Source organism: Streptomyces sp. ISL-94 (assembly GCF_018614075.1).
Classification (GTDB): Bacteria; Actinomycetota; Actinomycetes; order Streptomycetales; family Streptomycetaceae; genus Streptomyces.
In genome coordinates this window covers 1-55,052 of record NZ_JAGGOZ010000084.1, presented here as the reverse complement: position 1 = coordinate 55,052, position 55,052 = coordinate 1, and the positions used below count along the sequence as shown (strand labels likewise).

Sequence of the window (55,052 nt, the reverse complement as noted above, 5' to 3'; positions counted from 1 at the left end):
TGGCGAGGGCCGGGCCCTCGGCGATCTCGGCGTCGATGGAGGCCTTGATCGCGTCGCCGTCGGGCAGCGCGCCCAGGCCGTTGAGGATGCCGCCGAGGCCGTCGTTGGGCGACAGGCCGGCGGCGGCGAGGGTCTGGCCGTAGCGCGCGAAGGTCTTCGGGAGGAAGGCGCGGACCACGTGGCCGAAGACGATCGGGTCGGAGACCTTCATCATCGTGGCCTTGAGGTGCACGGAGAACAGGACGCCCTCGGCCTTGGCCCGCTCGATCTGGTCGTTCAGGAAGGTGCGCAGCGCGTCGACGTGCAGGACGGACGCGTCCACGACCTCACCGGGGAGGACCGGTACGGACTCGCGCAGCACGGTGGTGGCGCCGTCGGCGGCGACGTGCTCGATGCGCAGGCTGCCGGCCTCGGCGATGACGGCGGACTTCTCGGTGGAGCGGAAGTCGTCGGCGCCCATGGTGGCGACGTTCGTCTTCGACTCGGAGCTCCAGGCGCCCATGCGGTGCGGGTGGGCCTTGGCGTAGTTCTTGACCGAGGCGGGAGCACGGCGGTCGGAGTTGCCCTCGCGCAGGACCGGGTTCACGGCGCTGCCCTTGACCTTGTCGTAGCGGGCGCGGATCTCGCGCTCCTCGTCCGACTTCGGGTCGTCCGGGTAGTCCGGAAGGGCGTAGCCCTGGCCCTGGAGCTCGGCGACCGCGGCCTTCAGCTGCGGGATCGAGGCCGAGATGTTGGGCAGCTTGATGATGTTGGCTTCCGGCGTCTTGGCCAGCTCGCCCAGCTCGGCGAGGGCGTCGGCGATGCGCTGGCCCTCCTCGAGGTGCTCGGGGAAGCTGGCGATGATCCGACCGGCCAGGGAGATGTCACGGGTCTCGACATTCACACCGGCCGTCGACGCGTACGCCTGGATCACAGGCAGGAAGGAATACGTCGCGAGGGCCGGGGCCTCGTCAGTGTGCGTGTAGATGATGGTCGAGTCAGTCACCGGATGCTCCGCTCCACAGTCTGGTCTCTCGTCTGCAACATTGCTCGACATCAAGATATCTCGTGATCGGGCCCGTCTGGACAGCCCCCTGCCACGAGCTGCGGGAGACGCGCGTCACGCGCGCCCCACGCGCGAGCGCCGCCGCCGACGTGTGACGTCGGAGACGGCGCTCGGGTGTGCCGGTACGCGGACCGGTCAGGCGTGGACCGCCTTGGGGCTCGGGCCGTACTGGTTCGGACCGGGCTGACCCTCGGTGGCCGCCAGGACGATCAACCAGATGCCGCCGACCAGCGGGATGAAGACGATGAAGCACCACCAGCCGGACTTGCCGAGGTCGTGCAGCCGGCGCACGGTGAGGGCGATGCAGGGCACGATGATCGCGAGGACGTAGAGCCCGTAGATGATCATGTTGGCGCCGATCACGGCGTCGATGATCGCCACGACGATGGCAACGGCGAGGTTGCACAGGAAGAACATCCAGTATTCCTGGCGGCGTGCGCGGCCGGAGAAGTCGGCGTACTTCTTCAAGACGTCGGTGTAGTAGTTCATGTGCCCCCCAGAGGACGGATCTCGGGCCCGTCCTGCTGGAGCAAGCCGGGGCAGAACTTATGCCCCGCTTATGGCGCGGTCAAGCCACTTGGCAGGGCGCCGAATCGGCCCCGCGGCGGACTTTCCGGTGACGAAAGCCGTACGGCAGGGTGCAGGAGAGGCGTCGTGTCCCCGGAAGTCCGTAACGTCCCCGGCCCCGTACGCGCCCACCCCGGACGAGCTGGGCTCGTCGGCCCCGACATCGTTATCGCACTGCGACACCCCGGGCAGGACGCGGCCGTCTTCGCGGCCCGGTGCGGGAAGGGGCCCGCCCCGGGCCGCCGCTTCCGTCGGGTCAGCCGATGTGGAAGGAGTCCCCGTAGACCTTCCAGTCGAGCGGGGTGTTGAGGCCCAGGTTGCCCTTCTTCAGGAACACCCGCTGGGCGGTGTCGACGCGGCTGGTGTCGCTGTGCGCCTCCTCCTGCTTCATCGCCCAGACGCGCGCGTCGAGGAAGGCGTTCAGCCAGGTGGTCTCGTTGCCGCCCTGCGACGGGGGCTTGGCCTTGGACAGGGCCCGCTTGCGGATGTTGCGGAAGCTGGTGGAGTCGGTGCCGTCGCCGTGCACGACGATGGCGTCGTAGTACATGAACTGGCCGAGGGTGCCGACGCCGTCGGACTTGCCTTGCTTGACCGCCGGGTTGAAGTACCCCCGGTCGCGCTCGTGGTCCTGCGCCTTCTTGAACTCGGCGTCCTGGGCCGCCTTCGCCCAGTCCTTGGTGAAGTTCGGGTCGAGGCCGGCGTGCGAGTCGGTGCCGTCGACCCTGCGCAGCGCCGGAAGGTACTTGGCGAGGACGTTGCCCGGCTTGAGCTGGGTGTAGTACTCGACGAGGTCGAGCATGTCGCCGGTGCCGGAACAGAAGCCGATGATGCCGGCGGTGTAGCCGCGACCGTCGTCTATGTCCTCTATGTACTTGTACTGCGCCTTCCAGTCCAGCGAGGAGTTCTCCGCGCTGGAGACGATCTGCATGGCGATCTCCTTCTTCGCCGGATCGTCGAGCCCCGCGGCCGCCGTCACCGCGGGGGCGGTGACGGGCGCGTGGGCGGTCGCATGGGCGGTGACCGGTACGGCGATCAGTGCGCTGCCGAGGACGGCGCCGATCGCGAGCATCTTCTTGCGGTGGGGGGTCAACACAAGGCCTCCGTGGGGTAGTTGAGGCGTTCCCGGTTTCGTTAGGAAACTTTACTACCAGAGTGTGCGGGCCCTCAAGACCCGTGCACGCGTGCGTGAAGGGCCCGCTTGGCGTCCGGCCACTCGGGGCGGATGATGCTGTACACGGCGGTGTCCCGGATCCAGCCGTCGCGCATCACCATGTGGTGGCGCAGCACTCCCTCGTGCGTGGCGCCGAGCCCTGCGATCGCCGCCCGCGACCTGCTGTTGCGCACATCGGTGAGGAGCTCGACCCGGTTCATGCCCATCACCTCGAAGGCGTGGGTGAGCATGAGCAGTTTGGCCTCGGTGTTGAGCCCGGTCCCCTGCCAGGACGCACCCAGGAAGGTGAAACCGATCTCCAGCCGCCGGAATTGGGTGTTGATCACCATGAGCCGTGTGGAGCCCGCGATCCTGCCGGTCGCGCGGTCCACCGTCGCGTACGTGATCTGCGTGCCCGCCTCGCGCGCCGCCAGCGCGTCCTCGATGAAGGCCCGCATGTCGTCCGGGTGAGGGACGATCGTCACCGGGAGGTCCCACAGGCTCCCGTCCCGCACCGCCTCGCACAGGCCGTCGTGGTGCCGGTGTGCCAGCGGCTCCAGCCGTACCCGCTCGCCCAGCAGTTCCCGTTCCATGGGTGTATGCCGTCCCCCCTGTCGACCATCTGTGACAGGCGGACCCTACTCGGCCAGCGTACCCCTCCTCACCGGGGTTTTCTCCGGTCAGAGCCAGCCGTTGCGCCGGAAGCCGCGGTGGATGACGAAGCAGGCGACCGCCATGACCCCGAGGACGATCGGGTACCCGTACGTCCAGTGCAGTTCGGGCATGTGGTCGAAGTTCATGCCGTAGACCCCGCAGACCATGGTCGGGACGGCGACGATCGCCGCCCACGCCGTGATCTTGCGCATGTCCTCGTTCTGGGCGACGGTCACCTGCGCGAGGTGGGCCTGGAGGATGGAGTCGAGCAGGTTGTCGTAGGCGCCGATCTGGTCGGTGGCGCGGGTCAGATGGTCCGCCACGTCACGGAAGTACGCGCGGATCTCCGGCGGGATGACCGGTATCGGCTGCGTGGCCAGCTGCTGGAGCGGGCGGCCCAGCGGCGCCACCGCCCGCCGCAGTTCCAGGAGTTCGCGCTTGAGCTGGTAGATCCGCCCGGCGTCGCCGCGGCCGCCGTACTCGCTGAACACCGCCGTCTCGACGGCGTCTATGTCGTTCTGCACCGCGTCCGTCACGGCCGTGTAGTCGTCGACCACGTGGTCGGCAATGGCGTGCAGCACGACCGCCGGCCCCTTGGCCAGCTGCTCCGGATCGGCCTCCAGCGCCTCGCGGACAGGGCCGAGGGTGCCGCGTCCGCCGTGCCGGATGGTGATGACGAAGTCCTCGCCGGTGAAGGCCATCAGCTCGCCGGTCTCCACCACCTCGCTGGTCGCGGTCAGTTCCTCGTGCTCGACGTAGCGCACGGTCTTGAAGACGGAGAACAGCGTGTCGTCGTACCGCTCCACCTTGGGGCGCTGGTGCGCGTTCACGGCGTCCTCGACGGCCAGCGGGTGCAGGCCGAACAGCGCGGCGAGCCCGGCCAGTTCCGCCTGGTCCGGTTCGTGAAGGCCGATCCACACGAAGCCCTCGCCCGTCTTGCGGACCCGGCGCAGCGCCTCCTCGGCCTCCGCGCAGCCGTCCTGCCGGACGCCGTCCCGGTAGACCACGCAGTTGACCACGGCGCTGCCGAGCGGGGAGCGGGCCGGGTGGCTGAGGTCGACGGCCCGCCGGTAGCCGCGGCGCACGGCCCGGCGCAGGGTGCTGAACATGGACAACGGCGTACTCCTCTTCGGGCTGATCGGCGGCCAGTCTGCCACCGCCGCCGGACGGCCCCCGCCGGGGTCCGCCCACGCCAAGCCTGCCGAGCCTGCCGAGCGCGCCGAGCCCGCCGAAGACCGGCGAGGTCGGGCGGGTTCCGCCGAGGTCGGGTCAGGTCCGCTCAGGCCCGGTCGACGAACACGCTGGTCGACTTCACGCGCGCGGTGGCCCGGGCGCCCACCTCCAGGCCGAGTTCCTCCACGGCCTCCCGCGTCAGCAGCGACACGATGCGGTGCGGCCCGGCCTGGATCTCCACCTGCGCGGCGACCGTGCCGAGCTTCACCCCGGTGACGATTCCGGGAAAGGCGTTGCGCGCCGAGGTGTAGGGGGCCTCCTCGCCGTCGCCGCTCTCCCGCGCCGCTTCCACGCAGAACGCGGCCAGGTCCGGCCCGTCCACCATGCGGCGTGCGCCCTCGCGGCGGGTCGGGAACCGCTCGGCGTCCGCCCAGCGGCGCGCCGTGTCGACGCTGACGCCGAGCAGCCGCGCCGCCTGGCCGATCGTATAGGACTCCATGGTCGGCAGCTTAAGCCCCGCCGCGCGCGGGACGGCGCAGGGCCTCCCCGGCCGCCGCCGCGATCACCTCGGCGACCATCGACAGCACCGGCGAGTCCAGCTTCCACTGCTGCCAGTACAGGGGCACGTCCAACGGCCGCCGCGGGACCACCAGCACCAGGTCCCCCGTCCGCAGCAGCGGGCCGGCCTGCTGCTCGGGCACCAGCCCCCACCCCAGCCCCGCGACCACCGCATCGCGGAATCCCTCCGAGGTCGGTACGTGGTGCCGCACCGGCCCCGCACCACCCGCCGGGTCCCCCGTCAACGACCGTACGAAGGCGTCCTGGAGCTCGTCCTTCCGGTCGAAGACGATCGTGGGGGCCCGCGTCAGGTCCCGCTCCGGCGCACCCCTCAGGTGGCGGGCCGCGAAGCCCGGGCTCGCCACCGGCAGGTACCGCGCCAGCCCCAGCATCCGCACGCCGCACCCCGCCACCGGATCGGGCGAAGAGGTCACCGCCGCCATCACCTGCCCCTCCCGCAGCAGCGCGGTCGTGTGCGACTCGTCCTCGCGGTGCAGCTCCAGGCAGACCGGCGGATCCTGCGGCACCCGCGCGAGCGCCGGCAGGAACCAGGTGGCGAGGGAGTCCGCGTTCACCGCGATCGGCAGCCGCACCGGCCCCGCCCCTTCGGCGGCCATCCCCAACTCGGCCCGCGCGTCGCGCTCCAGCCGGGCCAGCTGCCGGGCGAACCGGACCACGACCTCCCCCGATTCCGTGGCCCGCACCGGCTTCGTCCGCATCAGCAGCACCCGCCCGGTCCGCTGTTCGAGGGCCTTGACCCGCTGGCTGACGGCGGAGGGCGTCACGTGCAGGGCGGCCGCCGCCGCGTCGAAGGTGCCCTCGTCCAGCACGGCCAGCAGCGTCCGGACCTGGTCCAGGGGAAGCTCGTCCATCACAAGCGCTAATGGTACGTAAAAATCTTTAGCTGTACTGAAAAGACACCGCTGCCTACGGTCAGAGGCATGACACACGGCATCATCACGGCGGCCCTCGCCGGATTCGGCACCGGACTCTCCCTCATCGTCGCCATCGGCGCGCAGAACGCCTTCGTCCTGCGCCAGGGAGCCCGCCGCCACGCGGTCCTGGCCGTGGTCGCCATCTGCGCCGTCTCCGACGCGCTGCTGATCGCCCTCGGCGTGGCCGGGGTCGGCGCCTTCGTCACCGCCTGGCCGGCCGCCCTGACCGTGGTCGGACTGGCCGGGGGCGGATTCCTGATCTGCTACGGAGTCCTCGCGGCCCGCCGGGTGCTGCGGCCCGACCCGGAGGCCGCCCTCACCTTGGAGGGAGCGGCCGCCGGGTCCGGCCGCCGGGCCGTGCTGACCTGTCTGGCGATGACCTGGCTCAACCCGCACGTATACCTGGACACCGTCCTGCTCCTCGGCTCGCTCGCCGCCGACCGCGGGGACCTGCGCTGGGCCTTCGGCATCGGCGCCGGCCTGGCCAGCCTGACGTGGTTCGGCACCCTCGGCTACGGGGCCCGGCTGCTCAGCGGCCTCCTCGCCCGCCCCTCCGCATGGCGGGTGCTGGACGGCCTGGTCGCGGCGACGATGGTCACGATGGGCGGCATGCTGCTGGCCCGTGCCTGACGCCACCCCACAGGAGCCGCCGTGCCCGACCGTCCCTCCCCCGACGCGGTGCGCGAGTACTACGCCGCCCAGCCCGCCCCGCTCGTGGCCGCCACCGGGATCGTCCTGGACACGCGCGGGCGGGTCCTCGTACTGACCACCTCGTACAAGGCGGATCTGGAGCTTCCGGGCGGCACGGTCGAGGACACGGAGACCCCGGAGGAGGGGCTGGCCCGCGAGCTGAAGGAGGAGCTCGACCTCGGCCGGCCCGTCGGCCGGCTGCTCGCGGTGGACTCCCGGCGGCCCGGCGTCCTCGGGCGCTCGCTCGTCGTGCACGTCCACCTCGTCGGCCCGCTGGCGCCCGAGGAGGCCGCCGCGATCTCCTTCCCGGACGGCGAGATCACCGAGGCGCGCTGGCTGGAGCCGGACGAGGCCTGCGCGGCCCTCCCCGAACGCATCGCCCCCCGGCTGCGCGCCGGCCTGGCCGCCCTGCGCACCGGCTCCTTCGCCCACCTCGTCGACGGCGTGCCCCAGCCCGGCTCCCCGGCCGGCCTGGAGCCCGCCGCCCGCATCGCCCTCGAACACGCCGGCAACCTCGGCGCCGCCGACCACTTGGCCCACCGCCCCAAGTCGCTGACCTCGGCGAGCGTGCTGTTCACCGACACCGAGGGCCGGATCGTGCTCGTGCAGCCGGCCTACGGGGACGCCCGTCGGTGGCACCTGCCCGGCGGCGGCATCGACAGCGACCTCGGGGAGACCCCGCGCGCCGCCGCCCGGCGGGAGGTCCGTGAGGAGATCGGCCTCGACCTCCCCCCGGGGCGGCTGCTCGCCGTCGACTGGTCCCATAAACGGGGCCGGCTGGCCCGCGTCCGCTTCCTCTACGACGGCGGCGTCCTGGACGCCCCGGCCCTTGCCCGCATCCGACTCGCCCCCGACGAGCTCCTGCAGTGGCGTGCCGTCCCGCACGCGGAACTCCCCGCCCTGGTCAAACCCGCCCTGCGCCGCCGGATCGAGGCCTGCCTCACCGCCCGGGCCACCGGCGCGGGTCCCCTGGAGCTCCGCGCCGGCCGCCCGGCCGACGGCGGATGACCGCCGCCCGCACCGCTACTCGCGCGCGCCCAGTCGCAGGTCGGTCCGCGCGGGGGTGTCCTCCTCCAGGAAGCCGCCCGACTGGTGCTGCCACAGCTTCGCTTAGGCGCCGTCCGCGGCCAGCAGCTCCTGGTGCGTGCCCTGCTCGACGATCCGGCCGCGGTCGAGGACGACGAGCCGGTCCATGGTGGCGACCGTGCTCAGCCGGTGTGCCACCACGAGCGCCGTCCGCCCGTCCATGAGCCGCCACAGCGCGTCCTGTACGAGGACCTCGCTCTCGGAGTCCAGGGCGCTGGTCGCCTCGTCGAGCAGCAGGATCGGCGCATCGCGCAGGATCGCCCGGGCGAGGGCGACCCGCTGGCGCTGGCCGCCGGACAGCTTCACCCCGCGCTCGCCCACCATGGTGTCGAAGCCGTCGGGGAGCGCGTCGGCGAACTCCGTGACGTGCGCCGCCTCGGCCGCGCGGCGGATCTCGGCGTCGGTGGCGTCCGGCCGGGCGAAGGCGATGTTGTCCCGCAGCGTGCGGTGGAACATCGCCGGGTCCTGCGGTACGTAGGCCATCATGCTGCGCAGTTCGGCCTGCCGCAGCCTGCTGATGTCCTGCCCCCCGATGAGGATCCGGCCGGCGTCGATGTCCGTCATCCGCAGCAGCAGCCGGGTCAGCGTGGTCTTGCCGCCGCCGGACCGGCCGACGAGACCGATCTTCGCCCCGCTGGGCACGGCCAGGTCGAGGCCCTCGAAGAGCGGCTTCGCGCCCGCGTGGGCGAAGGTCACCCGTTCGAAGCGCACGTCGGCGCCCTGGGACCGCAAGGGCTCCGGGCAGGGCGGGTCGACCACGGTCGGCGGCTTCATCAGCAGTTCGGTGAACTGCGCGGCCTCCGTCATCGAGCTCTCCAGGCGGCGGTAGATCTGGTTGAACTCGAACATGAGCCGCGTGGCGCTGCTGAAGTAGGCGAAGGCGACCACGACCGCCTCCACGCCGTGCCCCGCGCCGGCGAGCGCGATGGCGAGCAGCAGGCCCAGCGCGTTGGTCAGTACGGACATGGGCGCGACGATGGTGTCGATGCGCAGGTTGCCGTAGTCCCACGAACGGAGCGTGAGCCGCCGCGACTCCCCGACCCGCGACCGGTGCTCGGCGGCCTCGCGGTCCTCGGCGGCGAACGCCCGGACCGTGTCCATGTTCATCAGGCTGTCGGAGACGTGGCCCGACACCCGGGCGATCGCCTCCTCCCGCTGGTCGACGAGCGCCTGGCGCCGGCGGATCAGGGGCATCACGCACAGCGCCGTCAGCGCGATCGGCACCAGGAGCGCGACGACGAGCAGCGGTTCGTAGTGCCACAGCACCACCGATCCGAAGATCAGCGGTACGCACCTGCCCACGAGGTTGAACGTCAGCGTGTCGACGAACTCCTCGAAGCGGGAGGCGAAGCTCAGGACCCGCTTGGTCAGCGACCCGGCGAAGTTCTCGTGGAAGAAGGCGGCGTCCTTGGCGAACAGCTCGTCCATTCCGGTCACGTACAGCTGCTCGATGCCGAGCGCGTCGAGACGGTTGAGGCAGTGCAGTCCGAGGCGCCAGAGCGCCTCCGCGAGCAGCAGGACCGCCGCGAACCAGACGACGTAGGGCAGCATCGGGCCGATGCCGATGGTGCCGCCCTTCGCGATGCGGGCGACGAGCTTCGCGATGACCAGCGGAGCGATGTAGTCGATGCCGATGTTGCCCAGTGCCGGGAGCAGCAACGCGGGTACCGTCAGGCGTCGGAGGCGGGCCAACTCCCGTCCGTAGTAACGAAGGGCGAGGAGCACCGAGCCCCTGCCGGGCGAACTTTTGCGCGATTCAGGCAATTCCATCCCAACCCTGCTTTGTGGGACCTACAAGACAGGATTGGCAGTGTCCCGCGACGGCGCCCGCGCAGTCCAAGCGTTTTTCGACGGGACGCCTAACCGGCCAGCACCGCCGACGTCGGCCCGTCGGGGCGAACGGTGATGCTGTAGGCGGCCCTTGACGGGGTGGAGCGGAAGCGCGGGATGTGGGCGGGCAGCAGGTTCTCCAGGAGGACGGTCGACTCCCGGAGGGCGAACTGCAGGCCCAGGCAGGCCCGGGGCCCGATGCCGAACGGAAGGTAGCCGCCCGGGTGGGCGGGGCGCCGGCCGGGGGTGGTGAACCGCCCCGGATCGAACCGTTCGGGGTCCTCCCAGAGCCCGGGGTCCCGGTGCGTGAGGTAGGGGCAGACCAGTACGTCGGTGCCGGCCTCGATCTCGTATCCGGCGAGGACGTCGTCCTGCGCGGCGGATCGCGGGAGCATCCAGGCCGACGGGTAGAAGCGCAGCGTCTCGTGGACGAGTGCCTGGACGGCCTGCCGCCGCTCGGGTGAGCCCTCGGGGCCCGCGGCGAGGGCCTGCTCCCGCGCCTCCGGGCTGCGGTCCAGGAGGAGGTAGAGCCAGGTCAGGGTGGTGGCGGTGGTCTCGTGTCCGGCGACGAGCAGGGTGACCAGCTCGTCGCGGATCAGCCGTTCGGTGTACTCGGGGCGCGTGTGCGACGCCTCGATCAGGACGTGCAGCAGGCCCGGGCCGTCGGGTCCGGCCTCGCCGTCGCGGGCGGCGGCGATGGCCAGGCCCGCCACCGCGTCGATACGGGCCAGCTCGGCGGCGACGGCCCCTTGGGCGGCCGTGCTGTCCGCGGGCAGGCTGGGGAGCGCGGCCACCACGGCGGGCACGGCGGCCAGTTCGCGCTCCGTGCGGGGGTCGAGGGGGTGTCCGGTCAGGGCACGCCAGATGGTGTCGAGCGCGAAACGGCGCATCTCGTCGCCGACATCGAGCACCTCCCCGGTGCGGGCGTACCCGGCCCAGCGCATCGCGGTGGTCCGGGCGGCCTCGGCGATCCGCTGCTCGTAGCGGCGCATGCCCCGGCCGGTGAACTGGGACTGCAACAGCCGCCGTTGCCGCTGCCACGCCTCTCCGGTGGCGGCCAGGACCCCGTCGCCGATCAGCAGGCGGGCGCGGTGCGAGCGCTTCACGTACCGGTCGGGATGGAGCGCGAGCACGTGCTGCACGGCTTGGGGGGCGGTGACCAGAACGGTCGGGCGCGGACCGAGCCGAAAGGCGGCGACGCCGCCGAGCCGTTCGTGCGCCTGCGTGAAGAGGTCGATGGGCTCCCCTCCCCCGGCCTGCCACTCCCTCACGAGGGCGGGGTCCAGCTCGGGGACCCGGCGACCGGCCGGGGACGGGTTCGAAAGGTAGCCGGGGCGGGCGTGGGTGGCCACGGGTCTGCTCCTGTTCGGCTGTGCGTCGTCACGGGCGGCCGGATGCGGACATCACGCACTGTAGGGGAACGGGCGCGAAGGGCGGCACCCCGCCTTACGGATACAGCTCGATCCCCGGAAGAGCCTGCGCGCGGCGCGATCGCCGGGCGATTGGTCCCCAGAAATGAGTCGGAGGCCGTATCGGACCACTCCGATACGACCTCCGACCTGCGTCTCCGCCAGTCGGGACGACAGGATTTGAACCTGCGACCCCTTGACCCCCAGATAGCTGCCCCGGGGTCAGAATCAGCACATACGCCGCTATTTGAGGGCGAGAAACGTGCGTGAATGCGCGTGTCGTGCACCTGCGGGCAGTGGCGCTGGTCCCCAACTGGTCCCAAGCAGCCGTCACGCCGAGGCGTCGCCGGGGGGGCCGGTACCTCAAAGCGGGCTGGACCCACCCCGCATGTGACGCCTCTCACTCGCGCTGCCGACCTGAGATCGTGATGGCGAGGCAGGCAAGCCGGTCATCGGTGAGCAGCGTTTCCGTCACTCGATCGACGAAAGCCAAGCCGTAGCCCTCGGGCGTACGCCAGGCTGGTGTGGCACGCCTTCGGCATCCCAAGGGCAGGAGGTCACGAGCGTGTCCGCGAGCGTGGCAGCACATGACGAGGTACCCCTTCCAACAGCAAGCGACGTTCCGCTCGGCCCCCTGGCAGGGATGGACGTACCGCTGTGGCAGGGAGCGACCGGATCGGTGCTCCACCTGTCGGCGGCGTGCAGGGCGTTCCGGGTACCAATCGTACGGTCCCCGCGTTCAGCAGGTGAGCGGACACCTTGCCGATGCTCTGGGGTAGCCGGCCGAAGACGCGGACCAGGACCAGGAGAGCGCGCACGACCATGCACCCGCACACCATGTGCCGACCAGCGCCTGGTGAATACCGACAGGGGCATGGCCGAACTCCGCCAGACCCGCAGCCGCTCTGCGTGAGCTCGCCCCTCAGAGAAGGGCGTCACCGTGCCCGCTTCGGTGTCGATGCGGGTGACGGCCCCGGCCGGGATCAGGACGCTCTTGCCGAACACCCACACGCCGGTGTCGACCACCAGGTGCTGCATGCCGGCCTGGTCCTGCTGGCGGTCCACGTGCCCGATGACACCGTCAGCGGCCTCCACGGTGAAACCCACCAGCGACTGCCGAGACGTGTAGCCGCTGTCCTGCGCGTACATCCACACACCGCTCACAGACCCGTCTCCTCACCCTCGGCAACCGAACCCAGCCAGCATCATCGGCTCGCATCGTCTCTCCTCGTTCCCCCATACCCGCCGGACAACCCAGGGACGATGAGGGACCTCGGAGGGGCTCCGGGCGGGTGCACCATGGCGTCTGCCACGCAGAGTCCATGACCGTCTGGGCCAGACCACGGGATCCGTGTGCGTCTCAAATCCCACCGAGACCCGGACGAGTTCAGCGACCGTTGCGGGCGGTACCGGTTGCACGGGGCAGCCGTACGGGCCGATCGCCTTGCCTGCGTGCGGGGTGGTCAGGCCAGGTTGATGTTCTCCGCCTGGGGGCCCTTCTGGCCCTGGGTGACGTCGAACGTCGCCACCTGGCCCTCTGGACTCACGGAAGCCCGAGGAGTTGATCGCGGAGTAGTGGGCGAAGGCGTCGGGGCCGCCGCCGTCGCACCATCCACGTCACCACGGCCCCCCGGCGGCGGAAAACCCTAGGCATTTTCCTACCTCGAGAGACCCGCGGCGGCGCCGGCAGCGCCGCGATGGGCCGGCATCGTTGAATCGGGCGCATCACTCGCGGGACCTTCGTATACCCCGGGGGAAGCTGACGCGTCCCCGGCGCCGGGCGTCGGGCAGAGGCACCGCCCGCACGACCGGTAGCCTCCGAGTCGACATCGATGGTCGCGAGCCGACGGCTCGCTCAGCGGGAGAACATGGAATGCCCTGTTTCAACTGTTCGGACGCCTTCGAGCGTGCCGCCGGGCTGCGCGAGGCAGCACAGGCGGTGCGCCGCGGGGAGCTCGTGGTGATGCCCACCGACACCGTCTACGGGGTGGGCGCGGATGCCTTCAGCCCCAAGGCGGTCTGCCGACTGCTCGACGCCAAGGGCCGGGGGCGGAACATGCCCTCACCGGTACTGGTCGGCTCCCCGGATGACCTGGACGGCCTGGTCGATGACCTGCCCGAGCAGGCACGGCAGCTTATGGAGGCCTTCTGGCCGGGCGGCCTGACCCTGGTCGCCCGCCACAAGCCGTCGCTTGAGTGGGACCTCGGCGAAACCCGTGGCACGGTAGCCCTGCGCATGCCCGCGCACCCGGTCGCCCTGGACCTGCTCAACGAGACCGGGCCCCTCGCCGTCTCCAGCGCCAACCTGACCGGCCGGCCCTCCCCGCAGGACTGCGACGCCGCCCACAGGATGCTCGGTGAGACGGCGGCCGTGTACCTGGACGGCGGCCCGACCCCTGCCGACGTGCCGTCCTCGATCGTGGACATCACCGCCACCGCCCCCGTCCTGCTGCGCGCCGGGGCGATCAGCGCCGACGAACTCCGCAAGGTCGCGCCCGGTCTTCAGGAACGCTGAGGACCGGCGTCAGGGCTCCAAGCCGGCCGGCACGTCCTCAAGGCCACGGACGGTGACCGGGCGGGCGGTGCCGTCGGCCAGCCGGTAGGACAGCCCCACCACCGCGGCCTGCCTGGCTTCGACCGCCTCGGCCAGGACGCGGGAGCGGTCCAGCAGCAGGTCGACGGTGTGCCGTATGTGCTCGGCGATGAAGTCCGCATCCTCGGTGCGGCCCGCGGCGCGGGCGGCCAGCACGCTCGGGGTGACCCGCTCGATCACATCCCGCACGTAGCCGCCGGCCGCCGTGCCGTCCTCGACCGCCGTGCGGGTGGCCGCGACGGCGCCGCACGCGTCGTGGCCGAGCACCACGACCAGCGGGGCGCCGAGCACACCCACCCCGTACTCGATGCTGCCCAGCACCTCCGGGCCCGCGACGTGCCCGGCGGTCCGGACCACGAACAGATCACCCAGCCCGCGGTCGAAGATGATCTCGGCGGCCAGGCGGGAGTCAGAGCAGCCGAACAGCACAGCGAACGGCCTCTGGGCCGGAACGACCTCGGTGCGGCGGGTGGCGTCCTGGTTCGGGTGCTCCGGCGTGCCGGCGACGAACCGTTGATTACCGGCCAGCAGCATCTCGAAAGCGTCACGGGGCGTCGGTGTCTGCGCATCGGTCATGCCCGAAGGCTACGACCTGCGCTCGCGGGCCGCGCAAGTCACCCCATCCCGCACGTGGACCCTGGTGCGGGCCTGGCCTCCTCCGCACGGTTCACCGAGAGGATCGCGCGCCGTGCGGTGCACGCCTCATCCGGGGACTCCCCCCTTCGGCCAGTCGGAGCCAGACTCGCTTCGATCCGCATACTGTGCCGGCCGCACGCCGAAGAGGCTCCACAACTGCTGCCCGGTGGGCTCCTCCCCCGCCTCATGGGCCCATATGACGATCAGCGGGCGGCGTATTGTTGGCTACGACGATGGGGAGGCCGGGTGAGAGGGATGCGAGCTCTGGCTACGCTGGATGAGGTTGAAGTGGGAGATCACGTCTGCTGGGTGATCGACGATGCCCGGGGGCTGGCCACCGACTCGGCTCCGTTCGTCGCGGACGGGGCGCTGTTCGGGGACCGGATCGTGCTGGTCGGCGCTCCCGGTCCGCTGGCGGAGGTCCGCAAGCTGCGCGCTTTCCCCTCCTCCGCCGTGGTGATCGACCCCTTCGACACCGCCGGATCCATCGTCTCCGCGGTCGACCAAGAGCTCAAGCGGGCCAGTCGCGAAGGGTTCCGTTCCGTCCGGGTCCTCGCGTGCCGCCAATCGGGGGGCGACGCCGCACCGGGGATGCCGGCCCTCCTGGACAGTGAGCTGGGCCTCGACGAGGTCGCCGCCCTCGGCGGTGCCACCGTGGTGTGTGCCTATCTCCCCGGTACGTGGGACGCCGCGGAACTGGAGCAGGTCATGTGCGTACACCCGCAGACACTGGGCAACCGACCTGAACTGCCTGGGTTCCACATGTTCCGATCGGGAAGCGAGGGCTGGAAGGTGACAGGCGTGATCGACTCGGACGGGGCGCACGCGTTCGGGTCCGTTCTGCGGGCCGCAGCGCTCCACACGCCCGCGATCCGGCTGTGCTTCGAGGACGTCGAGCTGATCGATGCCACCGGGATGCGCGCCCTGGTCGACGCCGCGCTGCACCTGCCCGACCGGACCATCACCGTCGAAGGCGCCAACCGGATCGTGCGGCTGTCCTGGCAGCTGTCCGGCTACTCCGTTCCCGAGATCCCGGTGGAGGTGCTCGGATGACCACCTCCGTCCGGCTGGAACAGCCGCAGGAAGGCTTCCGCCACGAGCTCTACCCCTACCTCGGCGACGACGCGTTCCTGCACGGCGCCCTGGGCTTCATCCAGGAGGCTCTCGACGCCCGTGAAGGCGTCATCGTCTCCGTACCCGGGGACCGCGAGGCCCTGCTGCGTGCCGAACTCCCGGACTCCAAATCCGTCACGTTCGTGGACGCCGCGACCCCCGGCCGCAACCCCGGCCGGCTCCTCGCCGTCTGGCAGGACGAGATCGCCCGGCACGCCGCCGAGGGCCGGCCGCTGCGCGGCATCGGCGAGTCCGCCTGGCACCAAGCGCGCACCCCCTCGGAGGCCGCCGAACTGCGCTACCACGAATGGCTCCTGAACCTGGCCTTCGCACAGAGCACCGCCTGGTGGCTGCTGTGCCCCTACGACACCGCCGACGAGGACCCGGCCTCGCTCCAGGCACTGACCCGCTGCCATCCCCTGATCCGCCGCGACGGAACCGCCGAACCGAGCGCCGACTACGACCGGGACGCCCCCTACACGTTCGAGGAACTCACCGGGCCCTGCGGACCGCTGGACGAGTTGTCCTACGCCCGCGGAGACCTGGCCGCCGTACGCGAAAAGATCACCGCCTGCGCCGCCGAGGCGGACCTCCCGGAATCCCGGCTCAGCGAACTCCTCCTCGCGGCCACCGAGGTCGCCACCAACAGCATCCGCCACGGCGGAGGCCACGGAACCCTGCGCACCTGGACCCAGGACGCGACGTTCATCTGCGAGTTCCGCGACACCGGCCACATCGAGAACCCGCTCGCCGGCCGCATCCGGCCCACCTACCAAAGCCCCGGCGGCCGCGGGCTCTGGCTGGTACACCAGCTGTGCGACCTCGTCGAAATCCGATCCACCCCGCAGACCGGCACCACCATCCGCCTCCACACCTCGGTGGGCGACTCAAGCCAACCCGGCCAATGATCCGCCCCCACGTAGAGGAGCGCCGTCCGACCGGCGCATGCCGGTCGGACGGCCCTCACTGTTCATGTGCCAGCTCGCGCGGGTCCCGTCGGACAGACGGTCACCGGGATGCCCAACATCGCGGAAGCCTGCTGGAGCGGGCTGAGGACGCGCGCGGGGGCGGCGGCCCGAGGAAGGCCGCGGCAGGTGAAGCCGAGCTGGGGCATGGCCCGGAGGACTTCGCCGATGCTGAAGTCGCGTCGGTCCTCATGGGTGATGACCTGGCCGACCTCCTTGACGGGGTAGGTGCGGCGGCCGATGATCACGGACTCGCCGAGGACCTGCGCGGGCTTGACGCCCTTCATTCGACTCCAGGACACCGCCCTTGGTCAGGTCGAACGGGAAACGGGCAATGACACAGCGCATGATGCCTCACTGGAAGAAGTAGGGGACGGTCGTGCCGCTGTGAGGCGGCTCAGCGGACAAGGGCGAGAACGCCCAGAGCGCTGCCTTGTTCGTCGACAACGGGCGGGGCGTCGAGCCTGCGGTAGCGCATGGCGTGCTCGCCCTCGGCGAGGTAGCGGCGCACCAGCAGGTCGACGTTGCGGTCCAGGGTGGCGGAGAACAGCATCCGCTGGCCCTCGGGGCGCACCTGGTCCAGCAGGGCGGTGACCTGCGGCATGAAGCCCATGTCGGCCATCTGGTCGGCTTCGTCCAGGACGGTGACGGCGACCTGGTTCAGCAGGCAGTCACCGCGGTCGATGAGGTCCTTGAGCCGTCCGGGGGTCGCGACGACGACCTCGGCGCCTGCGCGCAGTACGACTGCCTGCCGTCCGATGGGCATGCCGCCCACCATGGCGGCCAGGCGCAGCTTCACCGCACGGGCGTAGGGGGTCAGCGCCGCGGTGACTTGCTGCGCGAGCTCGCGGGTGGGAACGAGGATCAGGGCCGGCGGCTGTCCGGGCTCGGCGCGCTGTCCTGCCGTACGCGCGAGCAGGGCCAGGCCGTAGGCGAGAGTCTTGCCGGAGCCGGTACGGCCACGGCCCAGGACGTCGCGGCCCGCCAGCGTGTTGGGCAAGGTCGCGGCCTGGATCGGGAACGGCACGCTCATGCCTTCGGCGCCGTAGCCCGAACGCCTCGATGCGGCACGCCTCGAGGAATTTCCATCATAGGTATTCGCGAGAACCAGCCGAAGAAGCCTTGCGGACAAGAGTGCCGCGCAGGGCGTCAAAGAGGCCGGGGAAACGGCGGACGTGGTCACCCGCCGCGCACGCGAAACCGTCGGGATCCGACGTGGCGTGGGAGGTGAAAAGCAACGAGCTGGGGCCCGCACCTCAAGGTGCGGGCCCCAGCTACGTGTATGCGTCAGCGTCAGGCGGGAACGATGTTCTCGGCCTGCGGGCCCTTCTGGCCCTGCGTGACGTCGAAGTTAACCTTCTGGCCTTCCTGAAGCTCGCGGAAGCCGGAGGAGGCGATGTTCGAGTAGTGAGCGAAGACGTCAGCGCCGCCGCCCTCCTGCTCGATAAAGCCAAAACCCTTTTCCGCGTTGAACCACTTCACGGTGCCAGATGCCATATTAATCTCCTTTGGGGCAGTGCCCGGAATCACACTGTGCGGTTCCGGAGTCGCCGCGATGATTGCCCCGGCCGGAAAATCGGCGGAAATACAAAGCGCCTCCAGCGGGCGAGAACGCCAACAAGGGAAGCGCTTGAATTTTTGCGAACCAAGACTGCAACTGAGATCAACAATAGCACGCCGAAACAGTCCCCGCACGTAAAACTATTCTACTCAGTTCCCTGCGATAAAAACCCTTACCTTTATGCGCGGCAAACTCTCACCTCGCGGTCACAGATTTGATCCCCTGCGCGTAGCGGATGCCAGATACCGAGCTCTCCCGTACGTGCGGGCCGTGCGGGCCGTGCGGGGACTGTAAAACGTGGGATCTGGTGCCGACCGTTCTCGATCTTGGAGAGTTCGGGGACGCGAGTGCTTCTGGGCCGCGGCAGGGGCTCGAGGCTGTCGAAGAGGCCGTCCAGCGGGGTGACGGTGAAGCAGGTAGGCATCGGCGCTCTGGTTGTGCTCACGGCCGGACATGCGTCTCCATCCGGACGGTGCAACGCCAGCGCGCCACCGAAGGTTTGCCGTTGCGCGCAGGTCACTCTTGTGGGGTGTGGTTGACCGCGTTGCTGTGTCGCCACTGGACGGCTGCGCGTGGAGGTGATCCCATCTCCCTCTCGCCCCGCCGTTCCCATCCCGGTTTTGCGGTCCTCTCATCGCAGTCGACACCTCCCCCTGCTGCCTCATCTCCCCTTGGCCCGTGGTTCACGGTCACGGGTCTACAGGCGGGCGAATCTCTCGGTCTGTGCGGCGAATTGCTGGGCCATGTCGGTGCTGACCGTGGCATGTGTGCGGTGGACGGTCTCCAGGTAGTCGGTGGTGGTTGGCTGGGCGCGGGTTCCGGTGTCGCAGGTCCGCTCGAACATGGCCTGGGAGACGGTACGGGCGACGTGGGCGATGTCCGCGGGGGTGAAGCCCGCGCTGGCCGCGGCAAGCGCCGCGATGTCGGCTTCGGCGCCGGCTCGTGCGAGGTAGCTTTCCCATAGGGCGGTTCTGGCCTCGAGGTCGGGCGGGCCGATGGGCATCACGTAGTCGAAGCGGCCGTGGCGCAGGAAGGCCGGATCGAGACTGGTGACGTTGTTGGTGGCGCAGATGAGCAGCCGTCCGTCGCGGGTGCGGAAGCGGACGATAGCTTTGAGGAGTTCGTTGACGATGCCGACCGCCGTCGCGTCGGCTCCGCCGCGCTCGCCGGCGACTTCTTCGACCTCGTCGATGAAGACCAGGACGTGGTCGAGTCGGGCGATCTCCTCGAAGCTCCGGCTCAGACCAGCCGCGAGGCCGTACTCGGCGGCGAGCCTGGCGGGGAACAGTTCCAGGAACGGCCAGCCGAGACGACCGGCAACGGCATGCGCGAAAGTGCTCTTGCCGGTCCCGGGAGGGCCGAACAGCATCACCGCCCGTGGCAGTTCCACTCCGTGCTCGGCGGCCAGCTCCGGTCTGGCCAGCGGGAGCACCAGGCGGCGTTCGATCAGCCGTTTCTCCCTCTCCATCCCCGCGACCTGGCTCCACAGACCGGTGGGCGGCAGCTCGGCGCCGAGCTCCGAGAGCATGCTGACCTCCTGTGGGATGGCTGGTGCACGCTTCTCGAAGAACACCAGCCCGGAGCGGTTCTCGAAGCCGCGGTTTTGCAGCGCGACGGCGCCGGTCTCCTCCTCGGGCAGGATCGCGTACAGGGTGCGCACGCCCGAGCCGAAGAGCCGACGCTCCAGCGCGGCGAGGAGGGCGCTGCCGAGTCCCTGGTGCCGCCGGGACGGCGTCATGCAGATCCGCAGGATCCACGCCCGGTCGCCGTCCACCCTGCTCAATGCGGCGCCGATGACCAGGCCGTCTGCGGTGGCGATGACGGCCGGGTGGAGAGCCTGGAGCGAGGCCACGGCATCGGAGAGCCGGAAGAGAGCGGGTTCCCCCGTCGTGCCGCTCTCGCCGTCCAGACGCACCACAGCCTCAAGATCGTCAGCCGTGTAGTCCCTGACCTGCCAGCCCGTCATGATCAACTCCGGAGGTACAGCCCCTCGACAGCCCCTCCCCTTACCCCCATCATCGACGGGCGCCCATCGTGTGACGAATCGTGGGCGGGCACATCGACCCGTCCGCACATGAGCCGGGCACCACGACGGAGTGGTGCCGCGAGCGCGCCTGGTTGACCGGTTGGCGGGTGGCCCGGTCCCCGGACAGCACGCTGACGGGCCACTGCGGCGGGGCGGCCGTGGACCACGGCTGGGTTGGCGGCGGGGCAACCGTCAAGCGGGCGAGTTCACGGGCGCGGGGTGTGAGAGGTAACCGGGCCAGCGGGCATCGCGACCGGAGCCAGTGGCCTGCGCCGCCCACGGTGTCTGCGGCTGATACTGCTTCCGGGTCGCCATCAGGGAGGCCCTCGGACACGTCACTGTCGTCCGCTCCAACGAGGCCGGGCTGCAGGTCGAGCTGACCGACCCACTTGGCGCAACGACGCGGATCGCACGCGACGGATTCGGTCGGCCGATCTCCTTCATCGACGCATTGGGCTCGTCGGCCCGGTTCGAATGGACCGTGGAGGGGCACCTCGCCCGTCGTGTCGAGGCGGACGGCAGCGAACAGTCCTGGACGTACGACGGTGAAGGCAACTGCACCAGCCACACCGATGCGCTGGGCGGGGTGACCACCTACGAGTACGCCGACTTCGACCTTCTCGCTTCCCGTACCGGCCCGGACGGGCTCAGGTACCAGTTCACCGCAGGGCTTCGCATGGAGGTACGAGTACGACCCGGCCGGGCGGCTCGTGGCCGAGACCGACTTCGACGATCGGACCATCGCCTACGGCTACGACCAGGCGGGCAGGCCTGATCTCGCGTACGAACGGGATGGGCGCGAGCATCGGGTTCCAGTACAACGCTCTCGGACAGGTCATCCGCAAGGATGCCGCGGGCGTTGTCACCACCTTCGAGTACGACCTCGGCCGCCGAACCGGCAGGACGACACCCGGCGGCGTCATCAGCTCCTGGACCTACGACCCGGCCGGACGGCGAGAGTCACTCACCACCGCGGGCCGTACGATGACCTTCGAACGCGACGCGGGCGGCCAGGAGGTGGTACGCCGCGTCGGTGAGTCGGTATCGCTGTCCCACGGCTACGACGTGATGGGCCGCATGACCGAACAGTGTGTCAGCAGTCACGGACGTTCACTCCAGCGCCGCGAATACGCCTACCGGGCGGACGGCAATCTGACGGGGTACGCGAAGTACCGATCCCACCGGGAATGGGTCAGGTCATCAAGCCCGATGGTTCGATCGTGGAACCGACCCACGTCCGTATGGTTCCCAAACCTGATGGAACCTACAAGACAGCATGCCCCATAGTGAAGTGACGGTGAAATGAACACGAGGATGTCCCTCACGTCCCCTTCGGCGGAACTGCCGCCCGATCTGGTGAAAGTCGAACTCTCCGACGACTACTGAAGTTGAACCGGCGATGTCGGCGCTGGTGCTCCTGCGGGCGGTGACGACATCGCGTGAAGGTCCGCCTGAGTCGCGGCAGAGTCAGCGGACCGGTTCGAGTCGGGCAGCGTCCGGGTGCCGGGCCAGGTGCGCGGTGAGGAAGCGGGCGGCGTGGTCGAGTGCGGCGTCGGCCTCGTCGAGTCGGCCGTAGTGGAGCTGGAAGACGTGGGGAAGGCCGGGCCCGACTTCGAGTGTGACCTCGACGTCGTCGGCGCCCGCGCGGCCGGCCAGCCGGACCGCGTCGTCGAGGAGCACCTCGTTGGCCCCGGCCTGGACGAGCAGTGGGGGCAGGCCGGTGAGGTCGGCGAAGACCGGGCTGGCCAGGGGGTGCGCGCGGTCGGCCGCGCCGAGGTACAGGTCGGCGTAGGCGCGTACGTCGGCCTCGGTGAAGATGGGGTCGGCGTCCTCCTTGGAACGCATGCTGCCGCCGGTGAGGGTCAGGTCGGCCCATGGGGAGAAAACGACCACGGCGGCCGGCTGCGGCAGCCCGGCCTCCCGGGCCGCGATCAGCATGGCGATGCTCAGGCCGCCACCGGCGGAGTCGCCGGCCACGACGATGTCCCGCGGGTCGGTGCCGGTTGCCAGCAGCTCACGGTAGGCCGCGAGTCCGTCGTCGACGGCAGCCGGGAAGGGGTGCTCGGGTGCCAGGCGGTAATCCACCGACACCGCTCGCAGCCGGGCGCGGTGGGCCAGTTCGCCGGCCAGCCCGGCGTGGGTGTCCGGTGAGCCGATGACGTAGCCGCCGCCGTGCAGGTAGAGCAGCCGGCCGGGTCCGGAGGTTCCGGCCGGTATGAGTTCCAGGGCAGGCCGACCGCCGAGGACAGCCCTTCGGGTGGCCACACCCTCCGGTGCGGGCCTGGATGCAGCTGCGGCGAACCCGATGCGCTGCTCCTCGACGGTGAGCGGCGTCTCGGGGCGCGGGACGGAACGGAACAGGGCGTCCAAGGCGTCGCGCTGCTGTCGGGACATGGTGGCCTCCACGGATCGGGGTGTCAGGGTGGATTCCCGGGAATCCATCTGTCACAGTTAACCACATTCCAAGGAAGATGATTCCTAGGAATCTATTGGAGGTTTTCGTGAGCCACGTCACATCAGTCTTCACCGATCTCGTCCGTGTCGAGACCCGGCTTTACAACGCCGTGAACGCCCGGCTGATCTCCGAACAGGGTCTGGGACTCGGCCAGTTCGAGTTCCTTGACCTCATCGACCGGGTGCCGGGATGCCGTGTTCTCGACATCGTCGGCGAGCTGGCGATCACTGTGGGAGCCGTCAGCAAGGCGGTCGACCGGCTAGTGGCCGCAGGCTGGTGCGTGCGGGTCGCGCATCCCCAGGACCGCCGCTCGTCCGTCCTTCACCTCACGCCCGAGGGCGAGACGAAGCTGGCCGCCTCCCGCCCCATCGTCGCAAGCGAACTCGCCGCGCTGACAGCGGCCGTCTCTCCTGACGACCTGATCCACATCGCCGCGGCCCTGGCCACCCTCCGCACGTCCCTAGAGGCAGGAACCCACGGCCAGCCGGGCTGAGAGGCATGACCTGCGCACAGCGCTGAACAGCTCCGCGTCCTGGCGTCACTGGCACATCGGACCATCAGGCACCGCCCTGCCCATCCGCGCGGCCGCATCGAGCACCTACCGCACTGCGGCGATGAACACCGGACCGGGATATGGATTGTTCTACGAAGAAGGCGAAGAAGACAGATTCGACGAGGCAGCGGACGACCTTCGCGAGCTCCTCGCCAACCTCGATGACACCGCGCTGGCACACAATGGGCTATGGGAAACCCTGTGTGACGACGTCGCGATGGGCGACTACGCGAACTGGGCGAGCTGAGGCACGTCAGCCCTCCAATACGAGACCCGTGGCCGTCAAGCAGCCGTCGACCAGCTCCGGTCGGTACTGGATCTTTTTGAGGCGTCGCTTCACGGCGCGAGTGATCTGGCTGAGGTCCGCAGCGGCGAGGTTGCCGATGTCGCGTTTGACCAACGACCAGATGCCCTCCTGCGGGTTCAGGTCTGGGGCGTAGGTCGGTAGCTGGAAGACGGTGAGCCAGGCGGTGTTGGCCTCGAAGAACTCTCGCAGCGGCGCGACCAGGTGCATGCGCAGGTTGTCCCAGACCAGGACGATCGGGCCGCCGAGCTGGGTGTAGGCGCGGATGATCAAGTCGCGGTAGTCCTTCCAGCCGAAGCCCTTCGGTTCGTCCTTTCGTCCCCGGTACTCGCGGATCGCGTAGATCAGCCGGGACCGCTCGCCGGGCTTGTAGCAGGTCATCCCCGCCATGGAGACCCGGCCCGAGCCGCGCCCGCGCACGCGGACCACCGGAGTGCAACCCCGGCGGCCCCAGGTTCTGGCACGCGGCGGTGTCATCGACTGGCCGGCTTCGTCCTCGAAGACTACCCAGGCGTTGTTCACCGCCGCGGTGCTCTTACCCGCGGCCAGACCTCCAGTTTCCAAAGCTCAACCGCGTGGTCGTCGCGCTCGATCGCGCGCCGGGTGGGCTGCTGCCACGACCAGCCGTGCCGCCGCAGCAGCCGCCAGGTGCCCTCCACGGTGTACGAGACGTGGAACAGACGGCCGATCATCGTCTTCACCCGGGCCAGCGTCCACCGCTGGTCGGCCCACCCGTGAGCCAGCGGACCCCGCTCCAACTCCCACTCCAGCCGCGCCATCTGCGTGTCCGACAGTCGGGGCCGGCCAGGCGACCCCTTCGATGCCACCCCGGCCAGGCCCTCTTCGCGCCACTGACGCCGCCAGCGTTCCACCGACCGTTCCGAGACACGCAGCGCAGCAGCAATCTCCCGGTTCTTATCGCCAGCCTCGAAGCCAGCCACGGCCTGGAGCCGAACCCGCTCCCGCCCGGCCCTCTCGGCATCGGTCAAGCCGCCACCCTGCGGATACCTCACCCCACCAGGACTACCGAAGCCACCCGCACGCTGTCCGGCAAACAGCCCGACATCACCCGATCAAGTTCAGTACGAGTCGCTGGCCATGGACGCATGTCAGCTGCTTTCCGAAACCGATGCACGCTTCGTCGTCTCGGGGTTCGGTCAAGAGGAATGGCCGGTCAACATTTCGTACGATCTTTCATCAGTGATCGAGCAGCTCCCCGAGGCGATCGACAGGCTGCAATCGGGCCGTTCCGCCGAGATCGACCTCTACGGGCAGGGGATCGAGCGACGCCTGACCTTCGTGCCCGCAGGGGACACCACGAAGATCCGATGTATCTCGGGCACTGCATGGCGCCCGGGTCCGGACGTGGAAGTCCTGTCGCGTACGGCAGCGCTGGAGCTTCTCACCGGCTTGGCCCGTGATTTCGGGGCCGCGCTGCGACGAGCCGCTCCCGACCTTGCGATGCGAACGCCGTTCGCGAAGTGGTAGTCGAGACGGACAGTCGCCAGGCCGATTCCTTCGGATCATCCAGCTGACCGGATGAAGATGGCGGCAAGGCGGAAGGCGGCGGGCGGCAGCGGGTACAAGGCGTACGCGGCTGCGGCCCTCGGGCCTGGATGGCAGGCAGGGGAGGGTCGACAGGAGCGGCACGATGCCGGGGCGGTCGGCCGTCTGTTCCCGCTCGGAGCGCTGCACGCCCCGTTCCGGGTGCCGGTCGCGCAGCGGAACGGCTTCACACACCGGCCGTGACCAGGGCGTGGGAGAGCATGCACGCCACCCGGCGGGCAGTCGCACTGCCAGCCAACCGTCAGAAACGGTCGGCTGGGCCCAGGTTCGGCAGTCTGGCCGAAAATATGCCTGTGCTGTCCCGTCGTGCTCGGTGCCGTCCCGGGTGCTAGGTGTGTTGTCCCGGGACGTCGGTGACACGCGTGCTGGGTGCTTGAAATGGTGTCCCACCGTAATGCCCCGCTGACCGAGACCGGGAGACTGCGGCTGACCCGCTACGTCGTGGACGACGGCTGGCCGCTGCGACGGGCCGCGGAACGCTTCCAGCGGGAGTTCACCGAGGATCCACAGTACCGCGAAGCCGCCTGGACGGTGGCGGAAGGCGTTCCCCTCTTCCGTATCCACTGCCCAGAGAGAGCGGGATTCCCGGAGAGCAGGCGGTCCGCGAGAGCACCGACTTCACCACTGGAACGGCAGGAGTCGCGCGCTGCCTCGACAGCCTGCTCAGGCCGGAAGGCGACCCCGCCGCAAACTTCAACTTCGTCGTCGACGAACTGATACTGCGTTCCCAGCGGTGAGTGCGGGGCCGCGGCATCGTCGGAATAGCGCACCGCCCATGAAGGGCACTGCAGAAGAAAGCGCTGGCGGAAGTCCGCCCTCTCTGCTCGGAGCGGGCCACGGGCGCGTACCGCCCTCACCGTGCGCCGGCCCTTCGTGCTGCCCCCAGGCGGCAGCACGTGACGCACCTTGACCGGGTCAAGGTGCGCTCCAGCCCGGTCAAGTGCGCTGGTCCCCAACTGGTCCCCAAAAACGATCAAGGGGCCGTTTCAGATTGCTCTGAAACGGCCCCTGACCTGCGACTCTTTCGAGTCGGGACGACAGGATTTGAACCTGCGACCCCTTGACCCCCAGATCGACGGGTCGGGGTCAAAATCCTGGCATACAGGGCGATTTGAGGGCGAGTAATGTGCATGAATGCGCGTGTCGTGCACCTGCGGGCAGTGGCGGTGGTCCCCAACTGGTCCCCAAACAGCCGTCACGCCGAGGCGTCGCCCGGCCTCGCTCGGGGGTGCCGTCACGGATCGCGTGCACCGCGCATGCCTGCCAGGCCTCCTGGCCGGTCCGACAAAACGGGCTGACCCCACCCCACATCTGACGCCTATCGCCCGGGCTGCCGACCCGAGGTCATGATGGCGACGCCGGCGGACTTCATCGACCGGGCGCCCGGCCCCGGGCATGCCTCGCAACACCCCTTCCGCCCTGTGACCCACACCACATCCAGTTCCTGTCAGGAATCGGGACGCTGTTCCGCTCAAGTCACCGAGAGCCAAGCGAACCGACAGGAGCGAGACATGAAGCACCGCATCGTCGTCCTCGGAGCCGGCTATGCCGGAGCGTACGTGGCCGGGACCCTGGCCCGCCGGCTGTCCCCGGCGGACACCGAGATCACCGTGGTCAACGCAGAGCCGGACTTCGTCCAGCGGCTGCGGCTGCACCAGCTCGCCGCCGGCCAGGAGATCGAGGCTCCACAGCTCGCCGAGGTCTTCGCGGGCACGGCTATACGACTGCGCCGGGCCCGTGTCACCGCCGTCGACCCCGAGCGCCAGGTCGTCGCCGTGGCCGATGCCGATGGTGGCGGCGAGCTCGGCTACGACACGCTTCTCTATGCACTCGGCAGCCACGTCGCCGACCACGGCGTCCCCGGCGTGACCGAGCACGCCTTCGATGTCGCCGCCCGGCCTTCCGCACTGCGCCTGCGCGAGCGCCTGGACAGCCTGAGCAAGCGCGAATGCCGGAGTGTTCTGATCGTCGGCGACGGGCTGACCGGCATCGAGACCGCCACCGAGATCGCCGAATCCCGGCCGAGCCTGTCGGTGACGCTGGTCGCCCGCGGCAAGCTGGGCGCACAGCTCTCCGCCGCAGCCCGCAGCCACCTGCGCCAGACCTGCGACCGGCTGCGCATCACCGTCCTGGAGCAAACCAGCGTCGAAACCGTCGAAGCGACGCAGGTGCTGTGCGCCGACGGCACCGTCCTGGCATCCGACGCGACCGTGTGGACGGCCGGGTTCGCGGTCAGCCCGATCGCCGCCGCCGGCGGGCTGGCGGTCACCGAGAACGGTCGGATCGTCGTCGATCGCACCATGCGGTCGGTCTCGCACCCGAACGTGTACGCCGTCGGCGACAGCGCCTACGCCATCGGCGACAACGGCCGGCCGCTGCCCATGTCCTGTGCTTCGGCCGGCTTCACCGGCATGCAGGCCACGAACGCGATCGTGGGACGCCTGACCGGCCGCAAGATCGCGAACACCAAGCTGGAGTACCCGGGCAACCACATCAGCCTCGGACGGCGGGACGGAATCCTGCAGATGGTCGACCACGAAGGGCAGGCAAAGCCGAAGTACATGGGCGGCCGGAAGGCGGCGCGGATCAAGGCAGGAATCCTCAAGCTGTCGTTGTGGACCAACTCCCACCCGACCTTCGGCCTGCCCAAGCGCAAGCACCGCCTGGCCTCTGCGCCGCACACGTCCCCCGAGAAGGCAGCCGCGTAGCCGCCCCATAGGGTGATCCGCGTGGACAGCACGGCAGTCGATCGCTTCGACACCAGTCGGTTCGAGGCCAGCCGGAACCGGCTGGCCTCGCTGGCGTACCGGCTGCTGGGCTCCGCCGCCGACGCCCAAGACGCCGTGCAGGACGCGTTCCTGCACTGGCAGGCCGCCGACCGGCAGCAGATCAAAGTGCCCGAAGCATGGCTGACCAAGGTCGTCACCAACCTGTGCCTCGACCGGCTCCGCTCGGCACAAGCCCGCCGCGAACGAACCGTCGGCGCCTGGCTGCCCGAACCCCTCCTCGACGGTGACCCAATGCTCGGCCCGGCCGACACCTTCGAACAGCGCGAATCGGTCTCCCTGGCCGTTCTGACCGTCTTGGAGCGCCTGTCACCCATCGAGCGGGCCGTCTACCTCCTGCGCGAAGCGTTCTCCTACGGCCACGCCGAGATCGCCGACATCCTCGACATCACCGAGTCCGCAAGCCAGCAGCACCTCCACCGCGCCCGGACCCGCATCACCGCCGCGCGCCGCCGCCGCGGCGAAGTCGACCCGGCATCCGCCCGCAGGATCATCGAGGAATTCCTCGCCGCTGCAACCTCGGGCCGTACCGATCGGCTGGTGGCGATGCTCACCGACGACGTGGTCGCGATCTCCGACGGCGCCGGCCTGGCGGAGAAGCTGCTGCGGTTCGACACCCCGCAGCGCGTCGCCGCCATCGCCCGGGGCGGCTTCAAACCCACGCCCGCGAAACGACGGCTCGCCGGCGGCGCGCCCGCCATCCACTACGCGCTCGTCAACGGCGCCCCCGCCATCCTGTTCGTGCTCGGGGACCAGGTCATCGGCGCCGTCACGTTCGACATCGCGGGCGACAGGATCGCGACCGTGCGCGGCATCGCCGCCCCCACCCGCCTCGTCCGCCTCACCGAAGCCTGGCAGCAGCACGGACCGGACAGGCCGCTCATCGCCGAGTGGTGACGGGGCCCCACTGCCCCACTGTCCTTCGCCGGCCCGCTCCCACCCGAGTGAGGTTCGTGCTCATCGCTCCAGCAGCACCTTGAGCGCCACCAGGTCCTTGTGCTGCGCGTGGCGCCGAGAACACCTCGGCCGGGCCGGTGACGTCCAGGAGTTCCACTCCGGGGAAGGCTGTGATGACGACGCGGTGCGGTGCGGGCATGCTCGATCACTTCGCCCCGCCGCGCATGTCTGCAATGACGAGGTTCTCTCACATCCGGACACGTCTCATCGGCGGGCAGTGCTGTGCCTCCGGGCGACCCCACACACGCTCCCGGTCCACTGCGGAGGACGGGGGTATACGGTCCGATCGGGTGGATTCCACCTCTGCCGGAGCGCCCCGTCCCGCCGTGAGGCGAAACATGGAGGGTGACCGCCCACGACTCCGAGGGATGGAACAGCGGCCCGTACGCGGCGGCGATCCACGCGCAGCAGGGTGATCTTTCGCTGCGCGACGCGGAGGGCTGGTGCCTCTCGCTGGATCTCAAGCGATGGTGTGCGCGGGCGGACGCCGGCGACCGTGCCGTACTGCGGCGGTGCAGGGGGCGTGTGCTGGACATCGGCTGCGGGGCCGGCCGGCTGGTGGAGGCGCTGACCCGTCAGGGGCACTCCGTGCTCGGCATCGACGTGTGTCCGTCAGCAGTCAGCGCGACCGTCTCCCGGGGCGGCGCCGCACTGCGCCGGTCGGTGTTCGATCCGCTGCCCGACGAGGGCGGGTGGGGAACGGTATTGCTGATCGACGGCAACATCGGCATCGGTGGGGACCCTCGCAGACTCCTGCTCAGGATCAGGGACCTGGTACACGGGCAGGGACTGCTCTTGGTGGAAACAGCTCCAGGAGATGTGGACGAACGCCGCCGGGTCCGCATCCATGCGGGTCACCGGCCGGTGGGCGCGGCCTTCCCCTGGGCCGCTGTCGGTACTGCGGCACTGGACCGTCACGCCCGGGCCTCGGGGTGGACGGCGACCGAGTGCTGGTCCTCCGCCATGGGCCGTCACTTCGTTGCCCTGCGCGCCCGCGCCTGAACCCTTGCGGCACGCCTTGCGGCACGCCTGGCGGCCTTCGTCCCCTGCCACATCCTGGCGAGGAGGACGGCTGCGGAGGCGGCGAAGAGGCCGGCGGTGATCAACAGCCAGCGCGCGAGGAACCCGTCGGAGGGGAGGCCCGTGGCGGCGGTGAAGTGCTCCACCCGGTGGAGGATGAGGGGCCACCAGACGAGCAGGAGGACACCGGCGATGAAGGACGGTACGCGAACGTGGTTGACGCCCACCCGCGCCAGGGGACCTCCCACGTGCGAGGTGTCCCCGAAGGCCGCCTGCACCGCCCGGTCCGTCATCGAGTACAAGGGCAGCAGCACCAGATCATGCAGGAGCGCCGCTCCGACGAACCACAGGGCCACGCCGAGGGCGTCGCCCTTGAGGAGTCGCAGGCCCGCGTAGACGGCGAGGGCGAAGGAGGCGAGGACGAGGAGCAGGTGGAGCGGGGAGGCCCCGTAGCGGCGGCGGAACGCGCCTGTGGCCGCGGTCGGCAGGACGGGCCTCATGCCGGGTCTCCGAAGGTGAGGCGGGTGACCCATTTGGTGTTGTGGACTCCGGGCGCTCCGGGGACGATCACCCGGGCCGGGTAGCCGTGATCGTACGAGAGCACGGCACCGTTGACGCGCACGGCGAGCAGTGAACGGTCGTCCCGGGCCTGGTTGTCGCGCAGGACCACCGACCTGAACGGCCCGCCGCGCTGCACCGACTCCACGAAGACCTGCGGGGTGTTCGTGCCGAGCCCGACCAGTGCGGCCAGGTCCGTGAGGCGGACTCCGCTCCAGTGCTGGTCGGAGGTCGACCAGCCCTCCACGCAGGCGATGGGCAGGGACGACTCGTTCTGGGGCAGGGCCAGCAGTTGGTCGTAGGTCAGATCGATCTGCTTGCCGGCACCACGTACGGTCAGGCGCCAGGCGGGGCCGATGTCGCTGGGCCGGATGCCGACCGAGGCTGCGGTCTTGTTGATCTGGAAGCCGTTCGGCCCGGAGCCGGGATCCTGTCCGTGCGGGGCGAGGAGCGCCGTCTGCCTGAACCAGCCGCCCATGCTCTGGCCCGCGGTGACCGCCAGCAGCACCAGGGAGCCCAGCCCGACCATGCCCAGTGCGCCCCGGCGGGAGATCGTCGGCGCCGCCGGACGGGGCGAGACCAGTCCGGCCGCGTCGTGCGTACCGGCCGCCGACTCGCCCAGCCGGTGCCCCACCGCGCGCAGTGCCCTGGGCAGTCGGAAGGCCACGTGGACCACGAAGGCGCCGATGAACACCCAGGCGCCGTAGAAGTGCAGTGTGTAGAAGGAGCCGGGGAAGATGTAGTGCAGCTGCACGTTCAGGATTCCGGTGACGAACTCGAACCCGGCGCCTCCCACCAGGAGGAGCAGGGACAGCCGCTCGATGCCGTGCGCGGCCGACCGCACCGGCGGCCACTCGAACAGCTTGGGGATCACCGACCACAGCTTGGCCAGGAGCACGGGTACGAGGACGATCCCGAGCGTGACGTGCACCCCCTGGGTGACCCGGTAGAGCCAGTACGGAGACGTCGGCCAGGGGAAGAGGTAGAACCCGAGCCACCCCTTGCCGGGCGTCTGGTCGTTCACCGCTGCCAGATCCGGGTTGTACGCCGCGTACGACACCAGGCCCGTGACGAAGAGGACGGTGATCCCGAAGAGCAGGATCAGCCCGAGCACCGAGGTCAGCCACGGACCGCGCAACGGGCTCCGCCAGAACTCCGGGCGCGAGAGCCCTGGCGGCGGACCGGCCGTCCGTGCGGATTTCACAGCCGACCGGAGTCGCGCCGGCCACCTCGGCCCGGATGCGTCCGCGTCCGGTTCCTCACCGGAGGGCCGACCGGCCGTAGCCGGTTCACCGGTGTCCCTCGGTCCCTGGTGCCCGCGTTCCGCGTCCTTCGGCATTGGCCGCGGGGTCTCGTCGGGATCGCGCTGCCCGCTACCGCTCGCGCCCAAGGGACACCTCCGCAGACTCCGACCGAACCGGGGCTCACGGAAATCGCCCGCCGAGGAGAACATGCCGCACACAGGCCATGGGAGCCCACGTGACACGCCAGACCTGATGTTTCCTCGCTACGACCGCGGCCGCCGGCTCCCGCCCGCCGCTACTCGAGCCGGTGCGGGCAGTCGGCGCAGGCCCGGGCCACGGCACGGCTGCGTAGCCTCTGCGGGGTCCACCCCCGCAGGAGTGCGACGGGAAGGGGAAGCAGGAGGAGCGTCGCCACCGCCAGAACGACAGCGTGGATGGTGGGATTTCCGTTCATGGGTACCTCTCTGGTGCGGCTGCCACCGTACGGCTCGACCACCCGTCGATCTCATGCCGGAGTCCGGCAGTATCGGCTCCCTGTGACTGCCGTCGGAGGACTCGTCAACACTCCGACACGACCGCAGGAATCTGCGCTCCGAGGCCGTCGTCTCACGTGCCGGAGGCGGAGACCGTGCCACGGCCGAGCAACTCGGCCAGGCCTCTGCGGGTAGCGGCCAGAACCACCCGGTCCTGCGCCTTGAGGACGTACCCGGGGTGCAGGTCCCAGACCAGGCCCGCCTCAGGAATCCGGGCCTCCTCGGGTGCGGCGGCCAGGTCCGGGCGCCGTTCCTCGGGTGCACTGGTGTCCAGGGCGATCACGCGCCAGGCACCGGGCCGGAAAGATTCCGCGATGGTCCGTCCTTCCAGCTGCGGATGACCGGCCACCACGAGCGCCGCGAACAGCAGCACGCGCCGCTCGACCGGTATGGCCCCAAGAACCTGCCGGCCCATCATCGCGCCGGCGAACGCGGGTGCCGCCAGATGGGTCACGCTGCGGCTGCGGGTGAGCGCGGCGGGATGCGCGGCGCGCAGGGTGCGGTAAACGGCCGTCGCGAAGTCGTCCCCGTACAGCCGCATGACGACCCTCAGGTCCGGCCGGACGGCCCTCGCGTACAGAGCGGCACAGCGCCGCGACCCCCAGCGGGCCGGCTGTGGATCTCACCGCTGACCGGACCGCCCGGCATCCTCGACGTCATCGCGGCATCCACTCTGCGCGTACGCACCGCACCAGCCGCCCGCGACCCGCTCGACGAGCTCCCTCCCGGTCAACCGGTCGGCCTGCTGGCCATCGACTTCGCCACCCGCCGTCGCTTCCGGGTCAACGGGACGCTCACCACCGTGGACGAGGACGGCCTCGTGCTCGAAGTCGATCAGGCATACGGCAACTGTCCTCAGTACATCCGGCGTCGACACCTCCGACCCGGACCCGCTGCGGCAGCGGGCGGGAACGGCCCCCCGGTGCGGTACGCCACCTTCTTGACGTCCGACCAGGCCTGCCTCATCCGTTCGGCCGACACCTTCTTCCTGGGCACCACCCACCCGGAGCGCGGCAACGACGCCTCGCACCGCGGCGGGCCGTCCGGATTCGTCCGCGTCGAGGGCGGCAGCCTCTGGTGGCCCGACTACCCGGGCAACAACATGTTCAACAGCCTCGGCAATCTGGCCGTCGACAGTGCCGCGGCCCTGCTGTTCGCCGATTTCGCCACGGGGCGCGCCGTGCACCTGTCCGGCACCGCGGTCCTGGAGTGGTCTCCTGATGGCTCCGCCGACGATGAGGGCGGCACCGGGCGCCGGGTCCGCTTCCACATCAGCAGCGTGGTCGACGGATCCGGCGCACCACGGCACACGCCGCATCCGGTCCGCCGCCCACCGCGCAGGAAGGACTGATGGCAATGAACGAGCCGGCACCGGAACCGAACGGCCACACCCGCCTCGCCTACATCCTCGGAGTGCCGCTCGCCCCGGAGGTCGAGCGGCAATGGCCACAGCTGGGCGAGGTCGTCCGCGGCAGCAAGCTCATCGGGGAGGTCGAGGGGAACTTCCCCGAGCTCACGCTCGAAGTGGGACGACGGCTACGCCTCGACGACGACATCACCGTCGTGGAATGGACCTGCGACTACGGCGACGGCCGCCTCTACCGCAACGTCACCATCGCCGAGCTCCGCGACGGCCGGGCCGTACGGGTCACCGACTACTGGGGCGAACCCACCTCCACTCCCCCGTGGCGCCGACCGCTCACCGCCCGCCTCGACATGCCGGGCAACGGCATCTGGAAGGACCACGACCACCTCAGCCACCACTGAATTCCCACCCGAGGCACCCGGCCGTCACGCTTGCGTCGCCGTACCCGGCGCACCGTGTGACGGAAGTCTTACGTGCGCGCGTGGGAGACCCTTCGCATGGTCCGCGCTGCGTAGCGTCCGCAGTATGCGCGTACTCGTCACCGGAGGGGCCGGATTCATCGGCTCCCACATCGTCACCGCCCTCACGGACCGAGGACACAACCCCGTCGTCCTCGACGCCCTGCTGCCCGCTGCCCACCCCGGCACGCCGCCCCTGCCCGACGCCGAGTTCGTGCGCGCCGACGTACGGGACGCCGTCGCGGTCAGAGCGGCGCTCCGCGGAATCGACGCGGTGTGCCACCAGGCGGCCATGGTCGGCCTCGGCAAGGACTTCGCGGACGCCCCGGACTACGTCGGTTGCAACGACCTCGGGACGGCGGTGCTGCTCGCGGAGATGGCAGCTGCCGGGGTGGGCGAGCTCGTGCTCGCCGGATCGATGGTGGTCTACGGGGAAGGCCGGTACACGTGCGAACGGCACGGGACGGTACGACCCGGGCCACGCCGGACCGAGGACCTGACGGCCGGCCGGTTCGAACCCCGCTGCCCCGACTGCGGAGCCGAACTCGCGCCGGGCCTGGTCGGCGAGGACGCCCCGACGGATCCGCGGAACGTCTACGCGACGACGAAGCTGGCCCAGGAGCACCTCGCGGCGAGCTGGGCCCGGTGCGTGGAGGGCCGGGCGGTGTCACTGCGCTACCACAACGTGTACGGGCCCGGCATGCCGCGCGACACCCCCTACGCCGGGGTGGCCTCCTTCTTCCGCTCCTCGCTCGCCCGGGGCGAGGCGCCCCGGGTCTACGAGGACGGCGCGCAGCGAAGGGACTTCGTCCACGTCACGGACGTGGCCGCGGCCAATGCGGTGGCACTGGAGGCGGTTGCCACCCGGCAAACGGGCGCGCTCACGGCCTTCAACACCGGCAGCGGGGACCCGCACACGGTCGGCGAGATGGCGGTCGCGCTGGCCTCGGCTCACGGCGGTCCCGCCCCGGTGGTGACGGGCGAGTTCCGCCTCGGCGACGTACGGCACATCACCGCCGACTCGGCCCGGCTGGGCAAGGATCTGGGCTGGCGCCCGGTGGTCGGTTTCGCCGACGGCATGGCCGAGTTCGCGCGGGCCGGCCAGCGTGCTTCGGCGGTTGCGACCGGCTGAGCCGGAATCCGGTCGACGTCGTCGGCCGGAGCGGCAAGGCCTACACAGGTGCGGGGAGCGTGAGTTCGAAGCGGCAGCCGCCGGGCACGTTGTGGACGTCCGCGCGCCCGGAGTGGGCCTCGACGATGCCCCGGACGATCGCCAGGCCCAGGCCCGCACCCGAGGGAGGGGTACGGGCCTGGCTGCCCCGCCAGCCGGTGTCGAAGACCCGGGGCAGGTCTTCCTCCGGGATTCCGCCGCAGGCGTCGGTGACGGACAGCACCACCGCGTCCGCGCGGCGTTCCGTGGCGATCGCGACCGTTCCGTCGGCCGGGGTGTGGTGGATGGCGTTGACGAGCAGGTTGGACAGCACCCGCGTCATCTCCTTACCGTCGACCTCGACCGGCAGCGGGGCCACGCCGGCACCTGCCAGGCGCACTCCGTGTTCGCGCGCGAGCGCATCGGTTCCTGCCAGTGCATCGCCCACCAGGTCGTAGAGGGAGACCCTGGTGGGGTTGAGGGAGAGTGCGCCAGCATGGATGCGGGACAGCTCGAACAGGTCGGTGACCATGGAGTTGAGGCGGTCCACCTCGGCGCGCATCTGGCGGTGGTAGCGGGCAGGATCGGCCGCCATGCCGTCCTCGAGCGCCTCCGACATGGCCCGCAGCCCGGCCAGCGGTGTCCGCAGGTCGTGCGAGATCCAGGCCACCAGCTCGCGCCGCGATGTCTCCAGGGCCCGCTCGCGGTCGCGGGAAGCCGCGAGGCGTTCACTCGTGAGTGCCAGCTCGCGGCTGAGTGCCGCCAGTTCGGCGGGGGCCGGTACGGCCGGCGCCGTGAAGGTGCCGTCCTCGCCGAAGTCGCGGGCCGCGACGACGAGTTCCCGGCAGCGTCGTACGACCTGGCGGCCCAGCAGCAGCGCCGTAATCAAGGAGACGGCGGCGGCCATCGCGACGACGGTGGTCACCACGGCCAGGTCATGGGAGGAGAGGAACATCGCCCAGGCGACCGCGAGCGTCCCGGCGAGCATCGCGGACACGGCGACGGCCGCTACCACCGCCAGGGACACTGCGACGCTGCGCCGTCGCAGTATCCGCAGCGCCACGGATCCGAGGATCCCGGCGGCCGCCGCGCCGAGGAAGGCGTAGAGGGCGATCAGCAGCACGTCACGCATGGCCGTCCTCCGTACGGGCACCGGCTGCGACCTGCTCGCGGCCGGTCGGGACGGGGCCCGCTTCGAAGCGGTATCCGGCGCCCCACACGGTTCGGATCAGCTGCGGATCGGCGGGGTCCTCCTCGATCTTGCCCCGGAGCCTGCGGACGTGCACGGTCACCGTGGACAGGTCGCCGAAGTCCCAGCCCCAGACCTCGCGCATCAGCCGCTCGCGGCCGCAGACCTGCCCGGGGTGCCGCAGGAAGTAGGTGAGGAGGTCGAACTCCCTGAGGGTGAGTGCCAGTTCCACTCCATCTCGGATCGCTCGCCGAGCAGCGGGGTCTACGGTCAGGCCGGCCTCCGCGAGCAGGGGCTCGCCGACGGGAACGGGCGACGACGACCTGCGCAGGACGGACCGGACGCGCAGAACCAGTTCGCGTGGGCTGAAGGGCTTGGTCACGTAGTCGTCCGCGCCGACTTCCAGGCCAAGGATCCGGTCGTCCTCGTCGCCGCGTGCGGTGAGCATGACCACGGCGACGGAATGCCTCCCGTCCCCCTGCGCACGCAGCCGACGGCACACCTCCAAGCCGTCCATGCCCGGCAGCATCAGGTCCAGGACGACGAGGTCGGGCCGGTGCCGGGCGGCGGACTCCAGCGCGGCCGGACCGTCCGCGGCCCGGTGCACGGTGAACCCGGCCCGCTCCAGGTAGCCGGCGACGACCTCCGAGACGGTCGGATCGTCGTCCACCACCAGGACGCGGCCCGCGGCGTCTCCGGAGGCCGGGCCTCGGTCGGTTTCGTTGCTGGTTGCCATGCCTCCAGCGTGACACCATGCGGTGCCGGGTGGACCTGGCCCTGCCGCCCTGGGACGCGGTGTCCGCGTTTCGTAAGGTCTTCGGGCGCCCTTCTTCGCCCTTCGGTTCCTACGGTGTGGAGGGTGACTCCTTCTGCTTGTCGTCCGCTCCGCGCGGACCTCGTACTGCCGTGCCTCGACGAGGCGGAAGCCCTCCCCTGGGTCTTGGGGCGGGTGCCGGCCGGGTGGCGGGCCATCGTCGTCGACAACGGCTCCACAGACGGCTCGGCGGACATCGCCCGCTCCCTCGGCGCCACCGTCGTGCGCGAGACCCGGCGCGGCTTCGGCGCCGCCTGCCATGCCGGGCTGCTCGCCGCCCGCGCCGAGCTGATCTGCTTCTGCGACTGCGACGCCTCCATGGACCCCGGACTGCTCGCGCCCATGGCCGAGCGCGTCGCGGCCGGCGAGGCGGACCTCCTGCTCGGCCGGCGCCGTCCGCAGGGCCGCGGCGCCTGGCCCGCGCACGCGCGTGCCGGAAACATCGCCCTGGCCCGCATGCTGCGCCGCCGCACCGGCCTGCGGCTCCACGACCTCGGTCCGATGCGGGTCGCCCGCCGCGAGGCACTGCTCGGCCTGGACCTGAGCGACCGGCGCAGCGGGTACCCGCTCCAGATGGTCGTACGGGCCGCCGACGCGGGCTGGAAGGTGGCCGAGACGGACATCCCGTACCTGCCCCGATCCGGGAAGTCCAAGGTCACCGGCACCTGGCGGGGCACCTGGCACGCCGTACGGGACATGCGCCGGGTCCTGGCCGAGCCGCCGGGCGCCCGCCCCGCACCGACCGAGGGGATCTCCGCGTGAGCACCCTCCTCGTCATCGCCAAAGCTCCCGTCGCGGGGCGCGTGAAGACCCGCCTGACCACGCAGTTCACCCCGCGGCAGGCAGCCGACCTGGCCCTCGCAGCACTCCAGGACACCCTCGCCGCGGTCCTTGCCACGCCGGCCCGGCGCCGCGTCCTGGTCCTCGACGGACAGCCGGGCACTTGGATCCCGGACGGCATCGAGGTCGTCCCGCAGTGCACGGGCGGCCTGGACGTCCGACTGGCCGCCGCCTTCGCCCTGGCCGAAGGGCCGGCCCTGCTGGTCGGCATGGACACCCCTCAGGTCACCCCGGAACTGCTGGCGCCCGGGCTGGACTTCAGCGCGGCGGACGCCTGGTTCGGGCCCGCCGACGACGGAGGGTTCTGGGCCCTCGGCCTGGCCGACCCCGACCCGGCCCTGCTGCTCGGCGTCCCCATGTCCGTGGCCCACACCGGCGAGGTCCAGCGGCAGCGCCTGACCGATGCGGGGCTTTCCGTACGGGACCTGCCCGAGCTGTGCGACGTGGACACCCCCGCCGACGCGGAACGGGTCGCGGCCGCAGCCCCGCGGACGCGCTTCGCCGCCCTGCACCACGGCCTGTGCGCGGTGACCCGATGACCGCCCAGCTCGCCGAGCCCGCCACCCGTACCTGGCAGGCGGATCCTTACGCGGACGCCCTCCGCACCGGGCAGGGGCCACTGTTCCTCCGCCGGCGCGACGGCTGGCTGCTGCCGCTGGAGGTCGAGCGGTGGTGCGCCGAGCCCGATGCGGCCGACGACACCGTCTTGGCCCGGTGTGCCGGGCCCGTCCTCGACATCGGCTGCGGGCCGGGCCGCCTGGTCGCTGCCCTCGCCGGGCTCGGCCGTACGGTGCTCGGGGTCGACGTGACCCCCGAGGCGGTGGCGCGTACCGAGCGGGCGGGCGGCAGCGCCCTGTGCCGGTCGGTGTTCGACCCGCTTCCCCGCGAAGGTGGCTGGGGCACCGTCCTCCTCATCGACGGCAACATCGGCATCGGCGGGGACCCCGCCGCCCTGCTGCGCCGGACTGCCGAACTGACAGCCGCCGGCGGCTCCCTGCTGGTCGAGGTCGCCGCCGCCGACGTCGACGAACGCGTGGAGGTGCACGTCGAGGACGGCGCCGGCGGGCGGGGAGCCTCCTTCTGGTGGGCCAGGCTCGGCACCCGCGCCTTGTGCGCCGCGGCGAGGTCCGCGGGCTGGACCCCTTACGACACCTGGCAGACGGCGGGCCGGCACTTCGTGCACCTCACCCGCTGACGGATGCCGAGCGGCGAAATGCCGGGTGGGATCCGCAGCAGTGCGGGTCCCACCCTGAGCCGCTGACTCTCGGCCAGGCACCCCTCGGTGGGCTGGCGGAGGGTCTGAGGGTTCAGCCGACGGTGACGACCATCTTCCCGAGGGCCTCTCCTGCCTCCATGACCCTATGGGCTTCGACGATTTCGTCGAACCGGAAGACCCGGGCGGGACGGGCCCGCAGGGCACCGGCCTGGACCTTGGCGTAGATCTCGTCCAGCGGTACCTCGGTGAGCGGGAATGCGGGGGTGCCCAGGACGAAGGCGCTGCCGAAGAAGCTGAGCCGGACTCCGCTGGGGAGGTCGGCGATCGGGTCGAAGTCGCGTACAGGCTCGAATCCGCCCAGGAAGCCGAGCTGGCAGACCCGGCCGCGCGGCCGGACCGAGGCCAGCGAGTCACGCAGGACGCTGTTGCCGACGACGTCGAACACCGCATCGACGCCGATCCCCCGATCCGCGACCTGGGTGGCGAGCGCACCGTCGTCGATGAGTACGTCGGCGGCCCCGAGCTCCTGGAGCAGGGGCGCCCGCAGCGGGTCCCGGGTCGTGGCGAAGACGGTCGAGCCGTGGTCGACCGCCAGGTTGACCGCGGCTTGGCCGAGCGAGGAGGTAGCTCCCCTCACCAGGACGGTTTCGCCCGGTCGCAGGTCCAGATTGCCGAACAGGCCGCTCCACGCCGTTGCGTACACCTCGGGAACCGCCGCGAGATCGGCCCAGTCCAGCGTCGAGCGGACGGCCACCACGTTGGTCGCCGGCACGGTCACCAGCTCCGCGTAGCTTCCGTTGCGGGTCCGCCCCATGCCGCCAAGGATCGCCACGACCCGGGTACCGAGGGCGAGTTCACCTGAAGGGTCGGCCTCCACAACGCCGGCGCACTCGATGCCGGGGACGGCTGCGACCTTCCCCCAGGCGCCGCTGCGCATGTAGGCCTCGGCATGGTTGAGGCCGAACGCCGCGACCCGGATCAGCACTTCGCCGTCGGCGGGCACCGGGTCGGGCAGTTCGGTGAGGGTGAGCACCTCGGGTCCGCCGTGGGCGGAGATGACGATGGCCTTCATGTACCGACTCCATTCTTGAGCAGTCATTCAACTATCGGTGCGGAGAAAAGGGCCACCGCGAACGGTGGCCCGTACGCCTCGCCGTCAGGCGAGAGCGGCGAAGGCGTTGTCGACGATCGCGCGCAGGGGCGTCTCGTCGGGGTTCGCCTTCCCGACGACCATCAGCCCCTGGCAGGTGGCGACCAGCAGCTTGGCGCTGCCGGCACAGTCCAGCGAGGCGCGCACCTGCCCCCTGCGGGCCGCGTTCTCCAGCGCGTGCGTCATGCACCGCTCCAGCCGCGCCAGGTGGCCGCGGACGACGGCCGCCGCCTCGTCGTCCTCGGCGGCGTTCTCGATGGCCGTGTTGACGAGCAGGCAGCCCTGCCGGCCTTCGGGGCTGAGCAGATCGCGCACCAGTCCGTCGAAGTAGCCGCGGATCTCGCCCACCGAGGCGCCCGGAGCCTCCAGCTCGCCCAGCTTCTGGGGGACGACCAGCTTCGAGTACCGCTCCAGCGACTTCAGGAACAGCGCACGCTTGCCGCCGGGGAAGGCACCGTAGAGACTGCCGGGCTTGACTCCCGTCGCCTTCACCAGATCCTCGACGGACACCGCCCGGTACCCGCGCTCCCAGAACCGCAGCATGGCCGCGTTCAGAACGGCGTCGGGCTCGAACTCTCGCGGTCTGGGCATGAGAAGAAAATACATGAGCGACCATTCAAGAACAATGATCGAGCCCGGCGGATTCTCCGCGGTCACCGCTCCGATCAGGCCCGACGGCCCACCCGGCGCGCCACGGCACGCACACCGACGTACGCAAGGGCGAACAACGCGACGGCGGCCATGGCCAGCAGCCAGTTGCGCAGGTAGTCGAACGGCAGGACGGTGGGGTTGGCCACGCCCACCGGACGCAGCAGCGGGGGAAGCGCGATCGCGGTGAGGGAGCCCGTGACGATCAGGGCCGCACGCGGAACCCCGTGCAGGCGCAGGCCGGCCACCGCAACGACGGCGGCGATCGCCATCACGACGGGCGCGACGAACCCGTCGTGCACCACGACCGCTCCCCCGAGCCAGACGGCGATCCGCCACGGCTCGGGCTGCTGAAGGAGCAGCCACCCGCCCCAGGCCGCGCACACCAGCCCGAATCCGCCGGTCACGTACCGAAGGTTCATCACGCCACCTCCAGTCGGCCGACCCACTTGGTCTGCAGGACGCCGGGCCGGTTCGGGGCGATGATCCGTGCCGGGTAGCCGTGGTCCAGGGACAGCACCTCGCCGTTCAGCCGGAGCGCGAGCAGCGTGAGCGGGTCCTGTGCGTAGAGGCGTCCCATCTCCATCACCCGGTAGGCGCCCGCCGCTTCGAGGGACACCACTCGGGCCCGTGATCCCGGGCCACCTCCCGCCCGCTCCAGGAGGTCCCGTACCCGCACCCCGGTCCAGTGCGCGGACTTGCTCCACCCTTCGACGCAGGCGATGGGCAGGACGACGTCATGCTGCGGCATGGCGCGCAACTCCTCCAACGTGAGGCTGTAGGGACGCGGCCCGTCCACGGTCAGCCGCCAGTCGGCCAACGAGGCCTCGGAGACGCGCGCGGCGGCGGCCGTCCGGTTCACGGGGAGCCCTTGGGCCCCGTGGGCAGGGCTGCGCGGGCCGAACAGTTCCAGCGAGCCGAGTGCGGTGACGGACTGTCCGACCGTGGTGAGCGTGACTGCTCCGACCGCGGCTGTGACGCCGAGGAGGAGCTGTCGGCGGTCGGGCCCATCGGCTTCGGGCAGGGTCAGGGTTCCGGGGGAACGAAGCGTGAAGTGGTCGCGGATCTTCGGCCATTGCACTGCGACGTGCAGCAGGAGCGATCCCAGCAAGAGCCAGGCGACCGCGTAGTGCACGGGAACGAAGTTGAAGGGCCACGGGTACCACTGGAAGGTGTTCAGCAACCCGGTGAACAATTCGAACAGTCCGGCCGCGACCAGGACCGCCACCGAGATCCGCTCTAGGACGTGGAGGACCGATCGCACCGGAGGCCAGGCGAAGAGCCGCGGGTAGACCGCCCACAACTTGGCGAGCAGCAGTGGGATCGCGGCGATCCCGGAGGCCACGTGCAGACCCTGGGTGAGCCGGTAACCCCAGTACGGGCGGCTCGGCAGCGAGTCGGCCAGCCATCCGGGCGGGTGCTGGAGGTAGTGGCTCAGCACACCGGTCGCGAAGCAGACGGCCATGGCCAGGCCGAGCCAGCGGCCGATGGCGGTCGCGGTGCGGGCATCGTGCAGGCGCGCCTTGAAGGTGACGGGCGGCCCGGAGGGCAGGGTGAAACGCATGCCCCCATCACACCCCCGACGAGGCCCGAGCAGGCCTCCGGAACACCTTACGAAACACGGACATCCGAGGGGGCACGGCCCGCAGGAGAGCCGATCCCTGGAACGATTCCGCAGGTGAAAGCCCCTACCGCCCTCACTCCTCGCACCGCGCCGGTGGCCACCGCCCTCGCCCTCGCCGCACTCACGACGCTCCTCGCCCGCACCATCGTATACGGGGGCTACTTCAGCGACCCGGTCGGCCTGTTCTGCTGGTACGCGGCCTGCTGGGTGCTCTTCGCCGTCGCGCTGCTGGCTCTGCGCCAGGTCTCGGCTCGCCACGTCGCGTGGCTGATCGCCGCGGGGGCGGTCGCCGTCACGGTGACCGGGTTGATGGGACCACCGCGGACCAGCACCGACTCCTACCGCTACGCCTGGGACGGCCGCGTCCAGTCCGCCGGCATCTCCCCGTACGACCACACCCCCCAGGACCCGGCGCTCGCCCGGCTCCGCGACCCCTGGCTCTTCCCCACCGGCGCCGCCTGCACCGGCCCGGACCTCGCGCCCGTCCCGCCCACCGACGGCACGCGCCACTGCACCCGCATCAACAGGCCCGCCGTGCACACCATCTACCCGCCCGTCGCCGAGGCGTACTTCCTGGCCGTCGACCGGCTCTCCCCCGCCGGCGCCCGCCACAAGCCGCTCCAGATCGGCGCCGCCCTGGTCTCCCTCGGCGTCACGGGCGCACTCCTCCTGATCCTGCGGCGGCGTGGCGACCACCTCCGCAAGGCCGCGTACTGGGCCTGGTGCCCGGCCGTTCCCGTCGAGGCGGTCAACAACGCCCATGTCGACGTCCTGGGCGTGCTCCTCGCGGTCGCCGGCCTCGGCCTCGTCGCCTCCCGGGCACTGACCCGGCGGGCGGCGGGCGGCGTGCTGATCGGTGCCGCCATCGCCACGAAGCTGATGCCGGCCGTCGTCCTCCCCGGGGCGCTGTCCGGGGTCCGCCGTGTGCGCGACGCGGCCGTCGTACTGCTGCCCGCCGCTGCCTTCGTCGTACTCGCCTACTTCCCTTACGTGCTCCTCTCGCACGGCTCGGTCTTCGGCTACCTCGGCGGCTACGTCGAGGAGGAGGGCTACGACGACGCCTCGGCCGGGTCCCGCTATTCGCTCCTGCGCCTGGTCCTGCCGGACACCTGGGCCTTCCCCGTACTGCTCGCCATCGTCGCGGGCGTCTGCCTGTACGTGATGTGGCGCGGGGACCCGCGACGCCCCTGGAGCGGCGCCCTCCTGATCACCGGGTGGTCCTTCGTCCTCCTCACCCCCGGCTACTCCTGGTACGCGCTGCTCCTGATCGCCCTCGTAGCCCTGGACGGACGCTGGGAATGGCTCGGCATCCCCCTCGCAGGCGCCGCCGTCTACGTCCTCGCCCCGACGCTCCACTTCCAGCCGTCGCTGAGCAACATCGCGTACGGGGCCGCAGCCGCCCTCGTCCTCATGATGAGCCAGGTCCGACGAGGAGCCTCGACTCAGCCGGTCGACAACCCGGCCACGCCATAACAGCAAGGCTCTCCCCCGCCACCGCCCCAGAGCCAGGCGAACGACGCCCGGTGTCGCTCGAGGGACACGACACAGGAAGCCGCCCGGCACCGCATCCCTCGGGGCCTGATCGCGGGCGCGGACAAGGCCATCCCTCCGGCCCTGGACCGCTTCCCGGAACGGCGTTCAGCCCGGAAGTCGATCTTCCGCCGCTCTGCTGCGGGTCGGCGGCAGTCCACCGGGCGGAACCTGCTGCCTGCCGACGCCAGCGGGCAGGCAGTTCCGGGAAGAGGTCGCATGCCCACCCCCTGGCCGAGGCCACGGTCCATCACCTGCTCCCCCACACCGCCGGCCTGCCCCTGCCGGCCCACCTCAAGAACCTCTACGGCTCCGACCCCACGACGTCCGCGACGTAGCCCTCCACGAAGCGCTCCGCCGCCGACCCGACGCGGCCGTCGAGTACACCGACCGGGCCGCGCTCGCCTTCGGTTACTCGCCGGACACCTCTCGAGCCGGCCCCTGGCCCGGCTCGCCACCGACCGCGTCCGGCGCCGCTGGGCATGACCCGTACCCGCTTCGGCCCCCTCTCCTCCACCGAGGCGGCCCGCTGTGCGGAAGCCGCCGCGTACACCGGCGACCTCGATCATGACTGGCATGGCAACGGACCGGGATGACGGTCCGTGGCGCGAGGCTGGAGGCGGGTGACCTGAACACCGCCCGGGCCATGGGGGGCCGGGCTCACGCACCGCGTGCCGCTCACCCGTCGCACGCGCGTCATCAGGAGCGCGTCAAGATCGATCGCTGCGCGAAAGGAAGGCGTCAAGGAGTGCCGACAGGGCTGTGTAGACAGGGGAGAAGCGACGTCAAGGGCGCGTTCGGAAACTTGTCTCCGCAGGTCGGATGCGCTGGGATGGGTTCATGAACAGCGGTCCGCGCTACGACGACCGGCCACCGAGTCAGGTGCCGCCGGCAGCGCCCGCTGCCCGCCCGGCCGTCTGACATCGGCCGCGCGTCGTTCGCGTACCTGCCACACCGCCGGCCTGAAGGGCGTTGTTCCGGGCACCGTACGCGTCCTCACCTTCACCGCAGGAGCTGAACCCGTGTCCTGGCGTCCCGCCGGGGCGCGGAGCACGTCAACCATGCCCGTTTCCAGGAATCCGACATGCCTTCATCCCTGTCCGGACGTACCGTCCTCGTCACCGGCGCCACCTCCGGCATCGGCTTTGAGACCGCCCGCCAGCTCGCCGAGCGCGGCGCCACCGTCCTCCTCCACGGCCGCACCCCCGATGAGGCGCAGGCCGCCACCGACCGGCTGATCACCACCGCCGGCATCAACGGCTCATCCCTGCGCTCCCTCGCCGCCGACTTCGCCCACCTCGACGAGGTCGAGAGCCTGGCCCACACGGTAGTGCGCGAGCACCCGCGTCTCGACGTACTCGTCAACAACGCGGCCATCGCCGCACCTGAGCGCCACACCGTCACGGCCAACGGCAACGAGATCGCCTTCCAGGTCAACTTCCTCGCCCACTACCTGCTGACGAACCTGCTCGAGCCGGCGCTCACCACCGAACCCGGTGGCCGGGTCGTCAACGTCTCCTCCTCGCTCCACCCCACCGCCACGATCCAGTGGAACGACCCGCAGCGCCTGCGCCGTTACTCCCGCCTCGCCGCGTACGCCCAGTCCCAGCTGGCACTGACCGTCTTCGCCGCGGACCCGCGCGTCACCGCCGTCTCCGTCAACCCTGGCATCTGCGACACCGGACTCCTCCCGCTGTACGCGAACGAGGGGGTGCCCGCCTCTGAGGGAGCGCAGCACGTCGTACGGCTCTGTGACCCGGCCACCGAGATCGTCAACGGCGCCTACTACGACCGCTCCGAGCGCGTCGCCCCGGCGGCGGCCGCCACCGACGACCGGACCGTCAAGCGCCTCAACAAGCTCGCCGACCTCCTCGTCGGACACACCGCCTGAAGGGGTCCACGGACATGTCCAAGCGCGCACGCAAGAAGAGGACCCGCCGCAAGAAGGGCTCCAACCACGGCAGCAAGCCCTCCTGCTGATCATCAGCCACCCCGCTGGGGCGGCCCTCCGACGGGGCCGCCCCGCCGCCTGCTCGCCGCGAGCGCGGGCTTCCGCGCCGAACGCGAGTACGGCCACTACGCGGCCGCCTATCCCGCCGCCACCGGAAGAGTGGCGGCGAGATAGGCGGCCATGCTCGCCCGATCCGGCACCTCCGCCCACCGCGCGCCAGGGCTACCGGAATTCGGCCAGTCGGGGTCGCAGGCCGAGCACGGTCAGCCCGGCCGCCAGCAGCAGTGCCACCCCGGCAACCGGGGCGAACGTGCCCAGTGCTCCGCGTCCTTCGTGGACGGCCAGGTCGAAGTGCCGCTGATTGATGGCGGTGACCTGGTCCAGAGCTTTCATCCACTCGCCGAAGTGGGCGTTGGATGTGTCCGGCGCCCAACCGACGCAGAAGACCGTGGCCTCCTGGGTCTTCCCCTCGGTCACCAGCCGTCGGAAGGTACGGTCGTCGTGCTGGTAGACGGCGTACGCCGCGACGGTCTTCTGGGCGGCCTCATGCTCACCCGCGAAGGTGATGTTGTCCAGCTCGCGCCGGTACTCGCCGGTGAACCGCCTGTCCTCGTTGTTCCTCCGGTACGCGGCCCAGGTCTCGTCGAGTCGCTGGTCGTACGTGTCGAGTCCCGCGCCCGCGATCCCGTACGACTGCTGTGACTTGTCGAGGAAAAACCGCTCGTACGTGGGCCGACGGTCCGGGTCCAGGAGGTATCGGCTCTCGTCCGCGTTGGCGTCGTAGCCGATCGCCTTGGACCGCGACAGTGCGACGACGGAGTCGAAGGAGTCCCGGCGGGCCACCTTCATCTGCTCGTAGTTGATCGTGAGCAGCTGCGCGCCGCACAGCACCGCGACCACGGCGCAGAGGGTCGCGGCGATCAGTCCCGGGTTGAAGACCCGGTTGAAGCGGCGGGCGAGACCGATCTGGAGCAGGAGGAGCGCTGCGATCAGCAGGACCCGAGGACGGCTTCAGCAGTCCGCTGCACCATGAGATCGCTCCTCGCCGCATCGTACTGGCGCTCGTACACCGTGTCATTGGCGTCGACGAGCTTGCGGGCCTCTGGAAGCAATCGGTCGGCGAGGAGGTCGGTAGCGGCCCGGTAGTCCTCCCGAGCGGCGTCCTTCCCGCCGGGGCGGCTGTCGTTCTCCAGCGCTCGCCCGATCAGTTCCTGGTAGTGCGCGAAGTCGTCGGTGAGCGTCACAACGGTCGCCTCGGTGGCCGGGTCTCCCTCTGCGGCGGCACCGAGCGTGCGCAGCGAGCTGCTGATGGTCTGCTGGGCGTCCTTGTAGAAGCCGTTGGCCTGCACATAGGACTCTTCCAGGCGGCCCTTGCCGGAGCCCGAATCACCGCTGGAGAGGAGGATGTTGGCTGCCTGCGCGTCCATGTCGTTGAGCGCGAGGTTGAGCTGGGTCGCCGAGATCGTGCGGGGCACGTCACGCTGCGCCGTCTGGTTCCAGGTGTCGGCCGCCCCCGTCGCCGCGACCGCGAGCAGGATCAGCAACCCGGCTGCGAGGAGCACGCACGCCACGCGGGCGAGGCGCAGCCGGCCGGGCAGGGTGCCCCAGTAGCGGTCGGCGAGCCGGCGGGCCTGCCGGGCGAGTGTGACCGTGTGGGGATCGCGTCGCCGCGACTGCCCTCCTCGCGGTTCCCCCTCTTCCCTCGATCCAGTGACCATCCAGCCCGGAACGTCTGGTACGGGGATCTCCGCAGCAGTTTCCGGGACCCCGGCTCCCTGACTGGGCTCAGTACCGGCGGTGATCGTCACACGCGCCTCCAGCCTCACACCCGGGCCGCTCGTACGTCCCGTGTGCACGCCAGCATCAGGCTCAACTGTTCGATACACCTGGGATGTTGATGGCATTCATACGCGGGGAGGTCGGCATTTCGACGGACCCTTGATGGCATGAGCCGCCCTCCCCCTGCCATAGCCGGACAGACCCTATTAGTTCCCTTACGAACTCACGCCGCCTCAACAGCAGGCGGGCCCGGACTGCGGGCCCACGGCCTAACACCGCTCCTGCGCGGCTGGAGTACGGCCTTAACCTCCGCTGACCGCCCCGCTCCCAATCGCCCCCACAACATCCCACCCCTCCCGCCGTCTGCCTCCCCCGAGCGCCAGCCGACCAAGATCCGGACCATTTCCGGGCCAGCCCCCCCCAAGGTGCCGTGCGTAGCGCCGTTTTCGCTGGTCAGCCTGAGTGCAGTCTTCAAGGGCCCGCCCTTGGCGCGACATCAAGGGAAACCGGCTGGTCACGGCGCTCGGGAGAGGCGCGGTGGTCGTATGTGGTCGCAGGCTGGAGGCACCCACTTCCCTCCGCCTCCCGGAGGCGATCCCCATGCGTACCAGCGTCGGCCGCGGCCGTATCTACCGCCGCTGCGGCTGCCGGGACACCCATCATCACCAGCTCGGCGCACGCTGCCCCCGCCTGGTCACCGACAGCGAGCACGGCACCTGGAGCTTCGCTGTCGATGTCCCCGCCCCGGACCGCCGCCGCATCACGGTGCGGCGGGGCGGATTCCCCACCCAGGACGCGGCCGAGCAGGCCCTGGGCCGGTTCCTTGAGGGCGAGGCCGGCGGATACAACGCGGACCCGAACCAGACGGTCACCGCCTATCTGAACGCGTGGCTGGGAGCGAAGGCCCTCGTACTGAAGCCGACCACCATGGCCCGATACCGCGACTACGTCCGCAACGACCTCGTCCCGGCCTTCGGCACCCTCATGCTCGATCAGCTCGCCCACCGGCACATCTCGGCCTACGTCACGTGCCAGCTCGCCGCCGGCCGAGGCCGGACCACCCTCTACCGGTGCCTGGCCACCCTCTCCAGCGCCCTCGGCGACGCCGTCCGCCAAACCGTCTGCCCCACAACCCGGCCAGTCCCCCGGTCCTGCGCCGCCCAGCGTCGCCGGAGCGGCGGATATGGACAGCGGAGGAGGCCGCCCGCTTCCTCGTCTACTGCCACCAGGCCGATCCCGAGATGGCCGACTTGTTCGAGTTCCTCATCGGCACCGGCCTGCGCAAGGGCGAAGCCCTCGGCCTGCACTGGGACGAGGTCACCACCGTACTGTTGGTCGCCCCCGTGACGCTCCTGGTCTGTGACCGGCTGAAGCTGTCACCCATTCCGTTCCTGCTCGCCGAAGTGTTCGCCTCCAACATCGGCGGCACCGCCACGCTCCTCGGCGACCCGCCCAACATCATCATCGCCAGCCGGGCCGGCCTCACCTTCAACGACTTCCTGGTGCACCTCGCCCAGCTGGCCGCGGTCCTGACCGTCGTCCTGGTGCTGCTGTGCCGGGTGATGTTCGCCAAGCACTTCGTCTACGACGAGAAGCGCGCCGCCGAAATCATGGAGCTGCGCGAACGCGAGGCGATCAAAGAGCCCCCGCCTTCTGATCCAGGGCCTCGGCGTCCTCGCGCTGGTCGTCGCCGGATTCGTCCTGCACCCCGTCCTGCACTACGAACCCAGCGTGGTCGCCCTCCTCGGCGCCGGCCTGCTCATCGCGATCTCCAAGGTCGAGACCGGCGAGGTGCTCGGGGAGGTCGAGTGGCCCACCCTCGCCTTCTTCGCAGGCCTTTTCGTCATGGTTGGCGCCCTCATCGAGACCGGCGTCATCGGCGAGCTCGCCGGGCACCTCGCTGACATCATCGGCGGAGCCCAAGTGGGCGGAACGATGCTCCTGCTGGGCGGCTCCGCCGTGCTGTCGGGGATCGTCGACAACATCCCCTACGTCGCCACCATGACCCCCGTAACCAGCGAGCTAGTCACCGACATGGGCGGCGACCCCGACCACGTCATGTGGTGGGCCCTCGCCCTCGGCGCGGACCTCGGCGGCAACGCAACCGCCATCGGCGCTTCCGCCAACGTCGTCGTCCTCGGCATCGCCGAACGCAACCGCCACCCCATCACCTTCTGGCAGTTCACCAAGTACGGCCTGATCGTCACCGCCGTCACCGTCGCCATCTCCGCCCTCTACCTGTGGCTGCGCTACTTCGCCCTGGCGTAGGAACCGACCAGCCCCTCCCCTTCACCCCGTGCGGCGCTCAGGCCTCCGTGTCGGGCCAGCCCAGCAGGCGGGCGCCGATGACTGCCGTCTGGAGCGTGTAACGGTTCACCGGGTCGGCCGGGTCGGCGCCGGTCAGGCTGTGGATCCGCTCCAGCCGGTAGGTCAGCGCCCGCACGCTCAGCGACAGCCGACGCGCGGCCTCGGTCGCCACGCAGCCGCTGTCGAAGTACGCGGTGAGGGTGTCGATGAAGGACCGGGCGCCTCCACGCCCCTTGCGGAGCGGGCCCAGCACGCTTTCCACCAGCTCGGCCATCGCCTGGCGGTCCCGTGTCAGGACCGGATAGACCAGCAGATCCGCGGCGTGCAGCACCGGCGCGTCCAGGCCCATCCGCTCCGCCAGATCAAGCGCGTTGAGCGCCTCCTCGTACGAGTGCACCACGCCGCCGGCGCCGGGATGCGAGCGGCCTATGGCCACCTTCCCGCCATCGGTGGCCGCGTACGCCTGCTTCGCGAAGAACGCCAGGACGTCCGGCTGGTCACCGGGAGCCACGCAGATCAGCCGCCCGTCCTTCGTGGTCAGAAGGATCTGCCGACCCGTGAACCGGGTCAGCAGCGCCGACTCGATGCCACGGGCCATCGGATACCCGTCCCCGTACGGCTCCGGGCCACTGGCCACGGCCACTGCGTGAGCCCGGGACAAGCGCAGCCCGAAGCGTTCCGCCCGCTCCGCCAGCCGGCCCAAATCGCTGCGCCCGTACAGCAAGTCGTCGATGAACTCCCGGCGCGCTGCCTCCTCCTGGCGGACCGCATGGTGCTGCGAGCGCTCGTACCCCTCGGCGAAGGCGTCCACCGCTTGCTGGACCGCCGCCAACAGCGAACCCGCCGCCCCGGCCGGCACCGTCGGCAGCACCTCCTGCGCCACTGCCAGGTGGTGCCGGACGAGCCCGCGCAGCGCGAACCCTGCCTCGGCAGCTCGCTGCCCCAGCTCCCGGCGGGAGTCCAGCTCGGCACGGTTGAGCCGGCGCCCCGTCGCGCAGGCGCTCACCAGAACCTCGCCGTACCCCGCCACATGCTCGTCCAGCGCTGCCCACTCAGCCACGGAACTCCCCCGACCACGACGCCGCAACGACGCCCCCTTGATACGTGAACCAGGGTGCCACAGGCAGCGAAGGACGCTTCCACCGGCACAAAGAGAGCGTAAAGTCTGCCGGTCAACGGCAATGTGGTTGCCCTGCGAGGCGGAGAAAATGAAGGCACGGGGAGAGACCGCCCGGACACCGCGCCAAGAAGGACTGTGACGGCGTCCGGGTGGTACCGGCTCACTCAGCCGGAAGGAGTCCCCCGTAGAGAAAAGAGAAACATGAACGCCGCCGCGATCTCCGTCCCTGCCTGGTGGCTCATCGCCACCGCTGCCACAGCAGTCTTCCTGATACCGCTCATCTCTTGGATGCCGACGAAACGCCTGAGAACACGGATGCTCTTCGCACCGGGATTCATGGCGGCATTCGCAGCCGCCCGCTACTACGCCGAGAACATGCAGCCCGAACAGGCCCTGTCCATGTATGCGATGGTCATCTTGGCCTTCCCGCTGGGTTTGCTGGGGCGTCGCCGGGAACTGGCCCGCATCGCAGCCAGTGACAAACGTGGCGGACCGTCCGCGGAGAAGCAGTGGTCCGCCCCCATGACGGCCCAGTTCCTCGTCGTCCTCCTGTCCGCCGTCGGCCTTTGGCTCTGGCTCGTATGGTGACCCGCCCTGGTCGACGCACTGCACCTTGACCCGCCACCCCCAACGCGGACGCGTCAACGCCGGGCCATGCCTCGTCGCGTGATCAGGGTGGAGGACTGTTTTGGGACTACGGCTGCCCGCCCCCAGGAGAATGGACGGCTGCGCCAGCAACAAACTGTCGGCTAACGACCGAAGAGCGGCCTCTGTGAGGGGCGGCCCTCGACCGTGCCCTATGTGGTGAGGCGGGAGAAGCCGTCTGTAGCTGCGACGGCGCCAGAGGACGCCGGCCACGCAAGGTGATCAGCCGGTGCTGGCCGGGACCCTTGGAATCCGGCCGGTGCCGGCTGCTGCCGCACGGCGAGCCGTTCCGGGGCGGGGCTGGGCGGGGTGAGGCGGGGCCGGTGCATTCGGTCGGCTTATTCGGCGTCCCCGAGGCTCGGGTCAGCTGAGCGCGGAGCCCCGGGACTGTCAGGCTGATTACGGGGCCCGTGCATGGGCTGCTGCGGCGCTTCCAGCCCCTGCGCCGCTGACCGGGCGGTCAACGCGGCTCGGCGGCGCTCTCGACTCGCCTCCCAGGTTTTGGGCCTTCCAGTTCTGTGATCTGCTGGAGGTGTCGTCAGACCCGTCTCGGCCATGCGTGCGTGTACTACCGCCATCGGTGCGGAACGGGTGTCTGAGGCGGCAGGCAGCTCGCGTCCTTGGGAGGCGTTCCATGCCGCATCTCCGCCTGGCCCCGCCGGCACCCACGCGGCCCGGAGTTCTCTTGCCCGCGCGCGATCTGGCAGTCGCGTGGTTCCTGATGGTGTTGCTGGCCGCCCTGGCGTGGGTGCTCACCATCGGCCAGTCCCGCCACATGGGGATGCAACCCGGCACCATGGGCTTGGCGCTGCCCCTCTTCCTGCTGCTGTGGGTGGTCATGATGGCGGCGATGATGCTGCCCTCGGTGGCACCGGTAGCCATCACGTGGGTACGCGGGATCAACCGCCGCTCGACCGGCCCTGCCCGCACCCTGCGGATCGCCGAATTCGTCAGTGGGTATCTCCTCGCCTGGACCGCCTTCGGGCTGCTCGCGTACGGCGCCTTGGCGGCCACCGGACACCTGGTGGACCGCAACCCCGGGACGGGCCGCTGGATCGGCGCCGCCGCATTCCTCCTCGCGGCAGCTCAGCAGTTCGGGCCACTGAAGCGGGTCTGCCTGCGGCACTGCCGGAACCCGATGTTCCAGCTGCTCCAGTACTCGCGTTATCGGCCCTGGGCGAAGGACCTGCGGGTCGGGGCGCACCACGGGCTCTACTGCGTCGGATGCTGCTGGGGCCTGATGATCGTCCTGATCCCGCTCGGCCTCATGAACGTGGCCGCGATGGCAGGACTGGCGGCCGTGATCTTCCTGGAGAAACTCTGGCGGCAGGGACCCTGGCTGACCTGGGCCGTCGGCTTCGCGTTCCTCGTCCTGGCCGTACTCGCCCCGTTCCAGGACTGGCTGCTGCCCGGCCTGGAGACATCCGCTCCACCCATGGACCAGATGACCGGCTGGGCAGGATGAACGGTCGCCGTGGGCCGTGCGGGAAGAGCCCTGTGCGGCGGTCATCCTCCCGCGTTCCAACGAAACCGGTTGTTGCTCGCCTGACTCAACCCCGTCCGGTGGGCGCACCCTCGGGCTGTTCGCTGGAGAAGGCGTAGTCGGACACCTCGCCATACGCACCATCGAACGACAGCCCGAAGGCATTCGAACTACCTGTGGTGCGGCCCAGCGTGAACTCCGGAGAGAACCCGAACATCGCGTTCTTCATCGTCGTGGGCCCTCCATCGGGCCCCCTGAGAGGCTCGAATTCGAGCTCGGTCTTCCCGCCGACGCTGAGTCGGGGCTGCTCTCCGTCGGACAGGGAGACGCTCGCCCGCTCCACGCCCAGATTCTCGCCGTAGAACTGCGAGAGCTCGCCGAACGCACCACCTTCGCTCCCGGACACGATGCGTGCCACCGCGTCCGTCTGTTCGTCAGTGGCTCCCTCGTCGATGACCAGGCCGACTTTCCAGTTGCCGGAGGTCAGGTTGGAGGGGAAGTGGTTGTAGAGGACGAAGTCCACCCCGGACAGGTTCACATCGTCCAAGCGCCCTTCTTCCACATGGAAGGCGGCGCACCCGAGGCATTCCTCACGCCCCTGCGGGTCGTGCGGCTTCGCATCGACGGCGCAGCCGCACACCACCGCACATGAGCAACCAGCCAAGTAGTTGCCGGAAATACTCCAGGTCATGACTGCTCCCGATCGCTTGATAGTTGCCGTCGTCCGATAGCGCGGACGACGCCGGCATGGAGAGCGGCGGGTGGGGAGCGCGCGGCCGGCGGAGCAAACACACTGGAGATCAGAGACGCGTGTCTGCCCCCGGCAACGGCCGTACGAGACGCCCCGCTGTCCTTCCGTGCGACGCAAGTCTCCATGATCGACCAGCTCCACGGGCAGATGTCAGTCCAGCCCCCGGGAGTTCCTCTCCTTCAAGGCTAGGCGTGCACTCCGAGAGAGTACAGACACCGCACGCCTTGACCGGTGTCGCCCCGATGGCCGCGCTCGCGGGCAACCCGGCCCTTGCCCACGTGGCAGCGGGAGGATAATTGATGACGACCCGTGCCACCGAGCGCCTGTGTTGACGTCCCGCGGGGCATCGCCGACGGTGATTCCCGCCCGTGCGGGCCACGAGGAGGCGACGAGATGTCCGAGACGACAGCGGCTGTTCCGAGATGGCACGCGGCCGGTGACTGGTTCGATACGTGCAGGTGCAATGTCCCCTGCCCCTGCTCGTTCGCCCAGCTGCCCACCTACGGTGAATGCGACGGTGTCCTGGCCTGGCACATACGCGAGGGTAACTACGGTGATGTACCGCTGGACGGCCTCAATGTACTGATGCTCGGCTTCTTCGTCGGCAATGTGTGGGCCGAGCACACCGACTCCTACGCGGCAGTATTCCTCGACGAGCGAGCCGACGACGCACAGCGTGAAGCCCTGCAGATGATCTTCGGCGGCCAGGCCGGCAGCTGGCCGGCCGAAATGGTGAGCATGATGAACGCCGAGATGCGGGGCATGGATTTCGCCCCTATCGAGATCGAGGTCGACGAGGACCTCGGCGGCTGGCGAGCCACGATCCCCGGCCGCGTCGAGGCGACCGCCGTGGCGCTCACCGGACCGACCACACCGGAGGGTGCGCGGGTCCAGTCGACCAACCTGCCGGGCTCGGAGACCGGGCCGGGACAGGTCGCGACCTGGGGCCGCTCCACGGCGGACCGCGCCGACGCCTTCGGCTTCCACTGGAGCCGGGAGGGCCAGTCCAGCAAGCACATCACCTTCGACTGGACAGGCCCTGACTAAGACCGACCGGCAAATGG

At 70.4% G+C, this 55,052-nt stretch carries 51 protein-coding genes and 9 pseudogenes (1 of these 60 running past the window's edge); 27 read left to right on the top strand and 33 right to left on the bottom strand.

All coding sequences use genetic code 11. The annotated features are described in order from the left end of the window. From J7E94_RS25075 to J7E94_RS25045, 7 genes are all read right to left on the bottom strand, one after another. Window positions 1-985 carry the start of an NADP-dependent isocitrate dehydrogenase gene (locus J7E94_RS25075; RefSeq protein ID WP_215019050.1) on the bottom strand. It extends 1,235 nt beyond the left edge of the window, so 985 of the gene's 2,220 nt are visible here — the first part of the coding sequence; its start codon is at window positions 983-985; the stop codon falls past the left edge of the window. A 195-nt stretch (window positions 986-1,180) separates the two neighbouring features. Beyond that, a complete protein-coding gene (locus J7E94_RS25070; protein WP_215019049.1) occupies window positions 1,181-1,534 on the bottom strand; it encodes a DUF805 domain-containing protein in 354 nt (117 codons plus the stop codon). 334 nt (window positions 1,535-1,868) lie between these two features. Next, window positions 1,869-2,681: a chitosanase gene (locus tag J7E94_RS25065; protein WP_215019057.1), complete on the bottom strand. Its 813-nt coding sequence runs from the start codon at window positions 2,679-2,681 to the stop codon at window positions 1,869-1,871. 95 nt (window positions 2,682-2,776) lie between these two features. Beyond that, on the bottom strand, window positions 2,777-3,355 hold the full coding sequence (locus J7E94_RS25060; RefSeq protein WP_215019048.1) for a GNAT family N-acetyltransferase: 579 nt from the start codon (window positions 3,353-3,355) through the stop codon (window positions 2,777-2,779). 87 nt (window positions 3,356-3,442) lie between these two features. After that, entirely contained in the window at window positions 3,443-4,525 is a 1,083-nt protein-coding gene (gene corA, locus J7E94_RS25055; protein ID WP_215019047.1) for a magnesium/cobalt transporter CorA, read from the bottom strand. 170 nt (window positions 4,526-4,695) lie between these two features. Then, window positions 4,696-5,088, bottom strand: coding sequence for a molybdopterin-binding protein (locus J7E94_RS25050; RefSeq protein WP_215019046.1), 393 nt, complete (start codon window positions 5,086-5,088; stop codon window positions 4,696-4,698). 10 nt (window positions 5,089-5,098) lie between these two features. Further along, on the bottom strand, window positions 5,099-6,019 hold the full coding sequence (locus J7E94_RS25045; protein ID WP_215019045.1) for a LysR family transcriptional regulator ArgP: 921 nt from the start codon (window positions 6,017-6,019) through the stop codon (window positions 5,099-5,101). A 69-nt stretch (window positions 6,020-6,088) separates the two neighbouring features. Here J7E94_RS25045 and J7E94_RS25040 point away from each other — a divergent pair, with 69 nt between their 5' ends. Together J7E94_RS25040 and J7E94_RS35780 are read left to right on the top strand one after the other, a co-directional pair. Further along, on the top strand, window positions 6,089-6,712 hold the full coding sequence (locus J7E94_RS25040; protein ID WP_215019044.1) for a LysE/ArgO family amino acid transporter: 624 nt from the start codon (window positions 6,089-6,091) through the stop codon (window positions 6,710-6,712). A 21-nt stretch (window positions 6,713-6,733) separates the two neighbouring features. Next, on the top strand, window positions 6,734-7,780 hold the full coding sequence (locus J7E94_RS35780) for an NUDIX hydrolase (RefSeq protein WP_215019043.1): 1,047 nt from the start codon (window positions 6,734-6,736) through the stop codon (window positions 7,778-7,780). Window positions 7,781-7,795: 15 nt separating this feature from the next. Here J7E94_RS35780 and J7E94_RS25030 read toward each other — a convergent pair. The 4 genes and pseudogenes from J7E94_RS25030 to J7E94_RS25020 all read right to left on the bottom strand — a co-directional run. Continuing rightward, a pseudogene (locus tag J7E94_RS25030) lies at window positions 7,796-9,628 on the bottom strand (ABC transporter ATP-binding protein). A gap of 89 nt (window positions 9,629-9,717) precedes the next feature. Then, window positions 9,718-11,040 carry a cytochrome P450 gene (locus J7E94_RS25025; RefSeq protein ID WP_215019041.1) on the bottom strand — a complete coding sequence of 441 codons (1,323 nt, stop codon included), beginning with the start codon at window positions 11,038-11,040 and terminating at the stop codon, window positions 9,718-9,720. A 993-nt stretch (window positions 11,041-12,033) separates the two neighbouring features. Next, a pseudogene (locus J7E94_RS34875) lies at window positions 12,034-12,246 on the bottom strand (PRC-barrel domain containing protein); the annotation flags it as partial. Window positions 12,247-12,560: 314 nt separating this feature from the next. Then, window positions 12,561-12,702 (bottom strand): annotated as a pseudogene (locus tag J7E94_RS25020) (cold-shock protein); the annotation flags it as partial. A 268-nt stretch (window positions 12,703-12,970) separates the two neighbouring features. On the opposite strand from J7E94_RS25020, the gene J7E94_RS25015 reads away from it, so the two are divergent. After that, complete coding sequence (locus J7E94_RS25015) at window positions 12,971-13,612, top strand: L-threonylcarbamoyladenylate synthase (RefSeq protein ID WP_215019040.1); 642 nt, start codon at window positions 12,971-12,973, stop codon at window positions 13,610-13,612. A gap of 9 nt (window positions 13,613-13,621) precedes the next feature. Here J7E94_RS25015 and J7E94_RS25010 read toward each other — a convergent pair whose 3' ends face one another. Next, a complete protein-coding gene (locus J7E94_RS25010) occupies window positions 13,622-14,266 on the bottom strand; it encodes a carbonic anhydrase (RefSeq protein WP_215019039.1) in 645 nt (214 codons plus the stop codon). Between the two features lie 348 nt (window positions 14,267-14,614). Here J7E94_RS25010 and J7E94_RS25005 point away from each other — a divergent pair, with 348 nt between their 5' ends. After that, window positions 14,615-15,379, top strand: coding sequence for an MEDS domain-containing protein (locus J7E94_RS25005; protein WP_308345443.1), 765 nt, complete (start codon window positions 14,615-14,617; stop codon window positions 15,377-15,379). Beyond that, window positions 15,376-16,347 (top strand): sensor histidine kinase, encoded by a 972-nt coding sequence (locus J7E94_RS25000; protein ID WP_215019037.1) that lies wholly within the window; start codon window positions 15,376-15,378, stop codon window positions 16,345-16,347. Before J7E94_RS25005 ends, J7E94_RS25000 begins: the two co-directional genes overlap by 4 nt. 62 nt (window positions 16,348-16,409) lie before the next feature. On the opposite strand, the pseudogene J7E94_RS24995 reads toward J7E94_RS25000, so the two are convergent. The 4 genes and pseudogenes from J7E94_RS24995 to J7E94_RS24980 all read right to left on the bottom strand — a co-directional run bounded on the left by J7E94_RS24995 (window position 16,410) and on the right by J7E94_RS24980 (window position 19,931). After that, a pseudogene (locus tag J7E94_RS24995) lies at window positions 16,410-16,752 on the bottom strand (SCO5918 family protein). A gap of 142 nt (window positions 16,753-16,894) precedes the next feature. Beyond that, window positions 16,895-17,701: pseudogene (locus J7E94_RS24990) on the bottom strand (DEAD/DEAH box helicase); the annotation flags it as partial. After that, a complete protein-coding gene (locus J7E94_RS24985; protein WP_134068503.1) occupies window positions 17,698-17,901 on the bottom strand; it encodes a cold-shock protein in 204 nt (67 codons plus the stop codon). The pseudogene J7E94_RS24990 and the gene J7E94_RS24985, both read right to left, overlap by 4 nt. Window positions 17,902-18,662: 761 nt before the next feature. Further along, window positions 18,663-19,931, bottom strand: coding sequence for an ATP-binding protein (locus J7E94_RS24980; protein ID WP_215019036.1), 1,269 nt, complete (start codon window positions 19,929-19,931; stop codon window positions 18,663-18,665). Window positions 19,932-20,304: 373 nt separating this feature from the next. Between J7E94_RS24980 and J7E94_RS34870 the strand changes: the two are divergent. Together J7E94_RS34870 and J7E94_RS34865 are read left to right on the top strand one after the other, a co-directional pair. Further along, window positions 20,305-20,595 (top strand): annotated as a pseudogene (locus J7E94_RS34870) (RHS repeat domain-containing protein); the annotation flags it as partial. 188 nt (window positions 20,596-20,783) lie between these two features. Continuing rightward, the gene (locus J7E94_RS34865) at window positions 20,784-21,278 is read left to right on the top strand and encodes an RHS repeat protein (RefSeq protein ID WP_251057186.1); all 495 of its coding nucleotides are present in this window, start codon (window positions 20,784-20,786) and stop codon (window positions 21,276-21,278) included. Window positions 21,279-21,458: 180 nt separating this feature from the next. Here the strand turns inward: J7E94_RS34865 and J7E94_RS24970 are convergent, their stop codons facing one another. Continuing rightward, on the bottom strand, window positions 21,459-22,385 hold the full coding sequence (locus J7E94_RS24970; RefSeq protein ID WP_215019035.1) for an alpha/beta hydrolase: 927 nt from the start codon (window positions 22,383-22,385) through the stop codon (window positions 21,459-21,461). 107 nt (window positions 22,386-22,492) lie between these two features. Here J7E94_RS24970 and J7E94_RS24965 point away from each other — a divergent pair, with 107 nt between their 5' ends. Both J7E94_RS24965 and J7E94_RS24960 read left to right on the top strand, forming a co-directional pair. Further along, the gene (locus J7E94_RS24965) at window positions 22,493-22,939 is read left to right on the top strand and encodes a MarR family winged helix-turn-helix transcriptional regulator (protein ID WP_215019034.1); all 447 of its coding nucleotides are present in this window, start codon (window positions 22,493-22,495) and stop codon (window positions 22,937-22,939) included. Between the two features lie 121 nt (window positions 22,940-23,060). Continuing rightward, entirely contained in the window at window positions 23,061-23,246 is a 186-nt protein-coding gene (locus J7E94_RS24960) for a hypothetical protein (RefSeq protein WP_215019033.1), read from the top strand. A gap of 6 nt (window positions 23,247-23,252) precedes the next feature. On the opposite strand, the gene J7E94_RS24955 is transcribed toward J7E94_RS24960, so the two are convergent. Together J7E94_RS24955 and J7E94_RS24950 are read right to left on the bottom strand one after the other, a co-directional pair. Next, entirely contained in the window at window positions 23,253-23,780 is a 528-nt protein-coding gene (locus J7E94_RS24955; RefSeq protein ID WP_251057194.1) for a transposase, read from the bottom strand. Between the two features lie 41 nt (window positions 23,781-23,821). Then, window positions 23,822-24,316 (bottom strand): winged helix-turn-helix domain-containing protein, encoded by a 495-nt coding sequence (locus tag J7E94_RS24950; RefSeq protein WP_215019032.1) that lies wholly within the window; start codon window positions 24,314-24,316, stop codon window positions 23,822-23,824. An 85-nt stretch (window positions 24,317-24,401) separates the two neighbouring features. Here J7E94_RS24950 and J7E94_RS24945 point away from each other — a divergent pair, with 85 nt between their 5' ends. From J7E94_RS24945 to J7E94_RS24925, 5 genes and pseudogenes are all read left to right on the top strand, one after another. Beyond that, complete coding sequence (locus J7E94_RS24945) at window positions 24,402-24,791, top strand: hypothetical protein (RefSeq protein WP_215019031.1); 390 nt, start codon at window positions 24,402-24,404, stop codon at window positions 24,789-24,791. A 459-nt stretch (window positions 24,792-25,250) separates the two neighbouring features. Next, window positions 25,251-25,367: pseudogene (locus tag J7E94_RS24940) on the top strand (IS481 family transposase); the annotation flags it as partial. A 1,013-nt stretch (window positions 25,368-26,380) separates the two neighbouring features. Next, complete coding sequence (locus J7E94_RS24935; RefSeq protein WP_215019030.1) at window positions 26,381-27,577, top strand: NAD(P)/FAD-dependent oxidoreductase; 1,197 nt, start codon at window positions 26,381-26,383, stop codon at window positions 27,575-27,577. A gap of 21 nt (window positions 27,578-27,598) precedes the next feature. Next, a complete protein-coding gene (locus J7E94_RS24930) occupies window positions 27,599-28,552 on the top strand; it encodes a sigma-70 family RNA polymerase sigma factor (RefSeq protein WP_215019029.1) in 954 nt (317 codons plus the stop codon). 405 nt (window positions 28,553-28,957) lie between these two features. Next, window positions 28,958-29,614 (top strand): methyltransferase domain-containing protein, encoded by a 657-nt coding sequence (locus J7E94_RS24925; RefSeq protein ID WP_308345441.1) that lies wholly within the window; start codon window positions 28,958-28,960, stop codon window positions 29,612-29,614. Here J7E94_RS24925 and J7E94_RS24920 read toward each other — a convergent pair. The 4 genes and pseudogenes from J7E94_RS24920 to J7E94_RS34860 all read right to left on the bottom strand — a co-directional run bounded on the left by J7E94_RS24920 (window position 29,584) and on the right by J7E94_RS34860 (window position 32,844). Continuing rightward, window positions 29,584-30,132 (bottom strand): hypothetical protein, encoded by a 549-nt coding sequence (locus J7E94_RS24920; RefSeq protein ID WP_251057183.1) that lies wholly within the window; start codon window positions 30,130-30,132, stop codon window positions 29,584-29,586. The two genes, J7E94_RS24925 and J7E94_RS24920, sit on opposite strands and share 31 nt — an antisense overlap. Then, on the bottom strand, window positions 30,129-31,328 hold the full coding sequence (locus J7E94_RS24915) for a molybdopterin-dependent oxidoreductase (RefSeq protein ID WP_251057182.1): 1,200 nt from the start codon (window positions 31,326-31,328) through the stop codon (window positions 30,129-30,131). Before J7E94_RS24915 ends, J7E94_RS24920 begins: the two co-directional genes overlap by 4 nt. 712 nt (window positions 31,329-32,040) lie before the next feature. After that, window positions 32,041-32,553, bottom strand: a pseudogene (locus tag J7E94_RS24910) (potassium transporter TrkA); the annotation flags it as partial. A gap of 36 nt (window positions 32,554-32,589) precedes the next feature. Then, the gene (locus tag J7E94_RS34860) at window positions 32,590-32,844 is read right to left on the bottom strand and encodes a hypothetical protein (protein ID WP_251057181.1); all 255 of its coding nucleotides are present in this window, start codon (window positions 32,842-32,844) and stop codon (window positions 32,590-32,592) included. Window positions 32,845-32,907: 63 nt separating this feature from the next. On the opposite strand from J7E94_RS34860, the gene J7E94_RS34855 reads away from it, so the two are divergent. The 3 genes from J7E94_RS34855 to J7E94_RS24895 all read left to right on the top strand — a co-directional run bounded on the left by J7E94_RS34855 (window position 32,908) and on the right by J7E94_RS24895 (window position 34,923). Further along, window positions 32,908-33,318 (top strand): pyridoxamine 5'-phosphate oxidase family protein, encoded by a 411-nt coding sequence (locus J7E94_RS34855; protein ID WP_251057180.1) that lies wholly within the window; start codon window positions 32,908-32,910, stop codon window positions 33,316-33,318. 5 nt (window positions 33,319-33,323) lie between these two features. After that, complete coding sequence (locus J7E94_RS24900) at window positions 33,324-33,734, top strand: nuclear transport factor 2 family protein (RefSeq protein WP_215019027.1); 411 nt, start codon at window positions 33,324-33,326, stop codon at window positions 33,732-33,734. Between the two features lie 124 nt (window positions 33,735-33,858). Beyond that, complete coding sequence (locus J7E94_RS24895) at window positions 33,859-34,923, top strand: NAD(P)-dependent oxidoreductase (RefSeq protein WP_215019026.1); 1,065 nt, start codon at window positions 33,859-33,861, stop codon at window positions 34,921-34,923. Between the two features lie 40 nt (window positions 34,924-34,963). Here the strand turns inward: J7E94_RS24895 and J7E94_RS24890 are convergent, their stop codons facing one another. Both J7E94_RS24890 and J7E94_RS24885 read right to left on the bottom strand, forming a co-directional pair. Further along, the gene (locus J7E94_RS24890) at window positions 34,964-36,073 is read right to left on the bottom strand and encodes a sensor histidine kinase KdpD (protein ID WP_215019025.1); all 1,110 of its coding nucleotides are present in this window, start codon (window positions 36,071-36,073) and stop codon (window positions 34,964-34,966) included. Continuing rightward, window positions 36,066-36,866: a response regulator transcription factor gene (locus J7E94_RS24885; protein ID WP_215019024.1), complete on the bottom strand. Its 801-nt coding sequence runs from the start codon at window positions 36,864-36,866 to the stop codon at window positions 36,066-36,068. The genes J7E94_RS24890 and J7E94_RS24885 overlap by 8 nt, the downstream gene beginning before the upstream one ends. A 123-nt stretch (window positions 36,867-36,989) precedes the next feature. Between J7E94_RS24885 and J7E94_RS24880 the strand changes: the two genes are divergently transcribed. Genes J7E94_RS24880 through J7E94_RS24870 form a run of 3 tightly spaced genes read left to right on the top strand, consistent with a single transcriptional unit; the run spans window position 36,990 to window position 38,979 of the window. Beyond that, window positions 36,990-37,706, top strand: coding sequence for a glycosyltransferase family 2 protein (locus J7E94_RS24880; protein ID WP_215019023.1), 717 nt, complete (start codon window positions 36,990-36,992; stop codon window positions 37,704-37,706). Further along, the gene (locus tag J7E94_RS24875; RefSeq protein WP_215019022.1) at window positions 37,703-38,323 is read left to right on the top strand and encodes a DUF2064 domain-containing protein; all 621 of its coding nucleotides are present in this window, start codon (window positions 37,703-37,705) and stop codon (window positions 38,321-38,323) included. Before J7E94_RS24880 ends, J7E94_RS24875 begins: the two co-directional genes overlap by 4 nt. Beyond that, window positions 38,320-38,979 (top strand): bifunctional 2-polyprenyl-6-hydroxyphenol methylase/3-demethylubiquinol 3-O-methyltransferase UbiG, encoded by a 660-nt coding sequence (locus J7E94_RS24870; protein ID WP_215019021.1) that lies wholly within the window; start codon window positions 38,320-38,322, stop codon window positions 38,977-38,979. The genes J7E94_RS24875 and J7E94_RS24870 overlap by 4 nt, the downstream gene beginning before the upstream one ends. A 112-nt stretch (window positions 38,980-39,091) precedes the next feature. Here J7E94_RS24870 and J7E94_RS24865 read toward each other — a convergent pair whose 3' ends face one another. The 4 genes from J7E94_RS24865 to J7E94_RS24850 all read right to left on the bottom strand — a co-directional run bounded on the left by J7E94_RS24865 (window position 39,092) and on the right by J7E94_RS24850 (window position 42,362). Beyond that, on the bottom strand, window positions 39,092-40,072 hold the full coding sequence (locus J7E94_RS24865; protein WP_215019020.1) for a zinc-binding dehydrogenase: 981 nt from the start codon (window positions 40,070-40,072) through the stop codon (window positions 39,092-39,094). Window positions 40,073-40,156: 84 nt separating this feature from the next. Then, on the bottom strand, window positions 40,157-40,741 hold the full coding sequence (locus J7E94_RS24860) for a TetR/AcrR family transcriptional regulator (RefSeq protein ID WP_215019019.1): 585 nt from the start codon (window positions 40,739-40,741) through the stop codon (window positions 40,157-40,159). Window positions 40,742-40,815: 74 nt separating this feature from the next. Then, the gene (locus tag J7E94_RS24855) at window positions 40,816-41,220 is read right to left on the bottom strand and encodes a hypothetical protein (protein WP_215019018.1); all 405 of its coding nucleotides are present in this window, start codon (window positions 41,218-41,220) and stop codon (window positions 40,816-40,818) included. Then, complete coding sequence (locus tag J7E94_RS24850; RefSeq protein WP_215019017.1) at window positions 41,220-42,362, bottom strand: molybdopterin-dependent oxidoreductase; 1,143 nt, start codon at window positions 42,360-42,362, stop codon at window positions 41,220-41,222. Before J7E94_RS24850 ends, J7E94_RS24855 begins: the two co-directional genes overlap by 1 nt. 114 nt (window positions 42,363-42,476) lie before the next feature. Here J7E94_RS24850 and J7E94_RS24845 point away from each other — a divergent pair, with 114 nt between their 5' ends. Together J7E94_RS24845 and J7E94_RS24840 are read left to right on the top strand one after the other, a co-directional pair. Next, complete coding sequence (locus tag J7E94_RS24845; RefSeq protein WP_308345439.1) at window positions 42,477-43,895, top strand: glycosyltransferase family 87 protein; 1,419 nt, start codon at window positions 42,477-42,479, stop codon at window positions 43,893-43,895. A gap of 1,141 nt (window positions 43,896-45,036) precedes the next feature. After that, window positions 45,037-45,843 carry an SDR family NAD(P)-dependent oxidoreductase gene (locus tag J7E94_RS24840; RefSeq protein WP_215019016.1) on the top strand — a complete coding sequence of 269 codons (807 nt, stop codon included), beginning with the start codon at window positions 45,037-45,039 and terminating at the stop codon, window positions 45,841-45,843. A 282-nt stretch (window positions 45,844-46,125) separates the two neighbouring features. Here the strand turns inward: J7E94_RS24840 and J7E94_RS24835 are convergent, their stop codons facing one another. Next, complete coding sequence (locus J7E94_RS24835; protein WP_215019015.1) at window positions 46,126-46,803, bottom strand: hypothetical protein; 678 nt, start codon at window positions 46,801-46,803, stop codon at window positions 46,126-46,128. An 89-nt stretch (window positions 46,804-46,892) separates the two neighbouring features. Continuing rightward, window positions 46,893-47,621 (bottom strand): hypothetical protein, encoded by a 729-nt coding sequence (locus J7E94_RS24830; protein WP_215019014.1) that lies wholly within the window; start codon window positions 47,619-47,621, stop codon window positions 46,893-46,895. Window positions 47,622-48,282: 661 nt separating this feature from the next. On the opposite strand from J7E94_RS24830, the gene J7E94_RS24825 reads away from it, so the two are divergent. After that, the gene (locus J7E94_RS24825) at window positions 48,283-49,029 is read left to right on the top strand and encodes a hypothetical protein (protein WP_215019013.1); all 747 of its coding nucleotides are present in this window, start codon (window positions 48,283-48,285) and stop codon (window positions 49,027-49,029) included. Further along, window positions 48,924-49,950: pseudogene (locus tag J7E94_RS36020) on the top strand (sodium:proton antiporter). The gene J7E94_RS24825 and the pseudogene J7E94_RS36020 overlap by 106 nt, the downstream one beginning before the upstream one ends. A gap of 37 nt (window positions 49,951-49,987) precedes the next feature. Here the strand turns inward: J7E94_RS36020 and J7E94_RS24815 are convergent. Then, window positions 49,988-51,049 carry a helix-turn-helix domain-containing protein gene (locus J7E94_RS24815; RefSeq protein WP_215019012.1) on the bottom strand — a complete coding sequence of 354 codons (1,062 nt, stop codon included), beginning with the start codon at window positions 51,047-51,049 and terminating at the stop codon, window positions 49,988-49,990. Window positions 51,050-51,310: 261 nt separating this feature from the next. On the opposite strand from J7E94_RS24815, the gene J7E94_RS24810 reads away from it, so the two are divergent. Together J7E94_RS24810 and J7E94_RS24805 are read left to right on the top strand one after the other, a co-directional pair. After that, the gene (locus tag J7E94_RS24810; RefSeq protein WP_215019011.1) at window positions 51,311-51,697 is read left to right on the top strand and encodes a hypothetical protein; all 387 of its coding nucleotides are present in this window, start codon (window positions 51,311-51,313) and stop codon (window positions 51,695-51,697) included. 691 nt (window positions 51,698-52,388) lie between these two features. After that, complete coding sequence (locus J7E94_RS24805; protein WP_215019010.1) at window positions 52,389-53,219, top strand: DUF2182 domain-containing protein; 831 nt, start codon at window positions 52,389-52,391, stop codon at window positions 53,217-53,219. A gap of 85 nt (window positions 53,220-53,304) precedes the next feature. Here J7E94_RS24805 and J7E94_RS24800 read toward each other — a convergent pair whose 3' ends face one another. Further along, window positions 53,305-53,928: a DUF1326 domain-containing protein gene (locus J7E94_RS24800; protein WP_215019009.1), complete on the bottom strand. Its 624-nt coding sequence runs from the start codon at window positions 53,926-53,928 to the stop codon at window positions 53,305-53,307. Window positions 53,929-54,381: 453 nt separating this feature from the next. On the opposite strand from J7E94_RS24800, the gene J7E94_RS24795 reads away from it, so the two are divergent. Beyond that, entirely contained in the window at window positions 54,382-55,035 is a 654-nt protein-coding gene (locus J7E94_RS24795) for a DUF1326 domain-containing protein (protein ID WP_215019008.1), read from the top strand. The last annotated feature ends 17 nt before the right edge of the window (window positions 55,036-55,052 follow it).

What these genes read in the sequence shown, in the direction of transcription:
- J7E94_RS25045 (WP_215019045.1), bottom strand. Translation starts at nt 6,019, where the DNA reads ATGGACGAGCTTCCCCTGGACCAGGTCCGGACGCTGCTGGCCGTGCTG.
- corA (WP_215019047.1), bottom strand. Translation starts at nt 4,525, where the DNA reads ATGTTCAGCACCCTGCGCCGGGCCGTGCGCCGCGGCTACCGGCGGGCC.
- J7E94_RS24935 (WP_215019030.1), top strand. Translation starts at nt 26,381, where the DNA reads ATGAAGCACCGCATCGTCGTCCTCGGAGCCGGCTATGCCGGAGCGTAC.
- J7E94_RS24920 (WP_251057183.1), bottom strand. Translation starts at nt 30,132, where the DNA reads ATGAGGCCCGTCCTGCCGACCGCGGCCACAGGCGCGTTCCGCCGCCGC.
- J7E94_RS24850 (WP_215019017.1), bottom strand. Translation starts at nt 42,362, where the DNA reads ATGCGTTTCACCCTGCCCTCCGGGCCGCCCGTCACCTTCAAGGCGCGC.
- J7E94_RS24805 (WP_215019010.1), top strand. Translation starts at nt 52,389, where the DNA reads ATGCCGCATCTCCGCCTGGCCCCGCCGGCACCCACGCGGCCCGGAGTT.
- J7E94_RS24945 (WP_215019031.1), top strand. Translation starts at nt 24,402, where the DNA reads ATGGACGCATGTCAGCTGCTTTCCGAAACCGATGCACGCTTCGTCGTC.
- J7E94_RS25015 (WP_215019040.1), top strand. Translation starts at nt 12,971, where the DNA reads ATGCCCTGTTTCAACTGTTCGGACGCCTTCGAGCGTGCCGCCGGGCTG.
- J7E94_RS24830 (WP_215019014.1), bottom strand. Translation starts at nt 47,621, where the DNA reads ATGGTCACTGGATCGAGGGAAGAGGGGGAACCGCGAGGAGGGCAGTCG.
- J7E94_RS24810 (WP_215019011.1), top strand. Translation starts at nt 51,311, where the DNA reads ATGAACGCCGCCGCGATCTCCGTCCCTGCCTGGTGGCTCATCGCCACC.
- J7E94_RS24890 (WP_215019025.1), bottom strand. Translation starts at nt 36,073, where the DNA reads ATGCGTGACGTGCTGCTGATCGCCCTCTACGCCTTCCTCGGCGCGGCG.
- J7E94_RS24870 (WP_215019021.1), top strand. Translation starts at nt 38,320, where the DNA reads ATGACCGCCCAGCTCGCCGAGCCCGCCACCCGTACCTGGCAGGCGGAT.
- J7E94_RS24855 (WP_215019018.1), bottom strand. Translation starts at nt 41,220, where the DNA reads ATGAACCTTCGGTACGTGACCGGCGGATTCGGGCTGGTGTGCGCGGCC.
- J7E94_RS24985 (WP_134068503.1), bottom strand. Translation starts at nt 17,901, where the DNA reads ATGGCATCTGGCACCGTGAAGTGGTTCAACGCGGAAAAGGGTTTTGGC.
- J7E94_RS24865 (WP_215019020.1), bottom strand. Translation starts at nt 40,072, where the DNA reads ATGAAGGCCATCGTCATCTCCGCCCACGGCGGACCCGAGGTGCTCACC.
- J7E94_RS24960 (WP_215019033.1), top strand. Translation starts at nt 23,061, where the DNA reads ATGAACACCGGACCGGGATATGGATTGTTCTACGAAGAAGGCGAAGAA.
- J7E94_RS24825 (WP_215019013.1), top strand. Translation starts at nt 48,283, where the DNA reads ATGCGTACCAGCGTCGGCCGCGGCCGTATCTACCGCCGCTGCGGCTGC.
- J7E94_RS24895 (WP_215019026.1), top strand. Translation starts at nt 33,859, where the DNA reads ATGCGCGTACTCGTCACCGGAGGGGCCGGATTCATCGGCTCCCACATC.
- J7E94_RS34865 (WP_251057186.1), top strand. Translation starts at nt 20,784, where the DNA reads ATGGGCGCGAGCATCGGGTTCCAGTACAACGCTCTCGGACAGGTCATC.
- J7E94_RS24955 (WP_251057194.1), bottom strand. Translation starts at nt 23,780, where the DNA reads ATGACACCGCCGCGTGCCAGAACCTGGGGCCGCCGGGGTTGCACTCCG.
- J7E94_RS24795 (WP_215019008.1), top strand. Translation starts at nt 54,382, where the DNA reads ATGTCCGAGACGACAGCGGCTGTTCCGAGATGGCACGCGGCCGGTGAC.
- J7E94_RS24860 (WP_215019019.1), bottom strand. Translation starts at nt 40,741, where the DNA reads ATGCCCAGACCGCGAGAGTTCGAGCCCGACGCCGTTCTGAACGCGGCC.
- J7E94_RS25060 (WP_215019048.1), bottom strand. Translation starts at nt 3,355, where the DNA reads ATGGAACGGGAACTGCTGGGCGAGCGGGTACGGCTGGAGCCGCTGGCA.
- J7E94_RS25070 (WP_215019049.1), bottom strand. Translation starts at nt 1,534, where the DNA reads ATGAACTACTACACCGACGTCTTGAAGAAGTACGCCGACTTCTCCGGC.
- J7E94_RS25010 (WP_215019039.1), bottom strand. Translation starts at nt 14,266, where the DNA reads ATGACCGATGCGCAGACACCGACGCCCCGTGACGCTTTCGAGATGCTG.
- J7E94_RS25050 (WP_215019046.1), bottom strand. Translation starts at nt 5,088, where the DNA reads ATGGAGTCCTATACGATCGGCCAGGCGGCGCGGCTGCTCGGCGTCAGC.
- J7E94_RS24980 (WP_215019036.1), bottom strand. Translation starts at nt 19,931, where the DNA reads ATGACGGGCTGGCAGGTCAGGGACTACACGGCTGACGATCTTGAGGCT.
- J7E94_RS25000 (WP_215019037.1), top strand. Translation starts at nt 15,376, where the DNA reads ATGACCACCTCCGTCCGGCTGGAACAGCCGCAGGAAGGCTTCCGCCAC.
- J7E94_RS25065 (WP_215019057.1), bottom strand. Translation starts at nt 2,681, where the DNA reads ATGCTCGCGATCGGCGCCGTCCTCGGCAGCGCACTGATCGCCGTACCG.
- J7E94_RS25040 (WP_215019044.1), top strand. Translation starts at nt 6,089, where the DNA reads ATGACACACGGCATCATCACGGCGGCCCTCGCCGGATTCGGCACCGGA.
- J7E94_RS24900 (WP_215019027.1), top strand. Translation starts at nt 33,324, where the DNA reads ATGAACGAGCCGGCACCGGAACCGAACGGCCACACCCGCCTCGCCTAC.
- J7E94_RS24800 (WP_215019009.1), bottom strand. Translation starts at nt 53,928, where the DNA reads ATGACCTGGAGTATTTCCGGCAACTACTTGGCTGGTTGCTCATGTGCG.
- J7E94_RS24885 (WP_215019024.1), bottom strand. Translation starts at nt 36,866, where the DNA reads ATGGCAACCAGCAACGAAACCGACCGAGGCCCGGCCTCCGGAGACGCC.
- J7E94_RS24840 (WP_215019016.1), top strand. Translation starts at nt 45,037, where the DNA reads ATGCCTTCATCCCTGTCCGGACGTACCGTCCTCGTCACCGGCGCCACC.
- J7E94_RS24970 (WP_215019035.1), bottom strand. Translation starts at nt 22,385, where the DNA reads ATGTCCCGACAGCAGCGCGACGCCTTGGACGCCCTGTTCCGTTCCGTC.